Origin of the sequence: Flavobacterium sp. FlaQc-52 (assembly GCF_044007495.1) — a bacterium.
Lineage (GTDB): Bacteria > Bacteroidota > Bacteroidia > Flavobacteriales > Flavobacteriaceae > Flavobacterium > Flavobacterium cupriresistens.
In genome coordinates this window covers 173015-230685 of record NZ_JBIPCV010000009.1, presented here as the reverse complement: position 1 = coordinate 230685, position 57671 = coordinate 173015, and the positions used below count along the sequence as shown (strand labels likewise).

Below are 57671 nucleotides of genomic sequence, written 5' to 3'. Positions count from 1 at the left end.
CTTGCCTCACCGTCGTTACCGGCATCAGAAGTCATATATTTCATTCCCGGTACACCATTTAGGGCTCTTTCTAAAGGAATAACAACCGATTTGATCATCAACTCTCCGTTAGATCCAGGGTAATCTGCTGTAACGTTTACCATTGGAGGAGAAATCGAAGGGAACTGGGTAATCGGTAAATTTAGTACCGACAATACCCCTAAAAAGACAATGATCAGCGATATTACGATCGACAGTACAGGTCTTTGAATAAATTTATTAAACATTTTTGTATTTTTTTAATGATTAAACCAATCAGACCTATTCTGCTTTAACGCGTAAATGATTCATGACTTTCGCGGGAGCTTGGAATTCATATTGAATTTTATCATTCTCTTTTACTTTCTGAACACCTTCCAGTAAAATTTTATCATTTTCAGCAAGTCCGCTGCTTACCACATACAAATCAGGGATTTCACCTGTAATGGTGATTTCTTTTGAACTTACTTTATTGCTTTTATCTACAACAAAAACATATTTTTTATCCTGAATTTCATAGGTTGCTTTTTGTGGAATCACAATCGCATTTTTAAGAGGCACAAGCATTTGAACTTGCCCTGTCTCCCCGTTTCTAAGTAATTTTCCGGTATTAGGGAATCTCGCTCTAAAGGCAATATTTCCTGTTTCGTTATTAAATTCACTTTCGATCAGTTCAACGTTCCCTTTGTATTTAAACGTTTCCCCATTAGCCAAAACCAAACCAACTTTAGCGTCGCCACGATCTTTAATATTCGTTTGATATTGAAGATATTCGGGTTCTGAAACATTAAAATAAGCAAACATCTGACTGTTGTCTGAAAGGCTTGTTAATAATTCACCTTCGTCAATAAGGCTTCCTAATTTTAATGGAATCCTGTCAATGGTTCCGTCAAACGGAGCTCTGATTTCGGTAAAGGACAAATGAAGTTTTGCAAGGGCCACTTCTGCTTTTGCTGCCTGAAGTTTAGACATGGCAACAGCTTGTTCGTTTCTGGAAACGATGTTTTTATCTGCTAATGTTTTGGTATTCTGTAATTCTATTTCGGCAGCTTTTTGTTCAGCTTGCGCTTTAAGTAATTCAGCTTCATACATTTTAGGCATGATTCTGAATAAAATTTGGCCTGCTTTTACAAACTGACCTTCGTCTACGTAGATGTTTTGGAGGAAACCTTTTTCTTGAGCACGTATTTCGATGTTTCGAACCGATTTAATCTGCGAAACATACTGTTTAGTAAATGAAGTATCAATTTTTACAGGATTTGTAACTGTAAATTTTTCAGCTTCTTCTTTTTCTTCTTTTTTTGATGTACAACTTGTTAGGCACAACAAGGCAACTAAGCCTGTTAACACGACAATTCTTTTCATGAGTATAATAAATGGAAATTAAGCGATTGAATGCTGGGAACAGGAATTCCCCAGGTCTGAAAATAAAATCAGTCGCCAGAATATAACGTGAAACGGTAGAATGAAAAAGTATCTTAAAAATACAATTCGCACTTATGCAGGATCACACTGTGGCAACCGATGTATAAGTCGAATCAAATTCTTAAAACTCTCTGAGTAATATAAATAGGATTTGGCTGGCCACAAGATGGGCCTAAAATTTCAAAACGACTATAAGAATTTACAACAATTTGACGAGGAAATGTCAAATACAAATCTGCTATTAAGCTATGATTGGTTGTAAAAAATTTATTTGTAAGTCCATTCTTAAGTGTATCATTCCCGACACATTCTTCGTCAAGATCAACATCTGCATCTTCAATTATTGAGCTGCCCTGATCCTGATTGGTGAATTTTACGCGGTGTCTTTTCTCAAGATTGTGGTGAGAATTTAGATGTGTTTCAGCATTAAGATATTGCCCTCCGCCCAGCAGAAGGAAATTCATGAATACTAAAAATACTACTAACTTTCTCATTTGAGTGCGAATGTAATAAAAGATTGGAATAAAAAAAATAAAATAAGAAAGTCTTAACAAGTGTTGACAAACGAAAACGTTTTCATTTCATTATTTATTTTTTTCACAAATAAAAATCGCTATGACCCGTAGAAAAGAATCTAAACAAAACTAATAATCAACTTGTTGTGTATTTATTTCTGACCTATAGATTCATCGTTTATTTAGTTCTAAAAGGGTTATTTCTCTTAAAAATGAATCCTGTAAGTCAATGCAAAAAAGTATAATGGAGTTTTATATTTTGAAATTATTGCTCGCAAAGACGCGAAGTCGCAAAGTTTTTTTTCTAGTTTTGTCCATTTTAGCCTTTGTACCTCTGAGCCTAAAAAACAACTTCCATTATTACAAACTCCTGACCTGCCTTACTAAAACTTTTAAGAGTATCTCTCATTCCAAATTTTTCGTAGAATGCTTTTTTATGACTTCGGGCATTGCACCACACCTTTGTAAGTCCTTTTTCTTTGGCCAGTTTCAGGATATAATTTAACAACTCAGAAGCGATTCCTTTTCCTTGATATTCTTCGAGTGTGGCTAATTTTCGAAACTGCATTTCATCATCGGAAATAAAACAGGAAACAATCGAAACTAACTTTTCTTCCGTAAAAACTCCAAAATGCAAACCTAAATCATCCTCTGCCAGTTGTACAAATTCAAAAGGCTCGTTTGGCCACATTACTTCATGGCGAATCTTCCAGGTTTGTGACGCTTTTATTTCTCTAATTTCCATAGTATACTTGTTTTATTCCATGCTTTCAAATGTAGTGCATTTTATAATATCCATTCCAAAATGACAAACCACTTTGTACCACTATCCCACTCAGGTATAGCCTCAAAATAATTCAAATTTATCATTCAATTCTGGTTAATAATATTTAATTTTATCAGATATAAATCGAATAACTTCAATTATGAAAAACTTCATTTTAGCATTGTTATTATGTATAAGTGTAAATGGTTTTGCACAATTAATACAATTTGGACCTCAATTTTCTACTAATATAACTTCTGCCGTTACAGACGATTTTAGTTCAAAAAGTTCCGGAAGCGGGATTGGTGTGGCAGGATTTGCGAGAGTAAATTTATTACTTTTTTATGGTCAGGCCGAATTTGGATATACCCAATCAAAATTTAGTGTTTCTCAAACCGGAATTGGCGAAACGCAATATGAAGTAGCTGGAACCGATGCTACCTTGATTGCCGGATTTAAAGTTGTCCCTTTAGGAAAACTGGGAAATATTAGACTATTTGTCGGTTACAATTGGAAAAATTACTCCAGTATAGATGCCAGCAACAATTTAAACTACATTCCTTTTGAACGTAATAACGGTAGTGTTCTTGGTGGCGTTGGAGTTGATTTATGGAAATTTACACTGGACTACAGGTATCTGGCTGGTCTCACAGATCTGGATGCTTCTAACAGGGAATTAAAAACAGGAATTTCAAATATTTCATTAGGATATAAATTTCTATAATCCGTTTGAAAACATACTAAGAACCTCCATCGCTTTTTCTGCTTCTTTTTTGTTGACAAAGATATGGTCGTGATAAAATGCCGCAACGACATTGCAACTAATGCCTTTTTGAGAAAGGGCATTAGAAAATGCGGCCGTTAACCCTATCGCCTCCAATGACGAATGGACAGAAAGTGTGATCCAGGACATAATAACGGAATACTCCAACTTTAATTCATCTGCTTTTTCTTTTTTCAGAATTAATGTAATGGCTTCTTTTTCCCTGAATAACATTTCAATATCATTCAAATTTAGGGTGTCTAATGTTTCAATTTTACAAAAAACAAATTCACCTTCATTAAGTTCGGGTTTCATGCTTTTTAATAGCTTCTGTAAATCTTTTTCTCCGGACATATTGAATTTTTATTACAATTTTTAAATCTAAATTACTTTAGAAGTCGCTCTAATTTATCTTTTGTCTCCGGAAAATCTTTATCCAGAGTTAGTACTTTCTGATAGTTGGCCACTGCATTTTTTTTATCTCCGTTCGCTTCATAAAAATCAGCAAGAGAGTCATAGGTATTGGGGCTTTCGGGATAATTCGTCACATTCATTTTAAATAAATAGCCAGCCAGTTCATTGTTTTTGCTTACAAGTGATTGGTAGCCATAGCTATTGACCATAGCTTCGGGCAACGTTACTTTATAACCCAAATGTTTCGAAACGAGCTTGTAATGTTTTTCAATTTTAGAGAAAACAGCTTTATTGAAATTCATCTGCTCGCCGATCGTAAGTTTCAATTGGTTGAAGGCAAAAATAAACCGAAGCCCGTCATAAGTTGCAATTAGCGGAACGGAACCGTGACTGTCGTCTTTATAATATTTATATTGGTAGTTTAAATGGGTTTTCTTATCGCCTAAAAAATCGTTTAAGTCCAGAATAGACCTGATATGTTTTGTCATTACGTTGGTGTCATTTCTAACTTTCACAAGATTCATATTCTCGTCCATAGTATTGGCAACTCCTAAGAATAAAGAGGTATTTACCAAATCCTTGGTTCTTAATTTTGCTTCGGTTTCTTTTAAAAAATTCTGACGATCCCACCACATACTAGGATCTATTGCAATATAGGAATTGAATAAAGCGGTATGATTGGTCAAAATATTCATTACGGTCAATCCTCCAAAAGAATGGCCTATTAAAGTTCTGTAAGGTGCGGTAGGGTATTTTGAGTCGATAAACGGAATTAATTCTTTTTCCAGAAAGGCTGCAAATTTTTCTCCTCCGCCTGATTGTTCACTTAAATCTTTGGTGACAAATGGCGGATCAATATCCGAATGTGTTGGTGTGAGATCTCTTCCTCTGTTCGTGTTTGGAATTCCTACTATAATCATTTCAGGGCAGAGCGTATTGCCGTTCATTTCGCTTAATTGTTCCATCATTCCAACCACAGAACTAAAATGAACATCACCGTCCAACAAATACAATACGGGATATTTTTGCTTGGAAAAACCAGTCAACCGGGTACTTTTTGGAAGATGAATCAGCAATTTTCTGTTTTCGTTTAAAACCTTCGAAAAAACGCTGTCGACAGTTCCAATCTCAATTTTATTGTTTTTCTGAGCAAATCCAAAACTTGTTATCAGTATCAAAACACCAAAAAATAGTTTTTTTTTAATTTTAACTGTTGCAAAATCCGTGGTTATCATACTTTTATACATTTGCTCTAAATTTAGAAAAAAATCACAAAAGTATGTACGATAAAGTATAGTTTTTATAGCTATATAACTTTAGTATAATACCGCTCTAAATTATTGAGGCTAATTTTTTCTACTGCGTTATTATCTTTCCGGGCAATATTAATAAGCTTCAACGTAGTTTCCTCTTCATTTATAGAACATATCCAAATAGTACCATCTGACAGGATAATTGCCGAAAATAAAGAATCGTCCGCTTCATTTTCATAAAAAACTAAATCTTCGGATTTCACATATTTTTTAAGTTTTGTCTTTTTATCTAGTTCATTAAACAAAATACTTTTTTCATTTATTTCAAGTAATTCCGTGATCGTTCTGTTTTCATCTTCTACTGTTTTAACTGCCCAGGTTGGTTTATTTCCATCAAAACGCCAATTACCAATTATTCTAGCTAATAAATCTTTCCTTAACATACTTTTTAAGACTGTTATCTTTTTCATCGCTTCTTTCCCAACCTCATTTTCCGGGTATATTTTGCAGGCTATAGAAAACTCATCTAATGCTTTACTTAATTCGGCTTTTTTATAATATGAAATAGCCAAATCGTATTTGTTTTTTTGAAAGGATGCTTTTGAAGCGTTCTGAGAAAAAATACTAGATGATACCAATAAAACGATAAGGACAAGGTAAGTTTTCATATTCATTATGGTAAAATTAATTTCGTTTGTAAATCGCACAGAAACACAAATTAACAGGAAGTACTTTGCTTCTATTACACGGTCAAAAGTATTTACTGTTTCAACTTTAGCTAATCCAAAAAAGACTTTTAAATAACAATATAAGATTTTTAATACTTTATAATTTCTTACATAACACATACTGTAAGTTAAGTATTATATTTAAATAAACATCTACTTCTTTTTGATGATTTATTATGAATATTTTCGTAAGGAATTAATTTTTCATCAAGATTAAATACAACTTTATGTGAATTAAATATTAAAACACAGACATAAGTCACTACATATCAAACAGTACAAACAAAAAATAGTATTTCATCATTCTTCTGCATAAAAAAAATGCCCCCGGAAAGTTTTTAACTTCCCGGGGGCAAACCCAAAATTAAGATTCTGTTTTATTAGCTTTTCCAAGCATTATTGTTCGGTGTGGCATCCATAAAAATACCTCCGTCAATTATTACCTGTTTGATTTGTTTTTTGTTTTTTAAAGCAATCGTAGCTGATTTTTGGTTCTTCTCCCAAATTGCCGGTGTTTGGTGTATGGTTTCTTTTGTATCGTCTGTATAAACAATATTCACATCAAATGGAATCGCAAAACCTCCTACATTTTCTACCAAAATAGTTTCTGCATTAACACTTTTCACCGCAAGATCAATATGATTGTTGGTAAAAAACCAATTGTTAAAAAACCAGTTCAGGTTCTTCCCTGAGGCACTATTCATTGAGTTAAAATAATCCCATGGAATTGGATGCTTTCCGTTCCAATTGTCCATATAAGCGTGCAATGATTTTTTGAATAACGCATCTCCAAGCAAATCTTTTAGCGCAATATAAGAAAGTGAAGCCTTCCCATATGAATTATTACCATATCCGGCACCTGAAAGTTGTGATGACATAGAGATAATCGGCTGATCTTCTTCTGTTGACGGATCGCTTATGTACTGTTTTACTCTGAAATCTTTATAAAATTTATCAGCCGCTTCTTTACCATGTTCTGCAATTCCGATTAAATATTCAAAAGTAGTAGCCCAACCCTCGTCCATAAAAGCATAACGGGTTTCATTGATTCCCATGTAAAAAGGGAAATACGTATGAGCGACTTCATGGTCCTGAACCAATTGAGCAAACACAGGATCATTCATTTGTGAATCATTACACATCATTGGATATTCCATGTCCGCAAATCCCTGAAAAGCGGTCATTTTAGAAAAAGGATACGGAATTCCCGGCCAGTTGTTCGAAAACCAATCTAACGCGTATTGATTGTTTTTTACTGATACCACAAAATCGGTACCTTTAATATCATAAGCCGCCTGAACACTGGCACGACGGTTTGTTTTTTTGTCTACAACTACACTACTCGCATCCCATAAATAATGGTCACTCAAACCGAAACAAACATCAGAGATATTTTTGGCTTCAAATTTCCAGATGTTCCAGTCATTTTGTTTGGTTACGATACCACTTTTCATCTCTTGTTCGTTGGCAATATGAAGAACCTCATCTGTTACATATGATTTTTTCAGACGAGACGAAAATTCAGGTTGTAGAACTTCATCCGGATTTAGTAAATCTCCTGTTCCATACACTACATAATTTTTCGGTGCTTTTACAGAATAGGTATAATCATTAAAATCATTGTAAAATTCCTGACGATCGGTATGAGGCAATCTGTCCCATTTATTATAATCATCAAAAACTGTGACTCTCGGGTAGCTGTACGCAACAAAGAATGTCGTATTGTCTATTTGTCCTTCTCTTCCGCTTTCTTTAGACAAAGGGTAATTCCAATCGATATTGATTGTTATTTTGCTATGAGGAAGCAGCGCTTTTTTCATTTTTACATTTCCAACGGTTCCCCAATTTCTTGCATTCTCATTATACACTTCTCCTTCGATTTTAAGAGAAGTAATGGTTAATCCGGCACTTAAAAAATCTTCACTTACGTCTCCGCCTCGTGGTGAAGATGGCTTATGAAGATTATTCACAAATCGGATTGGTAAATTTCTTAATGTATCGTTACTATTGTTTTCGTAAATGATGGTTTCGGTACCGCTGACTAACTTAGTATCAGCGTTAACAGTCAGTTCTATCGTGTACTTTCCATGATTTTGCCAGTATTTTTTTCCCGGTTTCCCATCCATAGAACGAGTACCGTTTTCATAAGCCTCTTTAATATTTCTTGGCATATAAAGCTTTTGCGAAAAGCCATATTGCGACAGAAACAGAAATCCTAAAAGCAATAATTGAAGCGAATTTTTTCTCATAAGTGGTTTTGATTTTTATTGATTGATTAATTGTCCTATCACATTAGTGGAAGATTTTATGTAAATGTTACATTGAAGCGTAAAGTTATACTTTTTGCATTTTAATTAAGTTAATTCTTATAATATTTTAATTATTGAATTATAAAAAAAACCGCCCTTTTCAAAAAAGAAAAAGACGGCAATCTAAAATTAATATATAACCTTTGAGCTACAAAATATAATCGGTATTGATAAAATTCGATTCTTTGCTGTTTAGCAATTCCTGCAAAATTTTATTGTTATAATCAATATCTTTTGAAGCTACAAATGTACGAATGGAGAAAGAACGCAAGGCATCCGGAATACTTAAAGTACCTACGGCAGAATCTTTGCGCCCTGTAAAAGGAAAGGCATCCGGTCCTCTTTGACAAGAACTGTTTAAGTTTACTCTGCAAACTAAATTGACCAAAGCATCGATAAGCGGTGCCAAAGTTTTAATATCTTTTCCGAATAAACTCACCTGTTGTCCGTAATTGGATTCGGCCATATCTTTTAATGGTTCTCTGATGTCTTTAAAAGAAATTATCGGAACCACTGGTCCAAATTGTTCTTCATGATACACACGCATTTGTTTGTTTACCGGAAATAAAACAGCCGGAAAAATATAATTGTCTGCATGTTTCCCTCCCTTTTCATTCAATATGACAGCCCCTTTACTTTTAGCATCATCAATTAATCCCTGAATATAAGATGGTTTATCCGTTTCGGGAAGCGGGGTCAATGAAACTCCTTTTTCCCACGGATTCCCAAATAGTAAAGCATCCACTTTTTCGGAGAAACGTCTGTTAAATTCTTCACTGATCGATTCATGTACATACAATACCTTCAAGGCCGTACAACGCTGACCGTTAAAAGACAAACTTCCTACTATACATTCCTGGATAGCCAAATCTAAATCGGCATCCGGCAAGATAATCGCAGGGTTTTTGGCTTCCAGACCTAAAATCAAACGCAATCTGTTTTTATTTGGATGTTGATCTTGTAATGCAATAGCCGATTTACTGTTTCCAATTAATGCCAGAACATCTACTTTACCAGATTTCATTATCGGTGAAGCTACTTCACGCCCTCTTCCGTAAACAATATTGATCACGCCTTTTGGAAAACTGCTTCTAAAGGCTTCTAACAATGGCGAAATACACAAAACACCATGTTTAGCCGGTTTGAAAATTACGGCATTCCCCATAATCAAAGCGGGAATTAACAAAGAGAAAGTTTCGTTTAACGGATAATTATAAGGTCCAAGACACAAAACAACTCCCAACGGACCACGACGAATCATGGCATTTACGCCTTGTACTTTAGAAAAATGGGAGCTTCTTCCGTTTAATTCTTTATAACTATCAATGGTATCGTAAATATATTCTACGGTTCGGTCAAATTCTTTTTGGGAGTCTCCTAAGGATTTTCCAATTTCCCACATTAAAAATTTCACTACTTCTTCTCGTGTCGCCTTCATTTGGGTCACGAAATTTTCCATACATTTAATACGATCGGCTACTTTCATCGTAGGCCACAAACCTTGCCCCATATCATAAGCGGCAGTTGCGGCATCCACTACTTCGTGCGCCTCTTTTTCTCCCATAAAAGGAATAGATCCTAATAAAGTCGGTGTATATTTTTCTGTAGATGAAATTGTGGAAAAAACAGGTGTGGTTTGCCCAGTCCAATGTTTTAATTCACCATTTACAAGATACGTATCTTGATTGATAAGGTTTTTAATCTGAAATTCTTCGGGTATTAAACTCATAATCTTGGTTATTTGTAATTTGGTTATTAATAGCATTCTAAAAGAAAAAAAGAGGCTTTTCGGCCTCTTTTTCTTTATTATTGTACAGTATCACCTTCCCAATCCAGGATACCACCAAGTAAATTATAGGCTTTTTCTATCCCTAATTCATTCATGATCTGGCATGCTTTCGCACTTCTGGCTCCGGAACGGCAATACACATAGTAGCTTTTATTTTTATCTAATTCTTCGATTTCGTAAATAAAACCTTGTCCTTTATTAATGTCAATATTTACAGCATTCTCGATATAGCCGTCATTAAATTCGTCTTCAGTTCTTACGTCAAGTATAACTGCATTCTCGTCAGCAGCTAGTTGAGCAACCCAATCTTCTTGTGATAAATTCATAATAAATGTGTTTTTTGTAAAATTACGACGTTTCTATTAATTAAAAACGTGCCAAATGCGATTTCGATTATTATTCTCAGAAAACGTTTTAGAGAAAGGATTATAATCAGTATTTTACAAAAATACTCACTATTTTTAAAAATTCAGTCTATAAAATCGATAGAAAATAGGATTTTTTCATTTGCATAAAACAGGTCTTAAAAACAATTTTCTGACAACTAATCCCATTTCAATCTGCTATCTTTGTAAAAAAATATCATTTTTAAGTTCTTTTTGACAATAAAAATAAAATTCAAACACATTAAAACATCTGTTTGAAATAGTAAAAAAAGAGTCAAAAACAGTTCCTATAGCACTACACTTGACGCTATCTTTTTATAAAAAATGAAATAACTTTCATCAGGACCATAAAAACGATATCCCCCGGTGTTTAAAAAATAAGACATGCAAAATCCATTAAAAAATATCTTCCCCAATTTCTCCGATGAACTTATCGCTACTATTGAAGAGAATGCAAGCGCGCAGGATTTCGAAGCCGGGACAATCTTAATGCGAACGGGACAATACATTAAAAACACGGTTTTGATTACCAAAGGAAAAATCAAAATTTATCGTGAGGGTGAAGATGGTGGGGAATTTTTAATGTACTATCTACAGCCCGGTCAAGCCTGTGCCATCTCGATGATTTGTACCGCCAAAAGCGAAAAAAGCCAGATTATGGCCAAAGTGGTCGAAGATGTTTCCGTCATGATGATCCCCCTGCAAATGATGGACAAATGGATGATGGAACACCGATCCTGGTACGAATTTGTGATAGACACTTACAGAAGCCGTTTTGAGGAGGTTCTTGAAGTAGTAGATAATATAGCCTTCCGTTCTATGGATGAGCGTTTGGAATTTTATCTAAAAAGACATTCCGATGCCTGTGGCTGCACTGAAGTTAAACTGTCACATCAGGAAATTGCGACTGAGTTAAATACCTCAAGGGAAGTGGTTTCAAGATTACTCAAAAAAATGGAGCAGCGTGGTTTGGTTAAATTAAACCGAAATCAGATTGAGCTTTTGAAATAGAATTGTTTAACACGGATTACACTAATTTTCACGGATTGTTTTTTTTCTTGCTTTTGCGGCTAAAAAATTTGTGTCAATTCGTGTAATTTGTGGCGGTAAAAAAATTCTTAACACGGATTTCACTAATTTTCACGGATTATTTTTTTCTTGCTTTTGCGGCTAAAAAATTTGTGCCAATTCGTGTAATTCGTGGCGGTAAAAAAATGTTTAACACGGATTACACTAATTTTCACGGATTGTTTTTTTTCTTGCTTTTGCGGCTAAAAATTTTGTGCCAATTTGTGTAATTCGTGTTAACAAAAAAATACTTGCCACAGATTAAATTGATTTTCACGGATTATTTTTTTTCTTCCCTTTTGCGGTTAAAAAATTTGTGTCAATTCGTGTAATTCGTGGCGGTAAAAAATGCTTAACACCGATTACACTAATTTTCACGGATTGTTTTTTCTTGCTTTTGCGGCTAAAAAATTTGTGCCAATTCGTGTAATTCGTGGCGGTAAAAAATGCTTAACACGGATTACACTAATTTTCACGGATTGTTTTTTTCTTGCTTTTGCGGCTAAAAAATTTGTGCCAATTCGTGTAATTCGTGTTAACAAAAAAATATCTGCCACAGATTAAATTGATTTTCACAGATTGTTTTTTTTCTTCCCTTTTGCGGCTAAAAAATTTGTGTCAATTCGTGTAATTCGTGTTAATAAAAAAATCATTCTAATCATTTTAATCTGTGGCAAAAAAAACGCTTATGTGATAAATGTTACTGTAGATTACCCCCAAACAAAGCACCTTTGCATAAAAATACAATCAATGGAATATTTCGGTTATTTTGCTTCGATTATCATAGGAATCTCACTTGGCTTAATTGGCGGCGGCGGATCTATTCTTACTATTCCGATTTTAGTGTATTTGTTTCGCGTAAATCCAGAACAGGCTACTTCATATTCCTTATTCATCGTTGGGTTAACCGCTTTATTTGGAAGCTATAGCCATTATAAAATGGGGAATCTGAAACTGAAGTCCGCTTTGTATTTTGCCATTCCGTCGGTGATTTCGATCTTGATAATTCGTGAAGTTATTTTTCCTCAAATTGCCCAAACCTTATTTTCGGTGGCTTCGTATACTGTTTCAAAAGATTTTCTGATTATGATTATCTTTTCGGCATTGATGATTACAGCGGCCATCTCGATGATCAAAAAAAACAAACCCGAAATAAAAGGCGCTGAAACCAACTATCCACAACTAAGTCTAATTGGTTTTCTAGTCGGAATTGTAACCGGATTTCTAGGAGCCGGCGGGGGATTTTTAATTATTCCTGCCTTGCTTTTCTTCGCCAATTTACCTATGAAACAAGCCGTTGGAACTTCTTTATTAATCATCACAATTAATTCTTGTATCGGTTTTGGAGGTGATTTATACATTGGGACTCCGATCAACTACACATTTCTGTTAAGCGTGTCCGCTATGGCGCTTATCGGAATGGTAATCGGCAGTCAGCTTTCTAAAAAAATTGATGGAGCCAAACTCAAACCAATTTTTGGATGGTTTGTTTTGGTAATGGGGGTATATATTATTACTAAGGAGGTTTTGTTTTAACTTTATTGTTTCACGCAGATTTGGCAGATAAAGCTGATTTATTTAAACATTTTTAATCTAGTTTCACATATAGAGTAGTCTTTGTCGCAGTTTTAAACTTGACAAAGATGAAACTAAAAAATCCGTTTATTTCTCAAAATAAACGGATTTGTATATTTTGGGCGTTTCCTCCGGCCGGGCTATCCACTTGTATCTTTTGCTTTTTAAAGAAAAAAGCAAAAGGATACCGCTCCTATCCCTAACGCAATCTCGGGTAAAATGAAATTCTAATTTTATAAATTCTAATGCTCCCCATACCCAATATCATCCATCTTCCCGCTAAAAACACGGTATTGAATAATAAAATAAATAATCACCAAAAATAAAGCAACAAAAAACCAGCTCATTCCAACAGACAAACCATATTCTCCGGCAGCGGTATTATAAATCGTCAATGATGGATTGACTTTATTGGTTGAAGGCAAAACATTTGGAAAAATCGAAACGGCTGTCGAAGCGAATCCACCTACCAAAAACAAGGTTGAAAATATAAAACCGTGTCCGTCTTTTTTATACGAACGCACTTTAAACAAACCAATAATTCCAACAAAAGTCATTAGAGGAAAAAACCACAGAATCGGGTTTTCTATAAAATTATGAAACGGTTTTGGCTCAATAAAATGCCAAATTTGCAATGAAATGAAAACCAAAATCAGCAAGACAATATTCAATTTAAAGACTACATTTTTGAGTTGTGTATTTAAGGATGAATTCGTTTTGTAAATAATCCAATTGGCACCATGAATGGTTAAAGCCACCACACTTACAATTCCGAGAAACAAGGTAAACCAATCTATAATTCCCAACTCATTGGCTTGTGGACTAAAAGTAGGATTCCACAAGGGCAAAAAGAAATAATGGGCTTCCTGAGTAGAAACGCCATTGGTTACCATTCCTAAATTAACACCGCGAACGATATTCCCTAAAGCGATTCCGAAAAACAAAGCCAAAAGCAAACTGGCAATGCCAAACGCTTTATCCCAAATGGTCTCCCACATCGGATGGTGTACTTGTCCACGCATTTCTAATCCAATCGCGCGAAAAATCAACAACCACAAAATCATGATTAAAGGCAGGTAAAACCCGCTAAAAGAAGAAGCATATAAGGTCGGGAACGCAAAAAACAAAACTCCTCCGGCTGCAATAATCCAAACTTCATTCGCATCCCAAAACGGACCGATGGCGCTTGTAATTGCTTTTTTATCTTTTTCTGTTTTAGCAAAAAACAAATGAATGATTCCTGCTCCAAAATCGTAACCGTCCAAAACAATATAAACGGCCAGAATTCCCATTAAAACGACGTACCAAAAAAATTCCATACTTATTTATTTTCAGTTAAAGCTTCGTTGTGAGGCCCTTTGTTGATAATTTTCCCAATCAATAATAAAAACAACATTCCGAGTAGAAGGTATAGTCCGATAAAACCTAATAACGTAAACAACGTATTTCCGGAAGAAACCGTTGGTGAGGCTCCTTCTGCAGTTCGCAATAAATTATAAACCAACCACGGCTGTCTTCCTAACTCGGCGGTATACCAGCCTGTTGTATTGGCGATATACGGAAACGGCATCATAAAAAGCAAGGACCATAAAATCCATTTGGTTTCAAATAATTTCCCTCGGATAAGTTGAAAAAGCGCACAAAGCATTAAACCAATAAACAAGGTTCCGAGTCCAACCATAATATGATAGGCATAATACAACCCTGAAATATTGGTTGGATGTACATCTTCTTCAAACTGATCTAAGCCTTTTATTTCCTCGTGCCAGCTTCCATAAGTAAGGAAACTTAGAATATTGGGAACTGCGATTTTATTGTCCAGTTTTTTGTCTTTAACATCGGGCTGACCAATTAAAACAATTTCAGAACCTTCTTTTTCGGTATGAAAAATTCCTTCCATGGCAGCGAAAGTTACCGGTTGGTATTTTACCACGTTTTTCGCCAGTAAATCTCCCGTAGGAACGGCAACAATCATACTTGAAATCAATCCGAAAATAACGCCTGTTTTAAGAAACAATTTTCCAAAAACAACATTCTTTTTACTTAAGATATAAAATGCGCCTATTCCGGCTACGACAAACGAACTGGTAACCAATGAAGCGGCCTGATTGTGTAAATAAGAAGGCCATAACCAAGGGTTTAAGAACAAGGCCTGAAAGTTATTCAATACGAACTTTCCGTTTTCGAGAATTTCATATCCAACCGGATTCTGCATCCACGAATGGGTGGCTATAATTAAAAATCCGCTTGCCCACGAACCAATGCAAATCAGTAATCCGGTGACAAAATGCCACTTATGTCCAAGGAGTTTTTCTCCAAATAAAAACAAACCTAAAAAAGAGGATTCTAAGAAAAAGGAAAACATTCCTTCCATGGCCAGAGTCTGACCGATAATTCCACCAGTCAATTCGGAGAATTTAGCCCAGTTGGTTCCAAATTGAAACTCCATCGGAATTCCGGTAACCACACCCATTGCAAAATTTAGGGCGAAGATTCGCATCCAAAAATGGGTGGCGTGATTGTATTGTTCGTTTTGGGTTTTTAAATATTTCCATTTGAAATAAACAATGATCAGCGAAAGACCCATTGTAAGTTGCGGAAAAAGATAGTGAAAGGTAATGGTGAAAGCGAATTGCATTCGGTCATAAAAAAGCATTTCTTCCATGAGTGGTAATTTAATTATGAAGTCCCACAAATTTACCTATTAAAACCCGAAATCAGGGGCTTAAAAAAAAGTTTATCGTTTGATATTTAGTAAACTTTTCGGTACTTTTAGAGGGCTTACTTTTTTTAAACCATATGAGTGATGTAAGTTCATTTTAACGTTATGCTTTAACTTAAATATTTACTTACATCATTTGTTTTTTTTAAACCATATAAGTGATGTAAGTTCATTTTAACGTTATGCTTTAACTTAAATATTTACTTACACCACTTGTTTTTTTTAAACCATATAAGTGATGTAAGTTCATTTTAACGTTATGCTTTAACTTAATATACTTACATCATTTGTTTTTTTTTAAACCATATAAGTGATGTAAGTTCATTTTAGCGGTATGCTTTAACTTATATTTACCTATATCACTTGTTTTTTTAAACATATAAGTGATGTAAGTTCATTTTAACGTTGTGCTTTCACTTAATATTTACTTACATTACTTATATGGTGAAAATATTCTCGTTACTCCTCTTTTAAAATTCCTTTTGCAACACTTTCGTTTATTAATCCTTCTGCGAAGTTCCATAAAGTGGCGGAACCTTCTTTTATGACGCTCTTTTTTTCATAAACCGTTTTGTATTTTACGCCGTATTCTTTCCAGGTTCCTCCGTTGTTTGACGTATTTTGCAATAAGGGTTCTAGTCGGTCCATTGATTTTGCAAACTTGGCTTCATTGGTTTCTCCGGCTTCAAATTCTTCCCAGATGACAATTAATTCATCGGCCTGTTTTTGGGGGAGTAAACCAAAAATGCGATTCGCTGCCAAACGTTCAGCCACCGTATTATCATGATTGAGTTGTGTGTCATAAAGAAAAATATCTCCGGCATCGATTTCTACAATGTCATGTATCAAAACCATTTTTACCACTTTCAAAACATCGATCGGCTCATTAGAATGTTCTGCCAGAACTAGCGCCATCAAAGCCAGATGCCAGCTATGCTCCGCATCATTTTCATTTCGATCACTATTAAACAGCTTCGTTTTTCGCTGAATGTATTTTACTTTATCAATCTCTTTTATAAAAGCAATCTGATTTAACAAGTCTTCTGTGTTCATAATATATAGTTTTCGTCGTGCTGTAAATTTACAAAATGCGGGATCGTTAATCAAATTACATTCTTTTGATTTTAAAGCTTTAGCAGATTTATTTTTTTTCGTATTTGCACAAAAAACAAATTTCTGTAACATTAGTCACTTATTTTCCAAAAAAACAAAGTTACCTTTGTGCCACATTATTTTAGATTGCATATCATGAAAATAGAACAAATTTACACCGGATGTTTAGCACAAGGTGCCTACTATATCACTTCAAATGGCGAAGCGGCCATTATTGATCCGCTTAGAGAAATTCAGCCTTATTTAGATCGTTTGGAACGCGATGGAGTAAAACTGAAATATATTTTTGAAACTCATTTTCATGCTGATTTTGTTTCAGGTCACGTTGACTTAAGCAAAGAAACGCAAGCTCCTATTGTTTACGGACCAAATGCGGTATGTGAATTTGATTGCATTTCTTCAAAAGACGGACAAGAATTTAAAATCGGAACTACTACCATAAAAGTGTTGCATACTCCGGGCCATACGATGGAAAGCACCACGTATTTGTTAATTGATGAAAACGGAAAAGACCATGCTATTTTCTCGGGAGATACTTTATTTATCGGAGATGTCGGGCGACCGGATTTAGCACAAAAAGCAGCTGGAATGACACAGGATCAATTGGCCGGAATTTTGTTTCATTCGCTAAGAGATAAAATCATGACGCTGGCAGATGACGTTATTGTATATCCTGCACATGGTGCCGGAAGTGCTTGTGGTAAAAACATGAGTAAAGAAACTGTTTCTACGATTGGAAACCAAAAAGCAACCAATTATGCTTTGCGCGCCAATATGACGGAAACAGAATTCATTACTGAGGTAACGGATGGATTATTACCTCCACCCGCCTATTTTAGTATGAATGTTGCTATGAATAAAAATGGCTACGAAAGCTTTGAGTCTGTTTTGAATAACGGAATGAAAGCAATAAACTCAAAAGATTTTGAAGCTGTTGCCGAAGAAACCGGGGCTTTAATTCTGGACACCAGAAGTGCTGCTGATTTCAGCAAAGGATTTATTCCACAGTCTATTAATATCGGAATCAATGGTGATTTTGCTCCTTGGGTTGGAACTTTAATAGCCAATGTAAAACAACCTATAATATTGGTTACCGAAAAAGGATTAGAAGAAGAAACCGTAACCCGTTTAAGCCGTGTTGGTTTTGATACTATTATAGGTCATTTGGAAGGCAGTTTTGAAGCCTGGCAAAATGCCGGTTTCGAAGTAGATACTGTGAACCGAATTACTGCTGCACAATTTGCAAGCGCGTTTAATATTGCCGAAGACAAAGTAATCGACATCCGTAAAGAAACAGAATACGCTGCTGAACATATTGAAGATGCCTACAGCAAACCACTTGCTTATATTAATGACTGGGTAAAAGACATCAATCCGAATGAACATTTTTACCTGCATTGTGCCGGAGGTTATCGCAGTATGATTGCGGCTTCGATTTTGCAGGCACGTGGTTTTAGAAACTTTTCCGAAGTTGAAGGTGGTTTTGGAGCTATTTCTAAAACTGAAATCCCAAAATCGGATTTTATTTGTCAAAGTAAAGTATTATAATAATTGAAGGAGCTAAGACTCTGAGTTACTAAGTTTCTAAGATTTTGTACTTAGAACTTTTTAACTTAGAACCTCAGCAACTTACTAACTCAGAAACTCAAAAAAAATCATGCTCGAAATTATACAACAACCTTGGCCTTGGTACGTTGCAGGCCCTTTAATAGGATTAACGGTTCCTATATTATTAATCATCGGAAATAAATCTTTCGGAATCAGTTCGTCGTTGCGACATATTTGCGCGGCTTGTATTCCTGCCAATATTTCTTTTTTTAAGTATGATTGGAAAAAAGAAAGCTGGAATTTATTGTTCGTTTTCGGAATATTTTTAGGCGGTATCCTTGCAACAGCATTTTTATCAAATCCAAATGCGGTTCAAATTACTCCTGAACTTTCAGAGCAGTTAGCCACTTATGGTATTACAGATCATTCGGGTTTATTGCCTGCACAGCTTTTTTCATGGGAAAGTTTGTTCACACTTCGTGGATTTATTATGATTGTGGTGGGTGGATTTTTAGTTGGTTTCGGAACACGTTATGCGGGAGGATGCACGAGTGGTCATGCCATTATGGGAATCTCAAATTTACAATGGCCTTCTTTAGTTGCCACAATCTGTTTTATGATTGGTGGTTTTGCTATGGCCAATTTGATTCTTCCTTATATTCTTTCACTTTAATATTTTTAAAATGACACATTCAAATTTAGAAAATAAAAATACCGATACAGAAGGAATCAACGGAAGTCAATTGAAAGATTCTGCATTCTCCAATCTAAAATACCTGATCGTTGGAATCTTTTTTGGAATTGTATTCGTAAAGGCTGAAATCATCAGCTGGTACCGTATTCAGGAAATGTTTCAATTACAATCTTTCTTTATGTACGGCGTAATCGGAAGTGCCGTTATGGTTGGTATTATATCTGTATGGTTGATTAAAAAATTCGATATCAAAACCATTCAAGGCGAAAAAATCGAAATTCAGCCTAAAACATTCAACAAAGGACAAATTTATGGTGGGCTCTTGTTTGGTTTCGGATGGGCTATTACCGGTGCTTGTCCGGGTCCTCTTTTTGCGCAAATTGGTACAGGAGTAACTGTAATTGTGGTTACTTTGGTTAGTGCCATTGCAGGAACCTGGGTTTATGGGTTGTTAAAGGACAAACTTCCTCATTAAATTTTTTATTTATATTTAAATTTATATTTAAATTTATATTTAAACCTGACAGGTTTTAAAAACCTGTCAGGTTTGTTTAATAGTTACGAAACAAATACCCCGATCGTTTTTTAAACGATCGGGGTATTTGTTTTTACTTTATTAAAAAAACAATTAAATAACACCAATACAACACTTTAAACCATAAAAACAACTTACATTTATTCCGGTATTAAAAATTTGAAACTTACTTCTAAACCAAGCTCTTAATAAAATTAACTAAAAATTAACACAACACTTGTATATACAACTATTAAAAGACATACATTTGTATATACAAATTATACACTTACGACTATGACGATTGAAGAGGTTATTAAAAGTACAGTTAAGATGGATAATGCGAGAAAGGTTATTCTGAATATTATGTACACGCAAAATGTGATTCAAGATCATTTTAATGAAATATTAAAGCCATATGATCTGTCAGGAGAACAATATAACGTGTTGCGCATACTAAGAGGGCAAAAAGGAAATCCCGCTAATATGTGTGTGATCCAGGAGCGTATGCTGGCCAAAACCAGTAACACCACCCGTCTGGTAGACAAATTGTTACTAAAAGAACTGGTAACAAGAAATGTTTGCCCGAACAACCGAAGAAAAATAGAAGTTTTAATTACCCAAAAGGGATTAGATACATTAAAAGAGCTAGATCCGAAAGTAGACAACCACGAGCAGACGTTTGCTCAGAATGTGGAGCCGGAAGAATTAGAATTATTAAATCAATTATTAGAAAAATACCGCAATCAACACAATTAATATTATGAGCACTTTCTTAGAAAATCAAAATTGGAGATATGCAACAAAACAATTTGATGCAACCAAAAAAATAGCAGAAGCAGATTTAAATACCCTAAAAGAAGCCGTTAGACTAAGTGCCTCTTCTTACGGATTACAACCTTATAAAGTAGTAATCATTGAAAATCCGGAATTAAGAGAGCAACTAAAAGGAGCTGCTTTCGGACAAACTCAAATTACAGATGCTTCTCACCTATTTATTTTTGCAAATGATACCAATACAGGAGCAGAATCAGTAGACAACTATATCAACACCATCAGTGAAACAAGAGGTGTTCCTACCGATGCATTAGCCGGATTTAGTGATATGATGAAAGGGGCAATCTCCAGATTACCTCAAGAAGCCAAAAACAACTGGACTTCAAAACAGACTTATCTTGCTTTAGGAAACTTATTGAACGCTGCAGCTGAATTGAAAATTGACGCTACGCCAATGGAAGGTTTTAATGCAACTGCTGTCAATGAAATCTTAGGATTTGACAAATTAGGTCTAAATGCGTCCGTAATCGCAACTGTGGGGTACAGACATGACGAAGATACCTCACAACATTACAAAAAAGTTCGAAAATCAAACGAAGAATTATTTATCACACTTTAATTATTAATAACAATCAAAATCCATTTTAACAAATGAAAAATTTAAAGACAATTGCAATAGCATTATTCGTAGCAGTAGCTAGCGTTTCAGTAAACGCACAAACTAAGAAAATCGACGTAAAAGCGTCTACTATCAAATGGGTAGGTAAAAAAGTAACAGGAGAGCACTCCGGAACAGTAAACTTTAAAGAAGGTGCTGTTGTTTTAAAAGGAAAAAAATTAGTTGGTGGTAGCTTTACTGTTGATATGAATTCATTAACTGCAACTGATATTACAGGAGAATACCAAGGAAAATTAAACGGTCACTTAAAAGCGGACGATTTCTTTGGAACTGCAAAATTCCCAACTGCAAAATTAGTTTTCAAAACTGTAGCGGCTAAAGCAACTGACGTTTATACTGTAACTGCTGATTTAACAATTAAAGGAATCACTAAACCGGTAACTTTTGATATTACTGTAGCAGGAAATACTGCAACTACTGCATTCAAAGTAGACAGAACTAAATACGATATCAAATACAATTCCGGTAACTTCTTCGAAAACTTAGGAGACAAAACGATCAATGACGATTTCGAATTGACTGTAGCTTTAAAATTCTAATATTTCAGATATACTAATTCAGAAATGCCGGTGGCCTCAATAGTTTGTACTATTGAGGCTACTTTTTTTATTCTATTTCCAAAAAAATAACGTTCTTAATAGTAATGTAACACTTTGGTAATATCCATCAGGGCGTTGATTAACATTGGCCTTCTACTTTTGAGCAAATTAAAAAAATCAAAAACTAGAAATCAAATAGTTATGAAAACAAAAGTATGCCTTGCCATTATTACCCTTATCAGCACTTTTATTTTACACGCACAACAACAGCAAAAAGGAATTATTGGTACTACAAACTGGATGAACAACTGGACTAATTTTAAGCCTTTCGCTAACGAATATAATGAAGCTACCAACATCATTGCCGGAACCATAAACAAAGACACCAAACTACTAAAACGCAATACGTATCAATTAGTGGGTGTGGTTTACGTTACCAATAATGCGACTTTAACCATAGAACCCGGAACTGTAATCCGTGGAGACGACAAAACCTGCGGAACTCTTGTAATCACCAATGGTTCTAAAATTATGGCCGAAGGTTTAGAAACTGATCCGATCATTTTTACTTCAAACAAAGAAAAAACAGAAAGACGTCCAGGCGATTGGGGCGGAATAATTGTTCTAGGAAAAGCTCCTATCAACACGCTTGGCGGCTTACATACTTTGCCTTTTGACTTAGAACCCCTTTTAAATCATTACGGAGGTCCCGATGCTGAAGATAATTCGGGAATTTTAAAATACATACGAATTGAATATGCCGGAAGAAAACTGAGTGCCCTTAAAGAACTTAACGGTCTTTCTTTAGCCGGAGTTGGAAGAAAAACAGTTCTTAACAACATTCAGATTAGCTATTCAAATGATGATTCTTTCGAATGTTATGGTGGCGATTTAAACCTTTCCAATCTGATTTCTTACCGAACTACCGATGACGATTTTGATTTTACGCAAGGTGCTCAAATCAACATTAGCAACAGTATCGCGATTCGTCATCCTTTTTCTTCAGACGTTTCAGGATCAAGATGTTTTGAAGTAGACTCTTACGATAAAATCCAAAATACAGATATGAGCAAAAAACTGACTCATATCAATGCCAGCAACATTACACTGGTAAATCTAGAAGAAAACAATCAGGGATTAGTCAGAGAATCCATTTATATAAAAGAAAACACCTTTTTTAACCTAACCAATAGTATTGTTTCGGGCTTCTCTCCTTTTGTATTATTAGAAGAAAATATCGGAAACGGTACTGTAAATTTATCCAAAATCACCTTCAAAAGTATAATAGCGAACAATTGTAATGGCGGAGTTACCAGTGAATCCAGTGGTACTAATGCGTCACTTCAAAATTGGTACGACCAACCGGAATTTGCTATCGGGTACTCCAAACTAAAAAACAGCGAACTGTTTACAACGCCCAATATCAAAGGGAATCCTGACTTTAGAGCCAACGTAAACAACACAATTGCAATTGGAAATTAGACACTTAAAAATCATTTAATATTTTAAAATTTAACAAATTTCCAAATTAAGAAAAGTTTTTTTTGAAATTTTATGTGTTCTAATTCAAATTACATTTATATCTTTGTCACAACAAAAAAAGAAATGAGAACAATTTTAAACAATACTTGGTGGTGGAAGAATTTACGTCAAACGTCGTGAACGAAGCTTCCTATGGTACTTTAAAAACTATAAATATAAAAGGCTTGTCATGACGACAAGCCTTTTTTTTTGGTAAAAATCGAACTTAAAAAATAATATCAACTACAAAAACTAAATACATTGAAACCTTTTATACTCAACACACACTACAAACAAATTCTGGCCGATACCATTACGCCGGTAAGTATCTATTTTAAAATCAGAGATAAATTCCCAAACAGTCTATTATTGGAAAGTAGTGATTATCACGGAAATGACAACAGTTTCTCCTATGTTTGCTGCAATCCGATTGCGACCATCAAAATCGAAAACGAAATCATTTCAAAAACATTTCCTGACGGAACATCAGAAACAATTTCAATTGATAGCTTGACGAATATTCCGGAAATAATTCAGGAATTTTCAAAACAGTTTAAATCCGAAAAAAACGATTTCAAATTCATCAATAATGGTTTGTTCGGATACATTTCTTATGATGCCGTTCGTTATTTCGAAAAAGTTTCCATTGCCAAAAAAGACAATGCAACTTCAATTCCCGATGTATTCTATGCCGTTTATCAGAACATTATCGCCATTAACCACTTCAAAAATGAAGCTTACCTATTTTGCCACAGCGTAGACGACAAAAACAACATTTCTGAAATTGAGCAATTACTACAATCCAGAAATATTGCTTCTTATAAATTCACCAAAGAAGGAGAAGGATATTCAAATTTAACTGACGAAGAATTCAAACATAATGTGGCTTTAGCCAAAAAACATTGTTTCCGTGGTGATGTATTTCAACTGGTTTTATCCCGTCGTTTCACACAGGGTTTCAAAGGAGACGAATTTAATGTTTACAGAGCTTTACGCAGCATAAACCCCTCTCCGTATTTGTTCTTTTTTGATTATGGTGATTTCAAAATATTTGGTTCTTCACCTGAGGCACAAATCATCGTAAAAAACCGAAAAGCCGAAATTCACCCGATCGCCGGAACCTTCAAAAGAACCGGAAATGATGAACGCGATGCCCTTTTGGCCAAAGAACTTTCTGAAGATAAAAAAGAAAACAGCGAACACGTAATGTTGGTTGATTTGGCTCGAAATGATTTAAGCCGAAATGGTCACGATGTCAACGTAGAGAAATACAGAGAGGTTCAGTTCTTTTCTCATGTCATTCATTTGGTTTCAAAAGTTACCGGGCATTTACATGAAAAAGCCACCACTATGCAGGTTGTCGCAGATACTTTCCCAGCCGGAACTTTAAGCGGAGCGCCAAAACACAGAGCCATACAACTGATTGAAAATTACGAAAAAACCAATCGTAACTTTTACGGGGGCGCCATTGGCTTCATGGACTTTGAAGGCAATTTTAATCACGCCATCATGATTCGAACTTTCCTCAGTAAAAATCACCAATTGCATTGTCAAGCCGGAGCCGGAATTGTAGCCAGCTCAGACGAAGAAAGCGAAATGCAAGAGGTATACAACAAACTAAAAGCACTGAATACAGCCTTAGAAATGGCGGAGAAAATTTGATAGTAATTAGTGCTCAGGCTCAGTCCCAGTCGCAGTTTTCAGAACGTGAAACCTGAAACCTGAAACTTGAAACTTGAAACAAAAAAAACCAACCCATAAAAACCACAATATAAAAATGAAAAAAGCAATATCCCTCTTAGTACTATTAATCACAATTTCAGCCTGTAATTCAGATAAAAAACAAAACTTGATTGAAGGAACCTGGCGTTTAATATCCGCTGAAACGACAGAAAAGGATTCTACTTTTTCTACTTTCAATTCAAAAACAAAAATGATTAAAATTATAAACGGTTCGCACTTTGCTTTTTTTAATCATGATTTAAACAATGGAAAAGATTCAACCGCGGCAGTGTTTTTTGGAGGAGGCGGAAAATATACTTTAAAGGATAGTGTTTACACCGAAAACCTCGAATATTTCAATAACCGTCAGTGGGAAAATAACAAATTTGAGTTTGTGGTAAAAGTTAAAAACGATACCCTAATTCAAAAAGGAATTGAGAAAATAGAAAAATTAGGAGTTGATCGTGTTATTGTAGAGAAATACGTTAGAGAGAGATAAAAAATAGTTTCAAGTTTTTCTTGTTTCAAGTTTCAAGTTGTTGGAACGTGAAACCTGAAACCTGAAGCAGAACCAAAAAAGTTTCGCGTTTTCCTTGTTTCAAGTTTCATGTTGTTGGAACGTGAAACTTGAAACCTGAAACAAAAACAAAAAAAGTTTCACGTTTTCCTTGTTTCAAGTTTCAAGTTGTTGGAACGTGAAACTTGAAACCTGAAACAAAAACAAAAATAGTTTCGCGTTTTCCTTGTTTCAAGTTTCAAGTTGTTGGAACGTGAAACCTGAAACCTGAAACAAAAACAAAAAAGACATCATGAAAAAAATATTAGTTATAGACAATTACGATAGTTTCACTTACAACCTTGTACACTATCTGGAAGATTTAAATTGCGAAGTTACCGTTTACAGAAACGACGAATTTGATATCGATGAGATCAGTTCTTTTGATAAAATTTTACTTTCTCCGGGGCCTGGAATTCCGGATGAAGCTGGATTATTAAAAGCCGTGATTCAAAAATACGGAGCAACCAAAAGCATTTTAGGCGTTTGTTTAGGACAGCAAGCTATTGGAGAAGTTTTTGGAGGAACACTTTCTAACCTTGACAAAGTATATCACGGTGTTGCTACAAATGTCAAAACGGTGGTTTCTGATGAAATTTTGTTTGAAGGCTTGGGCAGTGAATTTGAAGTAGGTCGCTACCATTCATGGGTTGTTGATGCAAATCTGCCGGAAGTTTTAGAAGCCACTTCAATCGATGAAAACGGACAAATCATGTCGCTAAGACATAAAACTTTTGATGTAAGAGGCGTTCAGTTTCATCCCGAAAGTGTATTAACACCAAACGGAAAAAGGATTTTGGAGAACTGGATAAAGGGGTAATGTTATGTTTTTTTTGTTTCAAGTTTCAAGTTTCAGGTTATTGGAACATGAAACCTGAAACTTGAAACTTGAAACCTGAAACAAAACCTCAAAACCTCAGAACCTCAGTATCTCAGAACCTTAGCAACTTTAAAAAAAAATGAGCATAGAAATTTTAGCAACCAAAGAAATCAGAATCGAAGATGTATTGGCGCTTTACGAAGCAAACGAATGGAGTTCGGCCAGTAAACCTAATGAATTGTACAACGGTCTTTTAAATTCCGAAACTTTGATAACCGCTTGGGAAGGAAAAAAACTGGTTGGACTTGGAAATGCCATTTCTGATGGACATTTAACGGTTTATTACCCGCACTTACTAATACTTCCCGAATATCAGGGCAAAGGAATTGGAAAGATGATTTTAGATAAATTACAAGAGAAATACCGTCATTTTCACATGCAAATGCTAACAGCAGATGGAAGATCGGTTGATTTTTATAAAAAGAACGGATTTGAACGCGCCGGGAAAACAGAACCCATGTGGATTTATCAAGGAAATGAACATTGATAGTTTTCAGTCGCAGTATTCAGTCTCAGAAAAACCTGAAACCTGAAACTTGAAACTTGAAACAAAACCTCAGCATCTCAGAACCTTAGCAACTTAAAAAAAAATGAAAAATATACTAAATAAACTAATCAATCACGAAGTACTTTCTAAGGAGGAAGCAAAAAACGTATTGATTAATATCTCAAGCGGGGCGTATAATCCGAGTCAGATTTCGGCATTCCTTACCGTGTTTATGATGAGAAGCATCACGATTGAAGAGCTTTCGGGTTTTCGTGAAGCTTTATTGGAGTTATGTATTAAAGTAGATTTATCTGCCTACAACGCCATCGATTTATGTGGTACGGGTGGTGATGGAAAAGATACTTTTAATATCTCTACTTTGGCATCCTTTGTTGCAGCGGGAGCCGGAATAAAAGTAGCAAAACATGGAAATTATGGTGTTTCTTCTATTTCCGGATCAAGTAATGTGATGGAGAAAATGGGAGTTAAATTTAGCAGTGATCCCGATTTTTTAGAAAAATGTATTGATCAGGCGGGAATTTGTGTTTTACACGCCCCTTTGTTTCACCCTGCAATGAAAAATGTTGGGCCAATACGAAAAGAACTAGCTGTAAAAACCTTCTTCAATATGTTAGGACCAATGGTAAACCCATCGTTTCCTAAAAATCAATTAGTTGGCGTTTTCAATTTAGAATTAGCCAGAATGTATGCCTATTTATACCAAAATACCGATGTAAATTTTACAATTTTACATTCGCTTGACGGTTATGATGAAATCTCCTTAACCGGCCCAACAAAAATCATTACCAGTGACATGGAAGGCATGTTAAAACCGGAAGATTTTAAAGTTCGTCTTTTATCACAAAGAGAAATTGAAGGTGGCAGAACAATAGAGGAATCGGCAGATATGTTTACCAATATCATTTCCGGAAAAGGAAGTGAAGCGCAGAATAATGTTGTTTGTGCGAATGCCGCAATGGCCATTGCAACCGTAACAAAATGCTCAGCGAAAGAAGGTTTTAAACAAGCCAAAGAAAGTTTATTCTCCGGAAAAGGATTAAAAGCACTAAAAAAATTACAAGAATTAAGTAAGTAAAAAAAATATAGTTTCAAGTTTTATTTGTTTCAGGTTTCCTGTTGTTGAAACGTTAAACCTGAAACTTGAAACGTTAAACTTGAAACCTGAACCCCGAAACAAACAACAATGAATATACTTGATAAAATAATATTCGACAAACAACGAGAAGTTGTTCTTAAAAAAGCAATTATTCCGGTTTCTCAATTGGAGAGCTCTGTTTTTTTTGAAAGACAAACGATTTCTTTAAGTCAAAAGTTACAGCAAAGTGCAACGGGAATCATCGCAGAACACAAACGCCGTTCCCCTTCAAAATCAGTAATAAACCACAATTTTACGGTAGAAGAAGTGGTGAAAGGATATGAAAATGCGGGTGCTTGTGGAATCTCTGTTTTAACCGACGGAAAATATTTTGGTGGTTCACTTGACGATTTGCTTTTGGCAAGAGCTTCTGTAAATCTGCCGCTTTTGCGAAAAGAATTTATTGTAGATGAATACCAAATTCTGGAAGCCAAAGCATTTGGTGCCGATTTGATTTTACTGATTGCAGCCGTTTTGACTCGTGAAGAAATCAAATCGCTTTCAGAATTTGCGAAAAAACTGGGTTTGGAAGTTCTATTGGAAGTTCACAATCAGGAAGAATTAGAAAAATCGATTATGCCAACGCTGGACATGATTGGCGTGAACAATAGAAACCTTAAGACCTTTGAAGTAAGTCTGGATTTCAGCAAACAACTGGCATCGCAAATTCCGGATGATTTTGTGAAAGTTTCAGAAAGCGGTATTTCGTCCGTTGAAGCCATTTCTGAACTAAAACCATACGGATACAAAGGCTTCTTAATTGGAGAAAATTTCATGAAAACCGATAATGCCGGAAAAGCGGCAACGGAATTTATTGCACAGCTGTAAGCGTAGGTTTTAATAAGCTTCAAAAAAAATAGAAACTAAAAGTTTCGCCACGAATTACACGAATTTACACCAATTCGATTCGTGAAAACTCGTGTAATTCGTGGCAAAAAAAACAAACACAAAGCTTTGCGAACTTAGCGTTTACAAAGACTAACATAAAAAACCCTTGCGCCCTTTGCGGTTAAAAAAAAAGAAAAAATGAAACTCAAGATCTGTGGCATGAAACATCTCGATAATATACTCGAAGTAGGAGCGCTCCTACCCGATTATATGGGATTTATTTTCTGGGAAAAATCTGCGCGTTATTTTGACGGAACGATTCCGGAACTGATTAAAACAATTAAAAAAACGGGCGTTTTTGTAGACGAAACCGTTGAAAATATTATGTCGAAAATCGACAAATACCATTTACAAACGGTTCAGTTACACGGAAAAGAATCCGTTGCATTTTGTCAGGAATTAAAAACTAAAATCGATAGCAGAATTGACATTAACACAGAAATCATTAAAGTATTTTCTGTTGATGAAAGTTTTGATTTCACCGTTTTAGAGCCTTATGAAAAGGTTTGTCACTATTTTCTATTTGATACAAAAGGAAAATTACCGGGCGGAAACGGAACCACTTTCGACTGGAAGATATTGGAAAATTATAAATCTGAGAAACCACTTTTCTTAAGTGGTGGAATCGGAATTGAAGAAATTCCAATGATAAAAGACCTCAAAATTCCAATATACGCTATTGACGTAAACAGCAAATTTGAGATTGAACCGGGATTAAAAAACACAACTCTATTAAAGAAGTTTCAGAAAAAATTAAAACCTGCTACTTTAAACCCTAAACAACTATACAATGAATTATAATGTTAACGAAAAAGGTTATTACGGCGAATTTGGAGGGGCTTACATTCCCGAAATGCTGTATCCTAATGTAGAAGAATTACGTCAGCAATATTTAAAAATTATAGCAGAGCCTGATTTTAAATCAGAATTCGATCAATTATTAAAAGATTACGTAGGGCGCCCTAGTCCGTTATATTTTGCCAAACGTTTATCTGAAAAATACAATACCAAGGTTTATTTAAAAAGAGAAGACTTAAATCATACAGGGGCACACAAAGTCAACAATACAATTGGTCAGATATTAGTTGCCAAACGTTTGGGTAAAAAACGAATTATTGCAGAAACCGGTGCAGGTCAGCACGGTGTGGCTACAGCAACCGTTTGTGCCTTAATGGGGATTGAATGTATTGTTTACATGGGTGAAATCGACATCGCACGTCAGGCACCAAACGTTGCCCGTATGAAAATGCTTGGAGCAGAAGTTCGTCCGGCACTTTCGGGTTCAAAAACTTTAAAGGACGCTACAAACGAAGCCATCCGCGATTGGATCAACAATCCGGTTGATACCCATTATATCATCGGATCTGCTATTGGTCCGCATCCTTATCCGGATATGGTAACCCGTTTTCAAAGCATTATTTCCGAAGAGATCAAATGGCAGTTAAAAGAAAAAGAAGGTCGTGAGAATCCGGATTACGTGGTCGCTTGTATCGGAGGAGGAAGCAACGCAGCCGGAACTTATTACCACTTTTTACACGAACCTGAAGTAGGCATTATCGCCGTTGAAGCTGCTGGAAAAGGGGTTGACAGCGGTCACAGTGCTGCCACCAGCAAATTAGGGAAAGTAGGGATTATTCATGGTTGCAAAACTCTTTTGATGCAAACTCCGGATGGTCAAATTACAGAACCTTACTCGATTTCTGCCGGTCTGGATTATCCGGGAGTTGGTCCTATGCACGCGCATTTGGCACAAACGGGTCGTGGTGAATTTTTCTCTGTAACGGATGATGAAGCAATGAATGCCGGTTTAGAACTTACCAAATTAGAAGGGATTATTCCGGCAATTGAAAGTGCACATGCCTTTGCCGTTTTAGATCAGAAAAAATTCAAACCTACAGATGTTGTGGTAATCAGTCTTTCAGGTCGTGGTGACAAAGATTTAGACAATTACATCGAGTACTTTAAATTATAATAAAAATCGTAATTTGCATGTTCTCAAGGGTCGGACTGTTTGCGTGATCTTTTGCTTTTTTACAAAAAATATCACAAACGCAACTCAACAATAATTGCTTCACGAAATGATCCTTGACGCGAACAAATAACGAGAAAAATAATAATTATGGAACAGATATTCTCTTACGGAACCTTACGCTCAAAAGAAATTCAAATGCAGGTTTTTAATAAATTATTGACCGGAAAAGCAGACCAGCTTACGGCCTATAAACTAAAAGACCTGAAAATAGAAGAAGAATTTGGTATGACTGACTATTTTGTAGCGGTACCAAGTGAAAACCCTGCAGATTGTATTAAAGGGACTGTTTTTACAATTTCCAACGAAGATCTAACCAAAGCAGATCAATTTGAATCGAATGCGTATAAAAGAGTCCGAATAACACTCAAATCGGGAACTATTGCGTGGATTTATATTGAAAGTTAATGATCGCAAAAACGTAACGATATAGATCAAATCTGAATGGCCTTTAAACAGATAAAATTTTAAAAAGTATAAATAATAAAGAATAATTAACAACCAAAATGATCTTAGCAGCAGCTCAAACAAAACCAAAACGCGGAGATATCGACTCCAATTTAATAGATCATTATCGTCTGATCAAAATCGCCGGAGAAAAAGGCGCCAATTTAATCGCATTTCCCGAACTGTCGATTACCGGTTATGAAAGAGAAAATGCTGCGGAACTAGCTTTTACCAAAGACGATTCCAGAATCGATCATTTAAAGGAATTAGCGGTTGAATATAATATCATAATTATTGCCGGAGCCCCAATCCAAACCGAAACAGAATTGTTTCTTGGGGAGTTTATTATTTTTCCGGATCAATCGGTTTCTATTTATACCAAGCAATTTCTGCATGAAGGCGAGGACGAATTCTTCCAGCCTTCATTCGATTACAACCCGACGGTTACCCTTGAAAACCAGAAGATCTCATTTGCTATTTGTGCCGATACTGACCATCCGCAACATCCCGAAAATGCAAGTAAAAAGGAAACTTCGATTTATGTCGCCAGTATATTCTTTACGCCAAACGGGATTCCAAATGCATATAGAAACTTACAAAGTTATGCCCAGAAACATCAGATGCATGTTTTGATGGCCAATTTTAGCGGTGAATCCTGGGGAACTCCTTCTGCCGGAAAAAGCGCTTTTTGGAACAACAAAGGAGAACTGGTTGCCCAAATGAACGATTCAGATTCCGGTATTTTACTACTGGAAAATAAAAATGATAATTGGACAAGTGAGATTATCGTTGACTAAATATAACATATAGCTAACCGGTTTTTGAAATCGGGTAGGATAAAATAAAACGACATTAAGATGAACAGAATAACTCAAAAACTACAAGAAGATAAAAAGATACTCTCTATTTATTTTTCGGCGGGATATCCAAACTTAAATGACACCGCACAAATTATACAGGATCTGGAAAAAAATGGTGTTGATCTAATTGAAATTGGTTTGCCCTTCAGCGATCCTTTGGCTGATGGACCAACTATTCAGGCAAGTTCTACACAGGCTTTGCATAACGGAATGACCACACAACTTCTTTTCGATCAGCTGAAAAACATTCGCGAAAGCGTAAAAATCCCGTTGATTATTATGGGGTATTTCAATCCGATGTTACAATATGGGGTTGAAGAATTCTGCAAAAAATGTGCTGAAATTGGTATCGATGGTTTAATTATTCCGGATCTTCCGGTTGATGTTTATGCAGACCAATACAAAGCTATTCTCGAAAAATACGGTTTAATTAATGTACTGTTGATTACTCCGCAAACTTCAGAGGAACGCATTCGTTTTATCGATAGTGTTTCAGACGGATTCATTTATATGGTAAGTTCTGCAAGTGTAACCGGTTCTCAGGCAGGATTCGGAAATACACAGGAAAATTATTTCGAAAGAATCGCAGCCATGGAGCTAAAAAATCCACAAATTGTTGGTTTTGGAATTTCGAATAAAGAAACTTTTACCCAAGCAACCAAATTTGCAAAAGGGGCTATAATTGGAAGTGCTTTTATCAAACATTTAGCGGAAAGCGGAAGTGGAAAAATTGAAGAATTTATTGGAGGAATCAGATAGATTTCTTTTTAGTTTATAAATCAAAAACGGCGTTTAAATTTAAAACGCTCTGATCGCAATCTTAGTTACTTATGCCTCTACTGTATTTGTAATAAAGTTAATAAAGCTAAAAACATCTTTCCCATTATGGAAAAAGAGGACACTCTCACTCCATACTACAAATTATATACTCTAAAAATACTTTGGTGTATTTTTATCCACAGAGAAAAAATCTCTGTACAGTTGGTCTTAACACTGAGTTCGAAATTCAGCGTTAAGACCAATTTTTATTTATGATAATTTTTCATAAAAATTCCCCTTCACGTTATGTTAATATTTTGTTAAAATAAAATTAAACAAGCGTTTAAATTAAACGCTTGTTTAATTTTGTACTCTATTAGAAAAATACCATGTCTAAAATCGAATTAAACGATAAAAAAATTCAGATTCTGGAAGTCTCAGAAAAACTTTTTTCTGAACGAGGATTTGAAGGCACATCTATACGGGACATCTCAAAAGCTGCAAAAATAAATATTGCCATGGTTTCGTATTATTTTGGTTCTAAAGACCGCTTGTTAGAGTCTTTAATCATCTACAAAACTTCTGATCTGAAGTTAAAAATTGAAAATTTATTACACGAAAATCTGGAACCCATTGATAAAGTCAATAAATTAATCGAAATTTACATTCACAGAATCAATTGTAACAAAGGGATTTTCAGAGTTTTACACTTTGAATTTGCGTCCAGAAAGAAAGAAGAGAATCTACAAGCCTTTACAGAACTGAAAAAAGGGAATTTAAAACTTGTAGAAAGCATCATTCAGGAAGGACAGGCAAAGGGTGTTTTTAGAAAAGATGTTATCATTCCATTAATCACTCCAACTATAATGGGGACTTTTTTCCACTTTCATATGAATAAAACATTCTTTCAGGATTTACTTCAATTAGATACCGAAGCGAAGTATGATGCTTACATTAAAACCAGTCTTACAAATCACATTCAACAAACTATAAAAGCGCTACTTGTTTATGAAAATTAGTCAATTAATGCTCTTTGGGATTTTCTTTATCGGAATTTCATCAATAGAAGCTCAAGAAAAAACAAGTTTAACCTTAGACGAGGCCGTTAAACTGGCTTGGGAAAAAAGTAACGAAGTTACGCTTGCCAACACTAAGGTAAACTCAAAAAAATACGAGTTACAAAACGTCAAAAACAATCAATATCCCGATATTAAAATTGCGGGGCAATACCAGCGTTTAACAAAAGCGTCGATTGATATGCATAATGACGAGGCAAGTGCTGAGCCAATGCCGGCACCCAATCAGGTACTATTTGGTCAGGCGACCCTAAGTCTGCCGATATTCTCAGGATTTAAAATTCAAAACAGCATCAACGCTTACGATAATCTTTACGAAGCTGAAACTGCAAGTGCGGCTAAAACTAAAGAGGATGTAGCCTTACGTGTCATCACTTACTACACTGCTTTGTACAAAGCGCAGAAAACATTAGATCTATTAAACGAAAATCAGAAGCAAGCCAAACAACGTGTTACTGATTTCAAAGAATTAGAGAAAAATGGAATCATCCCACGAAATGATTTATTGAAAGCACAATTATTGGTTTCAAAAACGCAATTATCTATTGATGAAGCAAATAACAACCTCAATAACATTAATTTTTACCTGACGACCTTACTAAAATTAGATCCTACCGTAAAACTTCAGGTTAATGAGTCTGATTTCTTCAATCTAAAAACAAACAATGCACCAACTTCGGATGCAATGGCACTTGAAAACAGAAAAGATCTCGAAGCAATTCGTTTTCAACAAAAAGCAAGTGAAGCAAACATCAAGGTTGCAAGATCAGGATACTATCCGACACTAGCTTTATTAGGTGGTTACACTGCTTTTGACCTTAAAGATTTTATCACGGTAAAATATGCTATGAATTTTGGAGTAGGTTTATCTTATGACTTATCGGGAATTCTAAAAAACAGCGCTTCTGTAAAAGCGGCTGAAAGCAAGGCTTTGGAAGTAAAAAACACAGAGGCTATCATGACGGATAGAATTAAAGTTGAAGTTCAGAAATCTATCGAGGACTATGACTTGGCAATCAATCAGAGTGTGGTTTATGATGAAGCGTTACAACAGGCCGAAGAAAACTACAGACTTGTAAAAGACAAATTTGATAATGGTTTATCTGATACCAATGATTTAGTTGAAGCTGATGTTGAACATCTAAGCGCTAAAATCAATACGGCTGTATCTAAGGCAACCATTATTCAAAAATATTACGAATTACTTTCAGTATCAGGACAATTATCACAATCATTCAATCTTTCTAAAATATAATCGATAGCTCTCATGGAAAAGAAAAAAACAAATACTAAATTCATCATTATACTAGCCGTATTGGTCTTAGTGGGCGGAACTTACGGAATAACAAAATACATGCATTCTTTAGCTCACGAAGAAACGGATGATGCTCAGATTGAGAAAAAAATGAACCCGATTATCCCGAGAGTATCTGGTTATGTTAGCAAAGTATATGTAAAAGATAATGATTTTGTAAAAAAAGGAGATACTTTATTTACTATTGACAAAAGAGATTATCAATTAAAAATTGACGAAGCTACTGCTGCAGTATTAGGAGCTGAAGGCCAATACGAAGCCGCAAAAGCCGATATTGGAAGTGCTTACGCAAGCATCTCTGTTTCTGACGCTAACATGAAATCTGCAAGTGGTTCTATCGAAAGTGCAAAAATAAGATTGAGACAACTTACAAACGATTACAACCGTTACAATAATTTGTACAAAACACATACCATCACAAAACAACAGTATGAACAAGCTTTGACTGCAAAAGAAGAAGCAGAAAATCAGGTACGTGTTTTACAACAACAACAAAGAGCAAGTTCTTTTCAAAAATCGGTAATTGAATCAAAATCTAAAGCTTCTGACAAACAAACAGAAGTTGCAGCTGCCAATATTAAAAGAGCTAAAACAATGTTGGATGTTGCGAAATTAAACCTTACTTACACGGTTGTAACTGCCGCTATTGACGGTCAGGTTTCTAAAGTTGATATTCAGCCGGGACAATTAGTTCAACCGGGACAATCTTTATTTTATATCATCAATAACAATGAGGCTTGGGTTGTAGCAAACTTTAAAGAAACACAATTAAACAAAATGGTTGTGGGGCAAAAAGTTTCTTTAAAAGTAGATGCTTATCCAAACTATGAGTTTAAAGGAGTTGTAACTTCATTTTCACCGGCAACAGGATCTCGTTTTTCTTTATTACCTCCTGATAATGCCACAGGTAACTTCGTGAAAACAATCCAAAGACTACCGGTAAAAATCAGTTTAGATCAATCAAACGATCCTGAAAAAGTAAAATTATTGCGTCCGGGGATGAATGTTGATGTAGATGTACATTTGAAATAAAATATGGCAACAGCAGTACAAGCAGAAGATGATTTAGTAGAATACGGTTTCAGACGTGTCATTATTACGATTACAGCGGTACTTTGTGCCTTGCTGGAAATTGTTGATACCACGATTGTAAACGTAGCACTAACAGACATGCGAGGTAGCCTTGGTGCTACTTTGACTGATGTGGCCTGGGTTATTACAGCATACGCCATTGCGAATGTTATTGTAATACCGATGACAAGCTGGCTTTCGCAGCAATTTGGAAGACGTAATTATTTTGTGGCCTCTATCATCTTATTTACAGTCTGCTCCTTTTTATGTGGAAATGCCAGTAATATCTGGGAACTGGTAGCTTTCAGGTTCGTACAAGGTATGGGTGGAGGTGCCTTACTGGTAACCGCCCAAACCATTATTACCGAAAGTTATCCGGTAGCAAAACGTGGTATGGCACAGGCTATTTACGGAATGGGTGTAATTGTTGGTCCAACTTTAGGTCCGCCTTTAGGAGGTTATTTAGTAGATAATTATTCCTGGCCTTATATCTTTTATATCAATATTCCTTTGGGAATTATTGCTACAATTTTAGCACTAACTTTTGTTAGAAGTCCGAAATATGGAGAAAAACTAAAAGCAAATCAGGTTGACTGGTGGGGAATTATTCTTTTGGCAACGTTTATCGGTTCTTTACAATTTGTTTTAGAACACGGACAACAAGACGACTGGTTTAATGATCCCTTAATTACAGGATTAAGTGTCCTTACCATTTTTGGATTAGTTCTATTTATATGGAGAGAGCTGACTTATAAATATCCGATTGTAAATCTGAGTGTATTAAAAGATGGAAATCTAAGAATTGGAACGGTAATGTGTTTTATTCTAGGTTTCGGTTTATACGGATCAACATTGATTATCCCTATTTACACCCAGTCCATTTTAGGATGGACGGCAACTGACGCGGGACTATTATTGATTCCGGGTTCGATTACAACAGCGATCATGATGCCATTTGTTGGAAACATGATTCAGAAAGGGGTCCCGCAAGGGTATATGGTTGGAGTTGGATTTTTGGTCTTCTTCTTCTTTACCTTTATGATGCAAACTCGTATGACACCTGATACCGGTGTAGAACATATGTATTGGCCGTTGATTTTAAGAGGTATTGGATTAGGTTTACTTTTTGTACCGATTACAACTCTTTCACTTTCGACTTTAAAAGGGAAACATATTGGTGAAGGAGCTGCTTTTACCGGAATGATGCGTCAATTAGGAGGTTCATTTGGTATTGCCATTATCACCACTTTTATCACCCGTTTCAGTCAAGAGCACCGAGTTAATCTGATCAACAATTTAGATCCTGCGAATCATGATGTGCAGCAACGTATTTCAGGAATGCAACATGCTTTTATGTCCAAAGGATATAGCGCCGATGTCGCCCTTAAAAAGGCCTATCAGGCAATAGATTATGCTATTTTAAAACAAAGTACAGTAATGTCATACATTGATATTTTTATGTATTTAGGAATCATGTTCTTATGCTGTATTCCGATTATATTTTTCATCAAAAAAGGAAAAAACAAAATTAATCCTGCTGATGCGATGCATTAATTTTTAACAAAACTAAAAAAGCCGAATTCAAAATTGAATTCGGCTTTTTTATTTCGGAAAATTCTATAAATGAGATTTTACGTCTTCAAATTAAATGATTTGGCTAAAGCCTTTAAAAAAAAAACACCCCTGGTCCCACCAGCTGAAGCTGGGGGCTATTAAACCTTAAACCTGAAACTTTAAACTTTAAACTTTTAACAAAAAAACCTACCTCGTAAAAACCAGGTGATTCCCTTTCGAAAGATTCGCATCAAACTGATACCCTTCATAATTAAAGCCTTTCAAATCATCAATCGTTTCGGCATTGGTGTCGATAATGTAACGCACCATCATTCCTCTTGCTTTTTTTGCGAAGAAACTGATTATTTTTAGCTTGCCGTCTTTATAATCTTTAAAATCCGGGGTAATTACAGGGACTTTTAGATTTTTAACATCAACGGCGGAGAAATACTCGGTACTGGCTAAATTCACAAACAACTCTCCTTTTTTCAGTTCTTTATTCAGCGCTTTTGTAACGGGGCCTTTCCAAAAATCATGTAGATTCTTATGCTCTTCTATTGGTAGTTTTGTACCCATTTCCAAACGATACGCCTGCATGAGATCCAAAGGCTTTAATACTCCATAAAGTCCTGATAAAATTCTGAGTTTATCTTGCAGTACCTCTAACTTTTCTAACGGAAGAGTATACGCGTCCAAACCGGTATATACATCGCCATCGAAAGTATAAACTGCCGGACGTGCATTTTCGGGAGTGAAAGGTGTTTTCCAAACTTGATTTCTCTGCCAGTTCAGATCGGCTAATTTTTCGGAAATCGACATTAACACAGCCAAATCTGCCGGTTTTTTAGGTTTTAAAACTTTATGAACCACACGGGCTTCCTTTAAAAAAGACGGTTCTGTATATTGAGTAGTTGGTAATTCTTTTTCGAAATTTAATGACTTCGCAGGCGATATAACAATTTTCATTTGTGCATTTTTAAGTGACCCAAAAATACAAATTGCATTTCTAAAAATAACTAATCAGGATTGATTTGTTCGATGGTGATATAGGGCTATTCGTTGCTGTATTTTTTTTAAACACGAATTACACGAATTATCACTAATTAAACTGCGCAAGCCGGAACAAAACATTCGTGATAATTCGTGGCAACCTTTTTTCTAAACACAAATTACTCTTATAAAAATAACCGATTCGTTGGTTATTTTTTTTTAAACACGAATTACACAAATTTTCACTAATTAAACTGCATAAGCCAAACTTAAACATTCGTGATAATTCGTGTAATTTGTGCCAAGCCTTTTTCTAAACACAAATTGCTCTTATAAAAACAACCGATTCGTTGCTTATTTTTTTAACACGAATTACACAAATTTTCACTAATTAAACTGCGCAAGCCACATCAAAAAATTCGTGATAATTCGTGTAATTCGTGTCAAGCCTTTTTCCTGTTTACCCCTAACATTCTATAATTACACCAATTTTCACGAATCAAACTCCACAAGCTGGACAAAAACATTCGTGATAATTCGTGTAATTCGTGTCAAACCTTTTCCTCGTTTACCACTACATTTTGTGTTTTGGTAAAAATTGCCCCATAAAACTAAGACTTTCGATAAAAAAGTGAGCGATAGATTATAAAAGGCATTTTCAATGTTGTAAATTTGCAGGCGTTCCTTTCTCTTCAAGAATAAGACGTACTATTTAAAATTCGTGAATTCGTGGCTATACAAACAAATTATAAAACAGCTTTACAACATAAAATCTTCGGAATCATTTCGCAGGCATCTCAAGAACTAAACGTAGACAGTTATGTCATTGGCGGCTTTGTACGGGATTTACTTTTAAACCGTGGTTCAAAAAAAGATATTGATGTTGTGGCCGTTGGCAGCGGTATCGAATTGGCATTAAAAGTATCTGAATTACTTCCTAAAAATCCAAAAGTACAAGTTTTCAAAACTTACGGAACTGCTATGTTGCGCTTTGAAGACACGGACATTGAATTTGTCGGAGCCCGTAAAGAATCTTATAATTTTGACAGTAGAAATCCACTTGTCGAAAACGGAACACTTGAAGACGATCAAAACCGTCGTGATTTCACGATAAATGCTTTAGCCTTATCGCTAAACGAAAAAACTTTCGGAGATCTTTCTGATCCTTTTGACGGATTGGCAGATTTAGAAAATAAAATCATCAAAACACCATTAGATCCAAGTATTACTTATTCTGATGATCCGTTGCGAATGCTTCGCGCCATTCGTTTCGCTACCCAGTTAGGTTTTGAGATTGAAAAGAATTCTTTGGATGCCATTACTAAAAATGCAGACCGAATTAATATCATCTCAGGAGAAAGAATTGTCGATGAATTAAACAAAATCCTTTCGACAGACCAACCTTCTATCGGATTTTTACTTTTATATAAAACCGGACTTTTAGATCTTATTTTACCCGAATTGACTGCATTGAATCAGGTGGAAGAAATTGAAGGTCATACCCACAAAAACAATTTTTACCATACACTGGAAGTCGTAGACAATATTTGTCCCAATACCGATGATGTTTGGTTGCGTTGGTCTGCTTTATTGCACGATATTGGAAAAGCGCCAACAAAGCGTTTCAATAAAAAACAAGGCTGGACTTTTCATGGACATGAGTTTTTAGGCGGAAAAATGGCTAAGAAAATATTCGAACGCTTGCACATGCCTTTGAATCACAAAATGAAATTTGTACAGAAAATGGTTATTATGAGTTCACGTCCAATTGTATTGGCACAGGATCTTGTAACCGATAGTGCTGTGCGTCGTTTGGTTTTTGATGCCGGAGAAGATGTAGAAAATCTAATGACCTTGTGCGAAGCTGATATTACAACTAAGAACCCGTCTAAGTTCAAAAAATACCATAAAAACTTCGAATTGGTCCGCAAAAAAATTGTTGAAGTTGAAGAACGTGATCATGTGCGTAATTTTCAACCGCCAATTTCGGGTGAGGAAATTATGAAACTATTCGATTTGAAGCCATCACGTGAAATCGGCGTTTTGAAAGAAGCGGTAAAAGAGGCCATTTTAGAAGGCGAAATCCCTAACGAATATCAGGCTGCTTATGATTTTGTTGTAAAAAGAGCGGAGAAGATGGGGTTGATAAAAGCCTCTAAGTAACTAAGTTTCTTAGACTGTAAGACTACAGCGCCCACGAAAGCAAAATACTGATTATTAAAAAATAAAATATTGTAAATAGAACATTTGCTGTTTAAAAAAAGACGTTGTTAACCACTACAAACTCAGAACATCAGCAAGTTAGTTCCTCAGCAACTTTTAAAAAGAATGAAAAAACACTTCCCTACAATCGCAAAAACAGCATTAGTTTTAGTTTATTTAGTAATTGTTGCAGGAGCATTAGTACGTATGACAGGTTCCGGGATGGGTTGTCCCGACTGGCCAAAGTGTTTTGGATATTACATTCCCCCAACGGATTTAAAAGAACTGACCTGGGCACCCAACCGTACTTTCGAAAAAGGACAAGTAATCATTAAAGACGAAACCTTATTGGTTGCCAAAGACAATTTTACAACTCAGACTAATTTTGACGTTTCGCATTGGGAGAAATACACCAAACACGATTATGCGATTTTTAATCCGCTACATACCTGGATCGAATATATCAATCGTTTGTGTGGTGCTTTAGCAGGAATGGCTTGTTTTTTTATGGCTATTGCTTCCTTTAAATTTTGGAAAGAAAAGAAAAGAATTCCCCTTCTCTCCTGGTTAGTTGTTTTTATGATGGGCTTTCAGGCGTGGTTAGGCGCGAAAGTGGTGTATTCGGTATTAAACCCGATCAAAATTACAGTCCATATGGTTATGGCTTTGGTTATTGTTGCCGTGATTTTATACATTATACAGCTAGCAAGACCAAAACTCGCAGCAGTAACGTACAATAGCACATTCAAAAATGTACTATTACTTTCTCTTTTACTGACCTTAATACAAGTGGCTATTGGTACACAAGTACGTCAGCTAGTAGATCAGCAAATAAAAAATGGGTTAACCGAAAGTATTCTTTGGTTGCAAAACCCATCAGTAACCTTTTATATTCACCGTTCTTTCTCTGTTATTGTTTTACTTGTAAATGTGTATTTATTCACTAAAAACAGAAAACTAAACTTAGGATTTGCAAAGATGAACTGGGTATTGGCTCTTATCGGAATTGAAATTCTAACCGGAATGGCTATGGCTTATCTTGATTTCCCAATTGGAAGTCAGGCCATACATTTAGTATTGGCCTCTATCTTATTCGGAATTCAGTTTTATATGATTTTGGAAGCGCAAAAACCTAGTTCAGCCAATTCTTAAAATCCTGAACTTTTTCACGGCTTACCACTACCTCATCTTCTTTATACGAAGGTAAAATTACTTTCAGACGGGAGTTGGTGTATACTTGTATTTCTTTTATTGCCTTTAGTGGTACAATAAACTTTCTGCTTACGCGAAAGAAATCTTTCATATCAACTTCTTGTTCGAGAATCTCTAAAGTCGAATCGATTAAATAATTTCGGTTTTCAAAAGTATGAATGTAGGTTCCTTTATTTTCACTAAAAAAACACTCAATTTCGTCGATTGTAATTACTTTGAGCTGTTGACCGATTTTAACGGTAAAGCGTTTTTTGTAGTTTTTCTCAAAGGGATTTGACAACATCTTCCTGATTTGTTCAAAATCAAGCTGAAGATTGGTATTCTCCATATCTAATTTAGGAAGACGACTTTTAAATTTAGTAACGGCAACATCAAGATCATCTTCGTCGATAGGTTTCAGAAGGTAGTCGATACTGTTCAGTTTAAAGGCTTTCAAAGCATATTCGTCATAAGCAGTAGTGAAAATAATAGCGCTTTTAATGTCTATTTTTTCAAAAATTTCGAACGATAAACCATCAGACAACTGTATATCCAAAAAAATCAGATCCGGATGGTTGTTATTCGAAAACCAGTCTATTGATTCTTCAACAGAATGTAACATGGTTTCTACGCTAATATTTAGCTTTTCAAGCTTGCGCTGCAACAATCTTGCTGCCGGCTTTTCGTCTTCAATAATTAATGTGGTCATTTAATAAAATGCAAGGATTTACAAAAATAACCTTAAAATTAGTACTATTTTTTGAGTTTAGATCGCTCCTTATCCATATATTTTTGAATTTTCTTTTCTTGCCACTCCTGACCAAAAAACAAATTCTCTCCAAAAACAGATAATGCATGAAAAAACAAACCAATCCCCCAAAAAAGCGCTGTCGAATAGGTATGCCAGTCTAACAATCCACTCTCATAAAGATCTGCCCCTCTCCCAAACCAATCCCGATTCAAGTTGGTTATTATTATAATTATATTTACAATAACATAAATCCTCAAATGCGAGTAAAACCCTTTAATTCTGCGCATCTTTTTGTATGCTGCATCAAAATTCTCATCATCACCAAATTGCTCAAAATAATCTTCTCGTGTATCTCTTTTATAGTGTCTCATTTTATTTTTTTTTAGATTATTGCCACTTTTCTTTATTATTGTTTTTTTCTTTCTCCATGAGTTCTTTAATTTTCTTTTCTTCCCAGTCTTTTCCTAAAACCGGAAGCACATCAAAAACCTTCAGTCCATGGAAAAGAACTCCTAAACCCCACCACATTAAGGGCCAATAGAACCATAAATACTCCGGTGATGTCAATAAATTTACAACCAGTAAAACTATATTTACACCTATAAAAGATGCCAGATTACCGTAAAACCCTTTGATTTTTTCTACTTTCTTTTTAGCTGAAAAATATCGATCCTCTTCATTAAAATTTACTTCCATGATTACTCCCATTTTTGCGTTTTTGACTTTTTCTCTAAGATACTTTTTACTTTACGCTCTTCCCACTCCTCTCCAAATATTTTATAAGAAGCAAACAAATCAATTGCCGTCACTACTAAAAAGACCGTCCAGACTCCCATTATAAGCAGATTGAGATGCTTTATCGGAAAGAAATTTAAAGGCGCTCCGAAATACTCTTTTGAAACAAAAATAAGTACGCCAATAACATAGATAATCAGATGCCTGTAAAACGATCTTAGCTTTACTACTTTTTTACTTGCCATTTTTTGGAGTTCATACTCTTCAATGTTCTTATTAAAATTTGTTTCCATACCTATTTCTTAGTTTCCTTCTTAGCTTCTTTTTCTAAAATTTCTTTTACCTTTTGTTCTTCCCATTCCTTAGTAAAAAAAGGAAAAACATTAAAAACCTTCGCTGCATCCATTGCTATGGCAATCCCCCAGCCAAACAGACACCATAAAAACCATAAATATCCCGGTGAAGTCATCAGATTTATGACTGCTAAAATGGCATTTGCAATCACAAATTCTCCAAGATGCTTGTAAAATTTCCTAAGCTCTGTTACTCTTTTTTGAGCTTGCTGATAACGCTTTTCTTCTTCTGTATAAATTCTTTCCATCCTTACTTCCAATTTTTCTTATTACCCTCTCTTTCCAAAATCTCTCTGATTTTTCTTTCTTCCCAATCTGAACTGTAACCAAACACTTTAAAAGCATGCATTACAACCCCAAATCCCCAGCCTAAAGCCGAAAACCAAAACCATTGAAATCCGGGAGAAAATCTTAAGTTTATAAAAATTAAAAAAGGAATTACACAACAATAAGAAATTACATTACCATAGAATCCTTTTAATTCCTGCACTCTTTTCTTGGCTCTGAAATAGGCTTTAGTTTCATCATTATAATCTGAACTTGTTTCCATAACTGTAACTTGTTTTGTTAAAATTGGTATTTTAACTGTAAAATTTTGTTCATTTTGTTCGATCACCACTTTTCTGTTGGATACGATTGCGTAGCGATTTACAATATTCTGCAAACCAACTCCCTGGCGATCTTGCAAAACTTCTTTTTTCTGAAAATCATTTTGGATCGCGAGATAGTCTCCATCAATAAAAATTCTGATATGAAGCGGTTTCTGCTCACTTACTACATTGTGTTTTACAGTATTTTCAAGCAAAAGCTGTAAAGACAACGGAACCACTTTTGCATCAGGATTTATATCTGTTGTTGGCATTTCGTAAAACAAACTATTCTCGAAACGCATCTTCAACAAATTCATATACGTTTTAGCAAACGATAGCTCATCTTCAACCGACACCAACTCTTTATCTTTTTGCTCCAGAACATAGCGATAAATTTTAGACAAGGAAGTGGTAAAACGCTGCGCATTATCAGGATTTTCTTCAATCAAAGAACTCAGAACGTTTAGGCTGTTAAATAAAAAATGTGGATCGATTTGATTTTTTAAACTTTCGAATTTAGCACTGGCAGTTCCGGCAATAATCTTTTGTTGGGTTACCTCAAATTTAGAAGCCTGTTTCCATTTTACCATGAAGCTTCTGGCCTGCATAAAGGTTGAAATCCCTAATGATAAAATAATGTAAAAAAGGTGTGTCCAAATCATTCTTTCGCTTAGAAATTGTTCCGGAGACATATCATGCACATATACAAAAATGACATAATTGATTCCTAAAACTGCCGGAACAGTATAGAGTACCGTACACAGAATTCCATAATACACTCTCAAATTGGTTTGTTCGAGCCAATCCCATTTTTTATCTAAAAGAACATTGAGGAACCCGTTACCAAAGCCAAGTCCAAAAGAATAAGCACAGCTCACTAAGAACGTCAGCGCTACATTTTTCAAATTAAATTCAGATCCCAAAAAAATAGAAAACAGTATTGTAATGACCATAGAAATCTTTAAACAAATGATTGTTCCGCTTTTCAAATTGGCAAATGGATTTTTATGGTCTTTCATTACAAACTATTTTTATTATTATTTTTTACAACTTTTTTGTGTCTCTAAAGCTCTGTCCAATCCCCATTTTGGTGAAAAAGGAGTCTCTGGTTTAAAAGTAGCAAAAAGTTCTATAGCTTTGTCAACCTGAGCGCATAATGGTTTTGTATCAACACCTGTCCATTTTGCTCCTCCTAACTGATAATCCGCTTCACCAAAAACTGCTCTTGGATTATTTGGATCTATAGCTTTTGCTTTAGCATAATTTTCCATTATTTTACCCGAATATTTCTGAGCATTTGTCATTGGGTCCTGTACCACCCAAGCCGTGTAAAGTAAAGCTTGTAACACATATAGTTCTGCATTGTTTTGATCTTTTATGAACTCAACATCAAGTGCATCTTGCGCTTTTGTCAATAACAAATCAACTTTAGATCCGTCTTTTTCTGAAAAAGCTGCTGTTGTATTCACTAAAGCCACATAATAATTAGGCAACCAGCTATTTTTTTCAGCAGAAGCAATTCTTTCGAACATAGCCGATGCTTCTGTACTTTTTCCTTCTTTCCAAAGTCCGAATGCTTTTCCCATTCCTTGTTCGAATTGTGTTTGTGCAGATAATAAACCGCAGATAAACAATGTGATGGCTGTAATAATTTTGGTCATAATTTCTTGTTTTTAAAAAGTTATTTATTTAGTTTTTTGAATCTCTAAGACTCTGATTTTTGATACTGATTGAAACTCTATTAATTTATACTTCAAAAGTAGGTCGGTTCTTCCGCTTTAAAAACTAATTCCTACCGAGTTGTTGAATTTGGTGACTGAAATGTTTTTTTTCTAAAGGTTCTGAGTTTTTCTTCTTAGAGACTTAGAACCTTAGCAACTCCCCCTAAAGATTCTTCAATTGGTTCTCTTTCTTATTCTCACTAATTGTCCAGAAGAAACCAACAAAGAAAAATCGGTCTGCTGTTGGTATAACGGCTTGTCTGTTGTAAACTCCGTTTGTGTCCGGTGATCTTGCGTAATCATATCCGAAAACATTCTGAGTTCCTAAAAGGTTCGAAACCGAGAAATAAAGAATCTTTTGCGTGGTCAGCAAATAGGCCCAGTTAAAACTCAAACTATTATACGATTTTGTTTTTCCATTCATAAATTGCGTTTGATTGGGATCATTATAAGGTCTTCCTGAACTAAAGCTGTTGGTAAAACCGATCTGTGATTTCCAATCGGTTATGAAATATTTAGTTACAATTGACAGACTGTGATTGGCAATAAAATTAGGCGTTGCCATCGTTGGGAAATTTTTATACTCTCTTTCTGAATCAATGTACGAGTACGAAATCCAATATTCTAAGTTTTTATACAAATTGCTGTCTCTCCAGAATAAATCCAATCCTTTTGCATACCCCGAACCGTTGTTATTGAATACTGAATTGAACTGAATGTCTCTTGTATCATATTTTACCAAATTGCTGTAATTCTTATAATATGCCTCAGCTCTAAAAGTCTGACCTGGTTTTGTAAATTGATAGTTCAGGATATAATGCTGTGCTTTTTCACTTTCAAACTGATGGTATTTGGAATATTTGATATAGTCCACTACAGGAGTCTGCGAGAAATCACCATAAGCAAAAGAGAACTGACTGTTTTTAGAAACTTTGTAAGCAATAGAAGCTCTTGGAGCAATATTTGTTTCGTTTAATAAACTGTTGTTTGAAAGTCGGAAACCTACTTTGGCTGCCAGTTTTTTAGAGAATAAGATATCTCCTTCCGTATAAAAAGCAGCGATTCCTGAATCGTACCCATTAGCCACTTTTAGGGCTGCATTGTCATCAAAATTTTCATTGAATTTGGTGATGAAATAATCTGCTCCAAAAGACAGTTTAAAATAATTAGAAAAATCTTTTCTCAATTTCAATTTCAGTTGTGCGGCATTCTCATTACTGTCAACATCATTGATATCAAACGATACTTTATTTTTACTGTAACCATAGCTTATACCTGAAGTCACTTGCCATCCCGTTCCAAAATTTCCTTTATACGAAGCGTTCAAATAAAAGTTGTTATTGTTTAAATCGGTTCTGATCGGATCAACAAAGTTTACATTTTTCGAATTTAAATCAAATCTTTCCGAATCAAAAGCGGCATACAGTTTAAGAACCCCTCTTTCAAAATGATAGCGATAAACCGCCTCACCACCCAAAGATTGATAAGGGTTATTCCAATCCACATTTTGCGGAATAGCGGCCTGATACGGAGCCAAATTGATATAATTGGTATTGATACTGAACGAACTTTTTTTCCACTTTTGGGTATTCCCTACTCCTAAACCAACCGTCATCAAAGCAATATCTGTTTTATTTTGGTCCGGCTCATCCTGTGTATTTAAAAGTAAAACACTTGATAACGCTTCCCCGTATTCTGCCGAATATCCTCCTGTAGAAAAAGCAATTCCACTAAACAAAAAAGGAGAGAAACGGCTACGGGTTGGTAAATTATTGGTGGTTGCGCCATACGGTTGCGCTACACGAAGTCCGTCAACAAAAGTTTGTGTTTCGCTGGCTTCTCCTCCACGTACAAACAAACGACCGTCTTCCCCCACATTTTGTGTTCCGGGCAATGTTTGTAAGGCTGCAATAATATTACCGGCAGAACCTGCTGTTGTTACAATATCTAAAGGTTTAAGTACCGAAACTCTGGCTTTATCACCCGATTCTAATGTTCCTGCGGTAATAACAACGGCATCAAGCGCATTTACATTCTCTCGAAGTTTAACTGTTTGGTCTTTAAAATTCGCAACATCTATCTCTTGTTTGTAGGTTTCATAAATTAAAAAACTCACTATTAAAAACTGATTTCCCTTTGTTGTGGTTTCAAAAGAGAACTCACCGGTATCAGAACTTGTAGCACCATCATAAGTTCCATCGATATAAATACTGGCTCCCGGAACTGGTTTTCCTTTTTGATCTACCACCTTTCCTGAAATGGTATTTTGGGCGAAAATAAAAGCCGTTGTAAATAAAAATGCAACTGTAAAAATAATCTTGGTTTTCATGTCATTGGTTTTTGATGAGACAAATATATTTTAACACTTTTAGTTAAAAAACATTTAATAACCCAATTGTAGAATTTCATGGATGAGTTGTAAATTACTTATTTGTATCTTAGCTACTGCGTTTTTAAACTACTGATTATGTTAGAAAGTAAAAGAGTTTCAAATTTGTATCAATCCATCTATAATGGAGATCCCTGGCTGGAAGTAACTTTAGAAAATACCTTAAAAAATGTAACTGCAGCTCAGGCTTATCGAAAAATAAACCCCAGACTAAACACGATTTGGGAAATTGTCAATCATCTTATACAATGGAGAAGAAACATTCTACGACGTGTTCAGGGCGAAACGGTCACCACTCCGGATCATAATTATTTTGTCCCCGTATTAGATTCTTCTGAAGCCGCGTGGGAACAATCTCTACAAAGTCTGGCCAAATCACAAGAATTATGGAATGCCTTTCTGGATACTTTTGATGATGGCAATTTTGAAAAAATATATCCTACTAACAATCATACCTACTACGAGCACATTCATGGAATCATTCAACATGACGTTTATCATTTGGGACAGATTGTTATTTTGAAGAAGTTGCTTTAAATTCGTTTCAAAATTTTTTTTAACACATAGAGACATAGATTTTATAGTTTTTGCTTGCGATTATTGTAGAAAATCACCATTTTTTCTCATAGCTGTTCTATGCGAATTTATGTTAAGTGAAACGCCTTTTTCAAAGTTTTCAAACTATGTCTCTATGTGTTAAAAAACAAATCATTACTATTATGAAAAAATCAAACTTCAATACTCAATTTTATAACACATAGACACATAGACACATAGATTTTATAGTTTTTGCTTGAGATTATTCTAGAAAATTACGTTTTTTTCTCATCGTTTTTCTATGCGTTTTCATGTTAAGTGAAACGCCTTTTACCAAGTTTTCAAACTATGTCTCTATGTGTTAAAAAAAAATCATTACTATTATGAAAAAAAACAAACTTCAATACCTCAATTTTATAACACATAGACACATAGATTTTATAGTTTTTGCTTGAGATTATTGTAGAAAATCACCATTTTTTCTATGCGTTTTCATGTTAAGTGAAACGCCTTCTACCAAGTTTTCAAACTATGTCTCTATGTGTTAAAAAAAAATCATTACTATTATGAAAAAATCAATTTTCACACTCGCCTTTTTACTTTTGAATTTAGTTGGTTTCGCACAAGCAACCGAATCCAAATACGACGAAAAATTAGCAAAATCCTTAAATGCCGACGAATACGGCATGAAGAAATATGTCTTCTGTCTTTTAAAAACCGGAACTAACACAACGGCATCTAAAGAAGAAACCAAAAAATTGTTTGAAGGGCATATGACCAATATCGGCAAACTGGTAAAAGAAGGAAAATTAGTGATCGCGGGACCTTTTATGAAAAACGAACGAAATTACAGAGGAATTTATATTTTTAATGTGGAAACTATCGAAGAAGCCAATGCACTTGTCGCGACAGACCCTGCCATTCAGGCCAAATTACTCGAAGCTGAACTTACTCCTTGGTACTCATCAGCAAGCCTGCAGGAAGTGCTAAAACTTCACGATAAAATTGCTAAGAAAAAAATGTAACTCCCTATATGAAAACTGAAAAAGAAAAAATGATTTCCGGCGAATACTATATATCCGGCGATCCTGTTTTAATAAAAGAACGCCGAAAAGCTAAAAACCTCTTACATCGTTTAAACGTAACCGAATATCGTTTGACAAAAAAAGCAAAAGAAATTATAGCCGAATTAATCCCGAATGCAGGTAAAAGTTTCTATATCGAACCCCCTTTTCATTGCGACTACGGGTACAATATTTCTTGTGGAGATAATGTTTATTTTAATGTAAACTGTGTCGTTTTAGACTGTGCCCCCGTAACTATTGGTTCAAATGTTTTTTTTGCACCCAATGTTCAAATTTATACCGCAACTCATCCACTGGATGCCGAATTGAGGAAAACATTAGAAAATGCATTACCTATTTCTATCGGAGACGACTGTTGGATTGGTGGTAACTCTGTAATCTGTCCCGGTGTCACAATCGGTAAAGGCTGTGTCATTGGAGCCGGATCTGTGGTAACCAAAAACATTCCGAACAATTCCTTAGCCGTTGGCAATCCGGCAAAAGTGATTAGAAAATTAAATCAAGAACCTCAATCAAAACTATAATGCTTACCTTAAATAAAGTGCACCATATCGCTATTTTATGTTCCGATTATGAGCAATCTAAATATTTCTACACTCAGATTCTCGGACTTACTGTTATCCGTGAAATCTACCGCGACGAGCGCCAATCGTATAAACTTGATCTGGCTCTAAACGGCACTTATATTGTTGAATTATTCTCTTTTCCGAATCCGCCACAACGACCGTCACGACCGGAAGCTGTTGGCTTGCGTCATCTGGCTTTTGAAGTTACCGATTTGGAAGAAACGATTTCTTTTTTGAACACAAAAAACATAACATCAGAGCCAATCCGAATTGATGAAACAACAGAAAAAAGATTCACTTTTATAGCAGATCCGGATTTACTGCCGATTGAATTTTACGAGAGATAAATCGTTTATCCTTCTTTAGTTGGATTTTCTGCTCTTTAAAAAAGTCTCACGCAGATTTTAGCAGAATCAAATAAAAAAATCTGCAAAATCTGCGTGAAAAAGCTCTTAACTTAATGACATTGTGCTTTAGCTAGAGGTAAAAAAGAAATCTCATAATGACAGACTTTAGCAAAAAAGCGCTATAAATTTGGCTAAAGCCCTTATCTTCTTCCTTGAATTATCCTCCAGCTAAAGCAGGAGGCTATTCAAACATTGCTTTTACCTTTAAAATGAGATTAGTGTAAAAAAACAATTCATTGCTAAAATTCTAAAAAAAATATTCAGTTATATCGCCCAACAAAACACATTATAAAATTGATTTCAAAACTGATATCATTTTATCAATTGCCTCCAGCTTTAGCTGGAGGTAAAATAGAAATTACCCAATGAAAGGCTTTAGCCGAAAAAGAACCCTAAACTCAAACAAATCCACATAAAATCTCCGTTCAGTTACTTTTAACACAATAATATGCTGATTTATTAGGAGAATACTACTTCGATTCTTTAATTTTGTGAATCGCATAAAAATAGTGCGATTTTCAAATTTACTTCTGATGAACAAAACGGCGCAAATCAAAAAAAATCATCAATTTATTGTCTTTCAAAAATTAGTTGTTGTTTCCCTGTTAATTGGTTTTCTCTCTGCTTTTTTAGGAATTTCACTAAAAAAAATTACAGAGTATTACGAAGAAATCTTTTTTCATGAAGTTTCGGTAAATCCTATCTTCTACGTTATTTTTCCGGTTTTCGGATTGTCAGTCATTTATTTTTTAAGACAATATCTTTTCAAAAAGAAAGAGAATAAAGGAATTAAGGAAGTTTTTGAAAGCACCCAATCAAAATCTAAAAACTTACCAACGTATAAAATACCATCCCACTTTATAAACGGATTATTAACCGTTATTTTCGGAGGTTCAACCGGAATCGAAGTTTCAACTGTAGTAGCCACAGCAACAATTGGCTCGGTAGCACAGCAAAAAGAAAATGTTTTTCGAAAATACAAAACCGAATTAATCTGCGCAGGAGTTGCAGCAGGAATCACGGCATTATTCAGCAGTCCAATTGCGGGAATTTTATTTGCCGTTGAGGTTATTTCCCGAAAAGTGACCCGTGCCTTTATCCTCACAAACGGAATTGCGGTTTCAATCGCTTTTGGTTTGATTACGATTCTAAAAGAGGAACCTTTATTTACGGTCAACGTTACAACCTGGCACTTAAAAGCCATTCCGTATTTTATTCTTTTAGGGATTTTAGCGGGAATAAATTCGGTTTATTTAACCCGTTGTGTATTGTTTTTCAAATCTCAATTCGGCAAGATCCAAACGCATTACTATAAAATTCTCTTAGGCTCGATTGTTTTAAGCATTTCTTTATTTGTCTTTCCACAATTGTATGGAGAAGGTTATCATTCTATTAAAATGATTTTTGGCACTTCTTCCGAGCTTCCTCTGACGATTACTTTAGCTGTAACTTTCATCGGAATTTTGATCCTAAAACCAGTCGTAACTTCTGTAACATTAGCCTCAGGTGGTGATGGTGGTGTTTTTGCTCCGAGTCTTTTTATCGGTGCTTTTTTAGGATTATTAGTAGCTTCAATCTTAAATACGTTTTTTAATACCCAGGTAATTCCGGTCAATTTTATGATTATCGGAATGGCAGCAGTGCTGAGCGCCAGTATCCATGCCCCTTTTACCGCGATATTTTTAGTTTGTGGATTAACAAATGACTATACCTTATTTTTACCCATTTTAGCAGTTTGTCTGATTTCTAAATACACGGCAAAAATGATTTATCCGTATACCGTTTATACGTATTCACCAAGTCTAATAAAATAAAAACATGCCTGTTCAGAAAATAAAAAGAAGCTACCGCAAAACACGTTACATCCTTTATAAAGAAACCTTAATCGACTATAAAGAGCACTTTTGGTCCTTTTTAGGTTCTTTCGTCGGAATCGGAATTCTGGCTTACCTGCAGTCTAAAAACTTCTCCGGTAGCGATGCTGTTTATTTAATTGGTTCTTTTGGTGCTTCGAGTGTTTTAGTGTACGGAATCATTCAGAGCCCGTTTTCACAGCCTCGAAATTTAGTTGGCGGACATATAATCTCTGCTTTTATTGGCGTAACGATTCAGAAATTAGTTCCGGACATTGCCTGGCTTTCTGCCCCGCTGGCCGTTTCGTTTTCGATTATCTTCATGCAAATTACCAAAACGCTACATCCTCCCGGAGGCGCAACAGCACTTATTGCCGTTACAGGCTCTGATCAGATCAAAAACCTGGGGTATGAATATGTATTCTCACCTGTCTTAATCGGGGTTTTAGTGCTGCTGCTTACTGCTTTGATTTTTAATAACATGACTTCAAGTAGAAGTTATCCAAGTCATAGTACTTATCACAAACACTATCATAAAATTAGACAGCGATTGACTCGGAAGTAAAGTTCTTTCGGTAACACGATGTCACCCTGAGCGTAGTCGAAGACTTGTTCATTGTAAAGGGCTTCGACTTCGCTCAGCCTGACAGTTGGAGTTTTTAGTCTCGGTTTTCAGTCTCAGTCGCATTTATGTCACCCTGAGCGGAGTCGAAGGCTTAGTCGTTGAGAAGGGCTTCGACTTCGCTCAGCCTGACAGTTGGAAGTTTTAGTCTCGGTTTTCAGTCTCAGTCACCTTTATGTCAACCTGAGCGGAGTCGAAGGCTTGGTCGTTGAGAAGGGGCTTCGACTTCGCTCAGCCTGACAGTTGGGGTTTTTAGTCTCGGTTTTCAGTCTCAGTCACCTTTATGTCAACCTGAGCGGAGTCGAAGGCTGATTCGTTGAGAGGGGCTTCGACTTCGCTCAGCCTGACAGTTGGAGGTTTTTAGTCTCGGTTTTCAGTCTCAGTCGCATTTATGTCACCCTGAGCGGAGTCGAAGGCTTAGATCCGTAAGATTAATTCGTCTTTAAAATATTTTCAACAAATCGTAATTCACAATTCGTATTTCGTTTTTTATATTTTACCTTTGACCTCTCAATAAATACAAAGATTATGGTTTATAAATTTAGAGTAATTCTAGACGCCGAAGAAGACATTTTCAGAGACATTGCAATTCTTGAAGACGATACGCTTGAGGATTTACACAATGCGATCTTCAACGCTTTTGGTTTTGACGGAATGGAAGTAGCTTCGTTTTATACCTGCGATGAAACTTGGAATCAGGAAGATGAAATTCCACTTTTTGATACTGGTGACGTTCCGGGTGAACATAAAATCATGAGTGATTATCCATTATCTGATATCTTAGACAAAGAAAATACCAAAATTATCTATGTGTACGATTTTATCAACATGTGGACTTTCTTAGTTGAATTGGCTGCTATCGAAGAGCAATCTGCAGGAGCAACTTATCCGGAAACCTTATTCTCTCACGGAGAAATGCCGGACGAAGCCATAGAAAAAAACTTTGAAGCGGACATGCACGATGATATCTACGGCGAATTTGAGGACGATTTAGACGAAGATGATCTGGATATGTTTGAAGGAGACGATAGTTTTGAAGATTTCGGATTTGAGGAGAATTGGAACTAACGTAAGGTTCTGAGGTTCTGAGTTACTGAGGTTCTAAGTTTTTTTTATTTACAGAATTTTCTTATTTTTAATAAAATTTAAATTATTACAAATGAGCAATTTCAGAAAGCTTTTAATCTGGCAGAAGTCAATGAGCTTGATTACCAAAATCTATATTTCCACTAACCATTTTCCAAAAGAAGAAATATTTGGATTAACTTCACAAATAAGACGCAGTTCAATTTCAATACCAAGTAATATTGCGGAAGGTTTTGGAAGAGAAAGCAATAAAGAGTTTTTACGCTTTTTAAGTATTTCGATAGGTTCATTATTTGAAATGCAAACCCAATTAGAAATAGCAAAAAACATTGCTTATCTAAACGAAAACGAATTTAATAATTTATATGAGGACAGTCGCGAAGTAGAGAGAATGTTAGTTTCATTTATTAAGAAATTAAAAGAAAGAAACTAAAACCTCAGAACCTTAGCAACTCAGAACCTCAGAACCTTTAAATATGATCAACTTATTCAACACCCACATCGAGTCGCTTTCGATACACCGCGTAGGAAACAAAAGCAGAAATGAAGCGATTTTTTTATCGGAACAACCATTTAACTTAAATGACGAAATTGTGCCTCTGATAAAAGAGTACTTTTTTAAGCCTTTTAGAGAAAAAGAAGAAAACTATTATCAGTTTGCGCACGAAGTAGATTTGGATTATAATGATATGTACAAATATGCTTCGGAGATTTTTGATAATCCGGGCAATGTACAAGAGATTTCTAAAAGAATCACGACACATTTATTTGAGCAGTCGAACCATCCGCACATTAAAAACGGAGAGGTTTATGTAACCTATTTAACCAATCTGAGCATTGATAACAATGTAGTTGATGCGATTGGAATTTTTAAAAGCGAATTACAGGCTGACTTTTTACAATTTGAAGAAAAAAACAGTAACCTTGAGATGATCCTGCAACAAGGAATCAACCTGAGTAAACTGGACAAAGGATGTTTGATTTTTAATTATAAAAAAGAAGAAGGGTACAAAATTCTGACTGTAGACAGCAATCGTTATGATGCGCGTTATTGGTTAGAGCACTTTTTATCTGTTGATGCTTTTGAAGATGAAAACTTCATCACTAAAAAATACTTAAAGTTCTGTCAAAACTTCGCGAAAGATGTGGTTTTACCGGCAGAAGACAAAAAAGAAGAGGTAATGTTTATGAACCGATCCGTGAATTATTTCGCTAAAAATGATCAGTTTGAAGAACAAAATTTCTTAAATGAAGTATTAGATAATCCTGACTTAATTCCTGAATTCAAAAATTATAAAGTTGATAAAGGAGAAAAATACAGCATCGAAGATGTAACCTCATTCCCTATCGCCAACTCAGCGGTTTCTGACGCTAGAAAATCGATTAAAAACGTGATTAACCTGGATACTCATATTCAGATTAAAATGGATTTTATCAACCCTGAAAGTGCAGAAAAATTTGTTGAAAAAGGCTGGGATGAAGAAAAACAAATGTATTACTATTTAGTTTACTTCAATAAAGAAGAAAAAAGCTAGTAGTCATTCATTTTCTATTACTTACTTAAACAAAAAACGGCAACTACTCTTTGTAATTGCCGTTTTTTAATAGGTATATTTTCCAACTATCAAAACAAAGAAAACAGTGCTTTGAGAATATCATCGTAAACTTGTTTGTCCTTCTCGCCCGAACGAGCCAGCACTCTGATTCCGGTATAATTATTAAAGATAAAACGAGCCAGTGTTCTTGCTTCCAGTCGTGTTGAAATCTGTCCTGCTTCCTGCCCTTTTTTGACAGCCGCCAAGAAAATCTCTTCTACTGTTTGTCTGTTATCAGCAACAATTTTAGCAATCTCTTCATCATGCATCGCCAGTTCAACGGCAGCATTCACTACAAAACAGCCCTTTGTCATTCGATCGTCCAAACTTTCAATAATGGCTTGTTTAAAGAGTTCTGTAAGTATGACTTTTATGTCCTCGGGTTGGTTTAGAAGGTCCTTAGTCCCCTCCTGTCCTTGTTTGAGATATCTTTTTAAAGCTTTTGAAAAAAGTTTTTGCTTATCTCCAAAAGTATCGTACAAACTCGAACGACTCAAGCCCAAATGAGATACCAAATCCTGCGCTGAAGTACCGTTATACCCTTTGCACCAAAAGATTTCTATCGCTTTATCCAGAGCCTGATCCTCATCAAATTCTTTTGTTCTGGCCATGACTTCGTAATTAAATTCCGTTACAAAGATACAAAAAATTACGGAACGATTGTTCCGTAATTAGAGCAAAAAATTAGACAACAGTGTTTACGATAAGCCCACCATCTACGACAATCTCTGTCCCTGTTATAAACGAAGCGTCGTCTGAAGCAAGAAAAGCAACTGTTTTTGCAATTTCTGAAGGTTTACCAAAACGTTTTAATAAAATTTTATCGCTTAAAGCTGCTCCAAATCCATCGATTTCTTCTTTTTCTAAACCTAGTTTTCCGAAAATCGGTGTTTCAATTGGTCCTGGTGAGATGGCATTTATTCTAATGTTTCTTGGTGCTAATTCGGTCGCAAAGACACGGTTTAAAGATAAAAGCGCTGCTTTACTTGCGGCATAAACTCCTGAGTTTTGCATCCCGACACTAGCATTTATTGAAGTATTAAAAATAACCGAACCGCCATCATTCAAAATAGGTAATAACT

Annotated in this window: 60 protein-coding genes (2 of these 60 running past the window's edge); 36 read left to right on the top strand and 24 right to left on the bottom strand. The window is 35.3% G+C overall.

The window, feature by feature from the left end; all coding sequences use genetic code 11:
- The 4 genes from ACHRV5_RS16550 to ACHRV5_RS16535 form a co-directional block, all read right to left on the bottom strand.
- Positions 1–266, bottom strand: partial view of an efflux RND transporter permease subunit gene (locus ACHRV5_RS16550; protein ID WP_230002882.1) — the 5' end (the start) only. The gene continues 2902 nt to the left of window position 1, outside the view; the window shows 266 of its 3168 coding nt (coding positions 1–266); the start codon lies at positions 264–266; its stop codon lies beyond the left edge, outside the window.
- 34 nt (positions 267–300) lie between these two features.
- The gene (locus ACHRV5_RS16545; protein WP_395427469.1) at positions 301–1383 is read right to left on the bottom strand and encodes an efflux RND transporter periplasmic adaptor subunit; all 1083 of its coding nucleotides are present in this window, start codon (positions 1381–1383) and stop codon (positions 301–303) included.
- Positions 1384–1556: 173 nt separating this feature from the next.
- Complete coding sequence (locus tag ACHRV5_RS16540) at positions 1557–1937, bottom strand: hypothetical protein (protein WP_395427468.1); 381 nt, start codon at positions 1935–1937, stop codon at positions 1557–1559.
- A gap of 361 nt (positions 1938–2298) precedes the next feature.
- The gene (locus ACHRV5_RS16535) at positions 2299–2703 is read right to left on the bottom strand and encodes a GNAT family N-acetyltransferase (protein WP_395427467.1); all 405 of its coding nucleotides are present in this window, start codon (positions 2701–2703) and stop codon (positions 2299–2301) included.
- 181 nt (positions 2704–2884) lie between these two features.
- Here ACHRV5_RS16535 and ACHRV5_RS16530 point away from each other — a divergent pair, with 181 nt between their 5' ends.
- Entirely contained in the window at positions 2885–3448 is a 564-nt protein-coding gene (locus ACHRV5_RS16530) for an outer membrane beta-barrel protein (protein WP_395427466.1), read from the top strand.
- Here the strand turns inward: ACHRV5_RS16530 and ACHRV5_RS16525 are convergent.
- The 6 genes from ACHRV5_RS16525 to ACHRV5_RS16500 form a co-directional block, all read right to left on the bottom strand.
- Positions 3443–3841: an ACT domain-containing protein gene (locus tag ACHRV5_RS16525; RefSeq protein WP_047778655.1), complete on the bottom strand. Its 399-nt coding sequence runs from the start codon at positions 3839–3841 to the stop codon at positions 3443–3445. The two genes, ACHRV5_RS16530 and ACHRV5_RS16525, sit on opposite strands and share 6 nt — an antisense overlap.
- Before the next feature lie 32 nt (positions 3842–3873).
- Positions 3874–5148 (bottom strand): alpha/beta hydrolase-fold protein, encoded by a 1275-nt coding sequence (locus tag ACHRV5_RS16520; RefSeq protein WP_395427465.1) that lies wholly within the window; start codon positions 5146–5148, stop codon positions 3874–3876.
- A 59-nt stretch (positions 5149–5207) separates the two neighbouring features.
- Positions 5208–5828: a hypothetical protein gene (locus ACHRV5_RS16515; RefSeq protein WP_395427464.1), complete on the bottom strand. Its 621-nt coding sequence runs from the start codon at positions 5826–5828 to the stop codon at positions 5208–5210.
- 434 nt (positions 5829–6262) lie between these two features.
- A complete protein-coding gene (locus tag ACHRV5_RS16510; protein WP_395427463.1) occupies positions 6263–8131 on the bottom strand; it encodes a M1 family metallopeptidase in 1869 nt (622 codons plus the stop codon).
- Positions 8132–8339: 208 nt separating this feature from the next.
- The gene (locus ACHRV5_RS16505; protein WP_395427462.1) at positions 8340–9920 is read right to left on the bottom strand and encodes an NADP-dependent glyceraldehyde-3-phosphate dehydrogenase; all 1581 of its coding nucleotides are present in this window, start codon (positions 9918–9920) and stop codon (positions 8340–8342) included.
- A gap of 77 nt (positions 9921–9997) precedes the next feature.
- Entirely contained in the window at positions 9998–10306 is a 309-nt protein-coding gene (locus ACHRV5_RS16500) for a rhodanese-like domain-containing protein (protein WP_047778653.1), read from the bottom strand.
- A 444-nt stretch (positions 10307–10750) separates the two neighbouring features.
- Between ACHRV5_RS16500 and ACHRV5_RS16495 the strand changes: the two genes are divergently transcribed.
- Positions 10751–11377, top strand: coding sequence for a Crp/Fnr family transcriptional regulator (locus ACHRV5_RS16495; RefSeq protein WP_047778652.1), 627 nt, complete (start codon positions 10751–10753; stop codon positions 11375–11377).
- Between the two features lie 807 nt (positions 11378–12184).
- Positions 12185–12970, top strand: coding sequence for a sulfite exporter TauE/SafE family protein (locus ACHRV5_RS16490; RefSeq protein ID WP_395427461.1), 786 nt, complete (start codon positions 12185–12187; stop codon positions 12968–12970).
- A 281-nt stretch (positions 12971–13251) separates the two neighbouring features.
- Here the strand turns inward: ACHRV5_RS16490 and cydB are convergent, their stop codons facing one another.
- The 3 genes from cydB to ACHRV5_RS16475 all read right to left on the bottom strand — a co-directional run bounded on the left by cydB (position 13252) and on the right by ACHRV5_RS16475 (position 16784).
- Positions 13252–14328, bottom strand: a complete 1077-nt coding sequence (gene cydB, locus ACHRV5_RS16485; protein WP_047778650.1) for a cytochrome d ubiquinol oxidase subunit II — start codon at positions 14326–14328, stop codon at positions 13252–13254.
- A 2-nt stretch (positions 14329–14330) separates the two neighbouring features.
- Positions 14331–15674 carry a cytochrome ubiquinol oxidase subunit I gene (locus ACHRV5_RS16480; RefSeq protein WP_047778649.1) on the bottom strand — a complete coding sequence of 448 codons (1344 nt, stop codon included), beginning with the start codon at positions 15672–15674 and terminating at the stop codon, positions 14331–14333.
- A 516-nt stretch (positions 15675–16190) separates the two neighbouring features.
- Complete coding sequence (locus ACHRV5_RS16475) at positions 16191–16784, bottom strand: HD family hydrolase (RefSeq protein ID WP_395427460.1); 594 nt, start codon at positions 16782–16784, stop codon at positions 16191–16193.
- A 195-nt stretch (positions 16785–16979) separates the two neighbouring features.
- On the opposite strand from ACHRV5_RS16475, the gene ACHRV5_RS16470 reads away from it, so the two are divergent.
- The 22 genes from ACHRV5_RS16470 to ACHRV5_RS16365 all read left to right on the top strand — a co-directional run bounded on the left by ACHRV5_RS16470 (position 16980) and on the right by ACHRV5_RS16365 (position 37916).
- Positions 16980–18392, top strand: a complete 1413-nt coding sequence (locus ACHRV5_RS16470) for a rhodanese-like domain-containing protein (RefSeq protein WP_395427459.1) — start codon at positions 16980–16982, stop codon at positions 18390–18392.
- Positions 18393–18501: 109 nt separating this feature from the next.
- Positions 18502–19065, top strand: a complete 564-nt coding sequence (locus ACHRV5_RS16465; protein ID WP_395427458.1) for a YeeE/YedE family protein — start codon at positions 18502–18504, stop codon at positions 19063–19065.
- A 10-nt stretch (positions 19066–19075) separates the two neighbouring features.
- Entirely contained in the window at positions 19076–19561 is a 486-nt protein-coding gene (locus tag ACHRV5_RS16460) for a DUF6691 family protein (RefSeq protein WP_047778646.1), read from the top strand.
- A gap of 336 nt (positions 19562–19897) precedes the next feature.
- The gene (locus tag ACHRV5_RS16455; protein ID WP_047778645.1) at positions 19898–20359 is read left to right on the top strand and encodes a MarR family winged helix-turn-helix transcriptional regulator; all 462 of its coding nucleotides are present in this window, start codon (positions 19898–19900) and stop codon (positions 20357–20359) included.
- A gap of 4 nt (positions 20360–20363) precedes the next feature.
- Complete coding sequence (locus ACHRV5_RS16450) at positions 20364–20996, top strand: NAD(P)H-dependent oxidoreductase (protein WP_395427457.1); 633 nt, start codon at positions 20364–20366, stop codon at positions 20994–20996.
- 32 nt (positions 20997–21028) lie between these two features.
- Complete coding sequence (locus ACHRV5_RS16445; protein WP_047778643.1) at positions 21029–21595, top strand: YceI family protein; 567 nt, start codon at positions 21029–21031, stop codon at positions 21593–21595.
- A 201-nt stretch (positions 21596–21796) separates the two neighbouring features.
- On the top strand, positions 21797–23077 hold the full coding sequence (locus tag ACHRV5_RS16440) for a hypothetical protein (protein ID WP_395427456.1): 1281 nt from the start codon (positions 21797–21799) through the stop codon (positions 23075–23077).
- A 300-nt stretch (positions 23078–23377) separates the two neighbouring features.
- Positions 23378–24778, top strand: a complete 1401-nt coding sequence (locus ACHRV5_RS16435) for an anthranilate synthase component I family protein (protein WP_395427455.1) — start codon at positions 23378–23380, stop codon at positions 24776–24778.
- A gap of 115 nt (positions 24779–24893) precedes the next feature.
- Positions 24894–25337: a hypothetical protein gene (locus tag ACHRV5_RS16430; protein WP_230002898.1), complete on the top strand. Its 444-nt coding sequence runs from the start codon at positions 24894–24896 to the stop codon at positions 25335–25337.
- 310 nt (positions 25338–25647) lie between these two features.
- Entirely contained in the window at positions 25648–26214 is a 567-nt protein-coding gene (locus ACHRV5_RS16425; protein WP_230002899.1) for an aminodeoxychorismate/anthranilate synthase component II, read from the top strand.
- A gap of 139 nt (positions 26215–26353) precedes the next feature.
- A complete protein-coding gene (locus tag ACHRV5_RS16420; RefSeq protein ID WP_230002900.1) occupies positions 26354–26761 on the top strand; it encodes a GNAT family N-acetyltransferase in 408 nt (135 codons plus the stop codon).
- Between the two features lie 103 nt (positions 26762–26864).
- Entirely contained in the window at positions 26865–27857 is a 993-nt protein-coding gene (gene trpD / locus ACHRV5_RS16415) for an anthranilate phosphoribosyltransferase (RefSeq protein ID WP_047778639.1), read from the top strand.
- Positions 27858–27965: 108 nt separating this feature from the next.
- A complete protein-coding gene (gene trpC, locus ACHRV5_RS16410; RefSeq protein WP_230002902.1) occupies positions 27966–28745 on the top strand; it encodes an indole-3-glycerol phosphate synthase TrpC in 780 nt (259 codons plus the stop codon).
- Between the two features lie 198 nt (positions 28746–28943).
- Complete coding sequence (locus ACHRV5_RS16405; protein ID WP_395427454.1) at positions 28944–29606, top strand: phosphoribosylanthranilate isomerase; 663 nt, start codon at positions 28944–28946, stop codon at positions 29604–29606.
- A complete protein-coding gene (gene trpB, locus ACHRV5_RS16400; RefSeq protein WP_395427453.1) occupies positions 29596–30777 on the top strand; it encodes a tryptophan synthase subunit beta in 1182 nt (393 codons plus the stop codon). Before ACHRV5_RS16405 ends, trpB begins: the two co-directional genes overlap by 11 nt.
- A gap of 147 nt (positions 30778–30924) precedes the next feature.
- Positions 30925–31242: a gamma-glutamylcyclotransferase family protein gene (locus ACHRV5_RS16395; protein ID WP_047778635.1), complete on the top strand. Its 318-nt coding sequence runs from the start codon at positions 30925–30927 to the stop codon at positions 31240–31242.
- A 98-nt stretch (positions 31243–31340) separates the two neighbouring features.
- Complete coding sequence (locus tag ACHRV5_RS16390; protein WP_395427452.1) at positions 31341–32078, top strand: carbon-nitrogen hydrolase family protein; 738 nt, start codon at positions 31341–31343, stop codon at positions 32076–32078.
- 60 nt (positions 32079–32138) lie between these two features.
- Positions 32139–32900, top strand: a complete 762-nt coding sequence (trpA, locus tag ACHRV5_RS16385; protein ID WP_047778633.1) for a tryptophan synthase subunit alpha — start codon at positions 32139–32141, stop codon at positions 32898–32900.
- Between the two features lie 389 nt (positions 32901–33289).
- Positions 33290–33919 (top strand): TetR/AcrR family transcriptional regulator, encoded by a 630-nt coding sequence (locus ACHRV5_RS16380; RefSeq protein WP_047778632.1) that lies wholly within the window; start codon positions 33290–33292, stop codon positions 33917–33919.
- Complete coding sequence (locus tag ACHRV5_RS16375) at positions 33909–35231, top strand: TolC family protein (protein ID WP_395427451.1); 1323 nt, start codon at positions 33909–33911, stop codon at positions 35229–35231. Before ACHRV5_RS16380 ends, ACHRV5_RS16375 begins: the two co-directional genes overlap by 11 nt.
- 12 nt (positions 35232–35243) lie before the next feature.
- Entirely contained in the window at positions 35244–36323 is a 1080-nt protein-coding gene (locus tag ACHRV5_RS16370; RefSeq protein ID WP_047778630.1) for an HlyD family secretion protein, read from the top strand.
- 3 nt (positions 36324–36326) lie between these two features.
- Positions 36327–37916, top strand: coding sequence for an MDR family MFS transporter (locus tag ACHRV5_RS16365; protein ID WP_395427450.1), 1590 nt, complete (start codon positions 36327–36329; stop codon positions 37914–37916).
- Between the two features lie 207 nt (positions 37917–38123).
- On the opposite strand, the gene yaaA is transcribed toward ACHRV5_RS16365, so the two are convergent.
- Entirely contained in the window at positions 38124–38882 is a 759-nt protein-coding gene (gene yaaA, locus ACHRV5_RS16360; RefSeq protein ID WP_230002907.1) for a peroxide stress protein YaaA, read from the bottom strand.
- A gap of 753 nt (positions 38883–39635) precedes the next feature.
- On the opposite strand from yaaA, the gene ACHRV5_RS16355 reads away from it, so the two are divergent.
- Entirely contained in the window at positions 39636–41069 is a 1434-nt protein-coding gene (locus ACHRV5_RS16355) for a CCA tRNA nucleotidyltransferase (protein ID WP_395427449.1), read from the top strand.
- A 165-nt stretch (positions 41070–41234) separates the two neighbouring features.
- Positions 41235–42260 (top strand): heme A synthase, encoded by a 1026-nt coding sequence (locus tag ACHRV5_RS16350; protein WP_395427448.1) that lies wholly within the window; start codon positions 41235–41237, stop codon positions 42258–42260.
- On the opposite strand, the gene ACHRV5_RS16345 is transcribed toward ACHRV5_RS16350, so the two are convergent.
- The 8 genes from ACHRV5_RS16345 to ACHRV5_RS16310 all read right to left on the bottom strand — a co-directional run bounded on the left by ACHRV5_RS16345 (position 42241) and on the right by ACHRV5_RS16310 (position 48778).
- Entirely contained in the window at positions 42241–43008 is a 768-nt protein-coding gene (locus tag ACHRV5_RS16345; RefSeq protein WP_047778625.1) for a LytTR family DNA-binding domain-containing protein, read from the bottom strand. The genes ACHRV5_RS16350 and ACHRV5_RS16345 overlap by 20 nt on opposite strands.
- 44 nt (positions 43009–43052) lie before the next feature.
- Positions 43053–43421 (bottom strand): 2TM domain-containing protein, encoded by a 369-nt coding sequence (locus ACHRV5_RS16340; protein WP_047778624.1) that lies wholly within the window; start codon positions 43419–43421, stop codon positions 43053–43055.
- A gap of 16 nt (positions 43422–43437) precedes the next feature.
- Entirely contained in the window at positions 43438–43758 is a 321-nt protein-coding gene (locus ACHRV5_RS16335; RefSeq protein ID WP_395427447.1) for a 2TM domain-containing protein, read from the bottom strand.
- Positions 43749–44078, bottom strand: a complete 330-nt coding sequence (locus ACHRV5_RS16330; protein WP_047778622.1) for a 2TM domain-containing protein — start codon at positions 44076–44078, stop codon at positions 43749–43751. Before ACHRV5_RS16330 ends, ACHRV5_RS16335 begins: the two co-directional genes overlap by 10 nt.
- A gap of 2 nt (positions 44079–44080) precedes the next feature.
- A complete protein-coding gene (locus ACHRV5_RS16325; protein ID WP_230002911.1) occupies positions 44081–44386 on the bottom strand; it encodes a 2TM domain-containing protein in 306 nt (101 codons plus the stop codon).
- 2 nt (positions 44387–44388) lie between these two features.
- Positions 44389–45747: a 2TM domain-containing protein gene (locus tag ACHRV5_RS16320; RefSeq protein WP_047778620.1), complete on the bottom strand. Its 1359-nt coding sequence runs from the start codon at positions 45745–45747 to the stop codon at positions 44389–44391.
- 18 nt (positions 45748–45765) lie between these two features.
- Positions 45766–46389, bottom strand: coding sequence for a hypothetical protein (locus tag ACHRV5_RS16315; RefSeq protein ID WP_047778619.1), 624 nt, complete (start codon positions 46387–46389; stop codon positions 45766–45768).
- Positions 46390–46612: 223 nt separating this feature from the next.
- The gene (locus ACHRV5_RS16310; RefSeq protein WP_395427446.1) at positions 46613–48778 is read right to left on the bottom strand and encodes a carboxypeptidase-like regulatory domain-containing protein; all 2166 of its coding nucleotides are present in this window, start codon (positions 48776–48778) and stop codon (positions 46613–46615) included.
- Positions 48779–48916: 138 nt separating this feature from the next.
- Here ACHRV5_RS16310 and ACHRV5_RS16305 point away from each other — a divergent pair, with 138 nt between their 5' ends.
- The 9 genes from ACHRV5_RS16305 (at position 48917) to ACHRV5_RS16265 (ending at position 56529) form a co-directional block, all read left to right on the top strand.
- Complete coding sequence (locus tag ACHRV5_RS16305) at positions 48917–49375, top strand: DinB family protein (protein WP_047778617.1); 459 nt, start codon at positions 48917–48919, stop codon at positions 49373–49375.
- A gap of 566 nt (positions 49376–49941) precedes the next feature.
- On the top strand, positions 49942–50400 hold the full coding sequence (locus ACHRV5_RS16300; RefSeq protein WP_230002915.1) for a YciI family protein: 459 nt from the start codon (positions 49942–49944) through the stop codon (positions 50398–50400).
- A gap of 8 nt (positions 50401–50408) precedes the next feature.
- The gene (locus ACHRV5_RS16295; protein ID WP_395427445.1) at positions 50409–50984 is read left to right on the top strand and encodes a sugar O-acetyltransferase; all 576 of its coding nucleotides are present in this window, start codon (positions 50409–50411) and stop codon (positions 50982–50984) included.
- Positions 50984–51373 (top strand): VOC family protein, encoded by a 390-nt coding sequence (locus ACHRV5_RS16290; protein ID WP_395427444.1) that lies wholly within the window; start codon positions 50984–50986, stop codon positions 51371–51373. Before ACHRV5_RS16295 ends, ACHRV5_RS16290 begins: the two co-directional genes overlap by 1 nt.
- Before the next feature lie 593 nt (positions 51374–51966).
- A complete protein-coding gene (locus ACHRV5_RS16285) occupies positions 51967–53247 on the top strand; it encodes a chloride channel protein (protein WP_395427443.1) in 1281 nt (426 codons plus the stop codon).
- Between the two features lie 4 nt (positions 53248–53251).
- Positions 53252–53851, top strand: coding sequence for an HPP family protein (locus ACHRV5_RS16280; protein ID WP_047778612.1), 600 nt, complete (start codon positions 53252–53254; stop codon positions 53849–53851).
- A 585-nt stretch (positions 53852–54436) separates the two neighbouring features.
- Positions 54437–54976 carry a hypothetical protein gene (locus ACHRV5_RS16275; RefSeq protein WP_047778611.1) on the top strand — a complete coding sequence of 180 codons (540 nt, stop codon included), beginning with the start codon at positions 54437–54439 and terminating at the stop codon, positions 54974–54976.
- Between the two features lie 91 nt (positions 54977–55067).
- A complete protein-coding gene (locus ACHRV5_RS16270) occupies positions 55068–55427 on the top strand; it encodes a four helix bundle protein (protein ID WP_047778610.1) in 360 nt (119 codons plus the stop codon).
- A 43-nt stretch (positions 55428–55470) separates the two neighbouring features.
- Entirely contained in the window at positions 55471–56529 is a 1059-nt protein-coding gene (locus ACHRV5_RS16265; RefSeq protein WP_047778609.1) for a nucleoid-associated protein, read from the top strand.
- Between the two features lie 89 nt (positions 56530–56618).
- Here the strand turns inward: ACHRV5_RS16265 and ACHRV5_RS16260 are convergent, their stop codons facing one another.
- Both ACHRV5_RS16260 and ACHRV5_RS16255 read right to left on the bottom strand, forming a co-directional pair.
- Entirely contained in the window at positions 56619–57200 is a 582-nt protein-coding gene (locus tag ACHRV5_RS16260) for a TetR/AcrR family transcriptional regulator (protein WP_395427442.1), read from the bottom strand.
- A 73-nt stretch (positions 57201–57273) separates the two neighbouring features.
- Positions 57274–57671, bottom strand: the 3' portion of a protein-coding gene (locus ACHRV5_RS16255) for an SDR family oxidoreductase (RefSeq protein WP_395427441.1). Its footprint extends 355 nt past the window's final position; the window shows 398 of its 753 coding nt (coding positions 356–753); the start codon falls outside the window, past its right edge; the stop codon is at positions 57274–57276.

Excerpts from the sequence above, each read along its gene's own strand:
- ACHRV5_RS16505 (WP_395427462.1), bottom strand. The coding sequence starts at position 9,920 with ATGAGTTTAATACCCGAAGAATTTCAGATTAAAAACCTTATCAATCAA.
- ACHRV5_RS16445 (WP_047778643.1), top strand. The coding sequence starts at position 21,029 with ATGAAAAATTTAAAGACAATTGCAATAGCATTATTCGTAGCAGTAGCT.
- ACHRV5_RS16500 (WP_047778653.1), bottom strand. The coding sequence starts at position 10,306 with ATGAATTTATCACAAGAAGATTGGGTTGCTCAACTAGCTGCTGACGAG.
- ACHRV5_RS16495 (WP_047778652.1), top strand. The coding sequence starts at position 10,751 with ATGCAAAATCCATTAAAAAATATCTTCCCCAATTTCTCCGATGAACTT.
- ACHRV5_RS16480 (WP_047778649.1), bottom strand. The coding sequence starts at position 15,674 with ATGGAAGAAATGCTTTTTTATGACCGAATGCAATTCGCTTTCACCATT.
- ACHRV5_RS16270 (WP_047778610.1), top strand. The coding sequence starts at position 55,068 with ATGAGCAATTTCAGAAAGCTTTTAATCTGGCAGAAGTCAATGAGCTTG.
- ACHRV5_RS16335 (WP_395427447.1), bottom strand. The coding sequence starts at position 43,758 with ATGGGAGTAATCATGGAAGTAAATTTTAATGAAGAGGATCGATATTTT.
- ACHRV5_RS16310 (WP_395427446.1), bottom strand. The coding sequence starts at position 48,778 with ATGAAAACCAAGATTATTTTTACAGTTGCATTTTTATTTACAACGGCT.
- ACHRV5_RS16490 (WP_395427461.1), top strand. The coding sequence starts at position 12,185 with ATGGAATATTTCGGTTATTTTGCTTCGATTATCATAGGAATCTCACTT.
- ACHRV5_RS16465 (WP_395427458.1), top strand. The coding sequence starts at position 18,502 with ATGCTCGAAATTATACAACAACCTTGGCCTTGGTACGTTGCAGGCCCT.
- ACHRV5_RS16365 (WP_395427450.1), top strand. The coding sequence starts at position 36,327 with ATGGCAACAGCAGTACAAGCAGAAGATGATTTAGTAGAATACGGTTTC.
- ACHRV5_RS16375 (WP_395427451.1), top strand. The coding sequence starts at position 33,909 with ATGAAAATTAGTCAATTAATGCTCTTTGGGATTTTCTTTATCGGAATT.
- ACHRV5_RS16540 (WP_395427468.1), bottom strand. The coding sequence starts at position 1,937 with ATGAGAAAGTTAGTAGTATTTTTAGTATTCATGAATTTCCTTCTGCTG.
- ACHRV5_RS16535 (WP_395427467.1), bottom strand. The coding sequence starts at position 2,703 with ATGGAAATTAGAGAAATAAAAGCGTCACAAACCTGGAAGATTCGCCAT.
- yaaA (WP_230002907.1), bottom strand. The coding sequence starts at position 38,882 with ATGAAAATTGTTATATCGCCTGCGAAGTCATTAAATTTCGAAAAAGAA.
- ACHRV5_RS16345 (WP_047778625.1), bottom strand. The coding sequence starts at position 43,008 with ATGACCACATTAATTATTGAAGACGAAAAGCCGGCAGCAAGATTGTTG.
- ACHRV5_RS16460 (WP_047778646.1), top strand. The coding sequence starts at position 19,076 with ATGACACATTCAAATTTAGAAAATAAAAATACCGATACAGAAGGAATC.
- ACHRV5_RS16520 (WP_395427465.1), bottom strand. The coding sequence starts at position 5,148 with ATGTATAAAAGTATGATAACCACGGATTTTGCAACAGTTAAAATTAAA.
- trpD (WP_047778639.1), top strand. The coding sequence starts at position 26,865 with ATGAAAAATATACTAAATAAACTAATCAATCACGAAGTACTTTCTAAG.
- ACHRV5_RS16420 (WP_230002900.1), top strand. The coding sequence starts at position 26,354 with ATGAGCATAGAAATTTTAGCAACCAAAGAAATCAGAATCGAAGATGTA.
- ACHRV5_RS16330 (WP_047778622.1), bottom strand. The coding sequence starts at position 44,078 with ATGGAAACAAATTTTAATAAGAACATTGAAGAGTATGAACTCCAAAAA.
- ACHRV5_RS16440 (WP_395427456.1), top strand. The coding sequence starts at position 21,797 with ATGAAAACAAAAGTATGCCTTGCCATTATTACCCTTATCAGCACTTTT.
- cydB (WP_047778650.1), bottom strand. The coding sequence starts at position 14,328 with ATGGAATTTTTTTGGTACGTCGTTTTAATGGGAATTCTGGCCGTTTAT.
- ACHRV5_RS16530 (WP_395427466.1), top strand. The coding sequence starts at position 2,885 with ATGAAAAACTTCATTTTAGCATTGTTATTATGTATAAGTGTAAATGGT.
- ACHRV5_RS16430 (WP_230002898.1), top strand. The coding sequence starts at position 24,894 with ATGAAAAAAGCAATATCCCTCTTAGTACTATTAATCACAATTTCAGCC.
- ACHRV5_RS16405 (WP_395427454.1), top strand. The coding sequence starts at position 28,944 with ATGAAACTCAAGATCTGTGGCATGAAACATCTCGATAATATACTCGAA.
- ACHRV5_RS16350 (WP_395427448.1), top strand. The coding sequence starts at position 41,235 with ATGAAAAAACACTTCCCTACAATCGCAAAAACAGCATTAGTTTTAGTT.
- ACHRV5_RS16510 (WP_395427463.1), bottom strand. The coding sequence starts at position 8,131 with ATGAGAAAAAATTCGCTTCAATTATTGCTTTTAGGATTTCTGTTTCTG.
- ACHRV5_RS16305 (WP_047778617.1), top strand. The coding sequence starts at position 48,917 with ATGTTAGAAAGTAAAAGAGTTTCAAATTTGTATCAATCCATCTATAAT.
- ACHRV5_RS16290 (WP_395427444.1), top strand. The coding sequence starts at position 50,984 with ATGCTTACCTTAAATAAAGTGCACCATATCGCTATTTTATGTTCCGAT.
- ACHRV5_RS16545 (WP_395427469.1), bottom strand. The coding sequence starts at position 1,383 with ATGAAAAGAATTGTCGTGTTAACAGGCTTAGTTGCCTTGTTGTGCCTA.
- ACHRV5_RS16395 (WP_047778635.1), top strand. The coding sequence starts at position 30,925 with ATGGAACAGATATTCTCTTACGGAACCTTACGCTCAAAAGAAATTCAA.
- ACHRV5_RS16380 (WP_047778632.1), top strand. The coding sequence starts at position 33,290 with ATGTCTAAAATCGAATTAAACGATAAAAAAATTCAGATTCTGGAAGTC.
- ACHRV5_RS16470 (WP_395427459.1), top strand. The coding sequence starts at position 16,980 with ATGAAAATAGAACAAATTTACACCGGATGTTTAGCACAAGGTGCCTAC.
- ACHRV5_RS16295 (WP_395427445.1), top strand. The coding sequence starts at position 50,409 with ATGAAAACTGAAAAAGAAAAAATGATTTCCGGCGAATACTATATATCC.
- ACHRV5_RS16325 (WP_230002911.1), bottom strand. The coding sequence starts at position 44,386 with ATGGAAAGAATTTATACAGAAGAAGAAAAGCGTTATCAGCAAGCTCAA.
- ACHRV5_RS16425 (WP_230002899.1), top strand. The coding sequence starts at position 25,648 with ATGAAAAAAATATTAGTTATAGACAATTACGATAGTTTCACTTACAAC.
- ACHRV5_RS16275 (WP_047778611.1), top strand. The coding sequence starts at position 54,437 with ATGGTTTATAAATTTAGAGTAATTCTAGACGCCGAAGAAGACATTTTC.
- ACHRV5_RS16455 (WP_047778645.1), top strand. The coding sequence starts at position 19,898 with ATGACGATTGAAGAGGTTATTAAAAGTACAGTTAAGATGGATAATGCG.
- ACHRV5_RS16340 (WP_047778624.1), bottom strand. The coding sequence starts at position 43,421 with ATGAGACACTATAAAAGAGATACACGAGAAGATTATTTTGAGCAATTT.
- ACHRV5_RS16450 (WP_395427457.1), top strand. The coding sequence starts at position 20,364 with ATGAGCACTTTCTTAGAAAATCAAAATTGGAGATATGCAACAAAACAA.
- ACHRV5_RS16265 (WP_047778609.1), top strand. The coding sequence starts at position 55,471 with ATGATCAACTTATTCAACACCCACATCGAGTCGCTTTCGATACACCGC.
- ACHRV5_RS16260 (WP_395427442.1), bottom strand. The coding sequence starts at position 57,200 with ATGGCCAGAACAAAAGAATTTGATGAGGATCAGGCTCTGGATAAAGCG.
- ACHRV5_RS16370 (WP_047778630.1), top strand. The coding sequence starts at position 35,244 with ATGGAAAAGAAAAAAACAAATACTAAATTCATCATTATACTAGCCGTA.
- ACHRV5_RS16280 (WP_047778612.1), top strand. The coding sequence starts at position 53,252 with ATGCCTGTTCAGAAAATAAAAAGAAGCTACCGCAAAACACGTTACATC.
- ACHRV5_RS16515 (WP_395427464.1), bottom strand. The coding sequence starts at position 5,828 with ATGAATATGAAAACTTACCTTGTCCTTATCGTTTTATTGGTATCATCT.
- trpB (WP_395427453.1), top strand. The coding sequence starts at position 29,596 with ATGAATTATAATGTTAACGAAAAAGGTTATTACGGCGAATTTGGAGGG.
- ACHRV5_RS16475 (WP_395427460.1), bottom strand. The coding sequence starts at position 16,784 with ATGAACACAGAAGACTTGTTAAATCAGATTGCTTTTATAAAAGAGATT.
- ACHRV5_RS16390 (WP_395427452.1), top strand. The coding sequence starts at position 31,341 with ATGATCTTAGCAGCAGCTCAAACAAAACCAAAACGCGGAGATATCGAC.
- ACHRV5_RS16525 (WP_047778655.1), bottom strand. The coding sequence starts at position 3,841 with ATGTCCGGAGAAAAAGATTTACAGAAGCTATTAAAAAGCATGAAACCC.
- ACHRV5_RS16285 (WP_395427443.1), top strand. The coding sequence starts at position 51,967 with ATGAACAAAACGGCGCAAATCAAAAAAAATCATCAATTTATTGTCTTT.
- ACHRV5_RS16315 (WP_047778619.1), bottom strand. The coding sequence starts at position 46,389 with ATGACCAAAATTATTACAGCCATCACATTGTTTATCTGCGGTTTATTA.
- trpA (WP_047778633.1), top strand. The coding sequence starts at position 32,139 with ATGAACAGAATAACTCAAAAACTACAAGAAGATAAAAAGATACTCTCT.
- trpC (WP_230002902.1), top strand. The coding sequence starts at position 27,966 with ATGAATATACTTGATAAAATAATATTCGACAAACAACGAGAAGTTGTT.
- ACHRV5_RS16320 (WP_047778620.1), bottom strand. The coding sequence starts at position 45,747 with ATGAAAGACCATAAAAATCCATTTGCCAATTTGAAAAGCGGAACAATC.
- ACHRV5_RS16300 (WP_230002915.1), top strand. The coding sequence starts at position 49,942 with ATGAAAAAATCAATTTTCACACTCGCCTTTTTACTTTTGAATTTAGTT.